The 57,671-nt window shown below is 49.3% G+C and carries 49 protein-coding genes (1 of these 49 running past the window's edge); 31 read left to right on the top strand and 18 right to left on the bottom strand.

Annotation, left to right across the window (positions count from 1 at the left end; translation table 11 throughout):
* From L9W92_RS09300 to L9W92_RS09280, 5 genes are all read left to right on the top strand, one after another.
* On the top strand, window positions 1–1,121 hold the 3' portion of the coding sequence (locus tag L9W92_RS09300; RefSeq protein WP_240083484.1) for a type I restriction endonuclease subunit R. The gene continues 1,984 nt to the left of window position 1, outside the view; 1,121 of the gene's 3,105 nt are visible here — the last part of the coding sequence; the start codon falls outside the window, past its left edge; it ends in the stop codon at window positions 1,119–1,121.
* A 3-nt stretch (window positions 1,122–1,124) separates the two neighbouring features.
* A complete protein-coding gene (locus L9W92_RS09295) occupies window positions 1,125–1,859 on the top strand; it encodes a M48 family metallopeptidase (protein WP_240083483.1) in 735 nt (244 codons plus the stop codon).
* Between the two features lie 115 nt (window positions 1,860–1,974).
* On the top strand, window positions 1,975–2,499 hold the full coding sequence (locus L9W92_RS09290) for a LysM peptidoglycan-binding domain-containing protein (RefSeq protein ID WP_240083482.1): 525 nt from the start codon (window positions 1,975–1,977) through the stop codon (window positions 2,497–2,499).
* 261 nt (window positions 2,500–2,760) lie between these two features.
* Window positions 2,761–3,444, top strand: coding sequence for a response regulator transcription factor (locus tag L9W92_RS09285; RefSeq protein WP_240083481.1), 684 nt, complete (start codon window positions 2,761–2,763; stop codon window positions 3,442–3,444).
* Complete coding sequence (locus L9W92_RS09280) at window positions 3,441–4,952, top strand: sensor histidine kinase (RefSeq protein WP_240083480.1); 1,512 nt, start codon at window positions 3,441–3,443, stop codon at window positions 4,950–4,952. The genes L9W92_RS09285 and L9W92_RS09280 overlap by 4 nt, the downstream gene beginning before the upstream one ends.
* A gap of 121 nt (window positions 4,953–5,073) precedes the next feature.
* Here L9W92_RS09280 and L9W92_RS09275 read toward each other — a convergent pair whose 3' ends face one another.
* Window positions 5,074–5,574, bottom strand: a complete 501-nt coding sequence (locus tag L9W92_RS09275) for a hypothetical protein (protein WP_240083479.1) — start codon at window positions 5,572–5,574, stop codon at window positions 5,074–5,076.
* Between the two features lie 410 nt (window positions 5,575–5,984).
* Between L9W92_RS09275 and L9W92_RS09270 the strand changes: the two genes are divergently transcribed.
* From L9W92_RS09270 to L9W92_RS09245, 6 genes are all read left to right on the top strand, one after another.
* Window positions 5,985–6,692, top strand: a complete 708-nt coding sequence (locus L9W92_RS09270; protein WP_240083478.1) for a response regulator transcription factor — start codon at window positions 5,985–5,987, stop codon at window positions 6,690–6,692.
* A gap of 57 nt (window positions 6,693–6,749) precedes the next feature.
* A complete protein-coding gene (locus tag L9W92_RS09265; protein WP_312038082.1) occupies window positions 6,750–8,189 on the top strand; it encodes a sensor histidine kinase in 1,440 nt (479 codons plus the stop codon).
* Between the two features lie 147 nt (window positions 8,190–8,336).
* Window positions 8,337–10,472 (top strand): glycosyltransferase family 39 protein, encoded by a 2,136-nt coding sequence (locus L9W92_RS09260; RefSeq protein WP_240083476.1) that lies wholly within the window; start codon window positions 8,337–8,339, stop codon window positions 10,470–10,472.
* Between the two features lie 13 nt (window positions 10,473–10,485).
* A complete protein-coding gene (locus L9W92_RS09255) occupies window positions 10,486–11,463 on the top strand; it encodes a glycosyltransferase family 2 protein (protein WP_240083475.1) in 978 nt (325 codons plus the stop codon).
* Window positions 11,453–11,869 (top strand): GtrA family protein, encoded by a 417-nt coding sequence (locus tag L9W92_RS09250; RefSeq protein ID WP_240083474.1) that lies wholly within the window; start codon window positions 11,453–11,455, stop codon window positions 11,867–11,869. The genes L9W92_RS09255 and L9W92_RS09250 overlap by 11 nt, the downstream gene beginning before the upstream one ends.
* 131 nt (window positions 11,870–12,000) lie before the next feature.
* Window positions 12,001–13,488 (top strand): glycosyltransferase 87 family protein, encoded by a 1,488-nt coding sequence (locus L9W92_RS09245; protein ID WP_312038081.1) that lies wholly within the window; start codon window positions 12,001–12,003, stop codon window positions 13,486–13,488.
* 86 nt (window positions 13,489–13,574) lie between these two features.
* On the opposite strand, the gene L9W92_RS09240 is transcribed toward L9W92_RS09245, so the two are convergent.
* The 4 genes from L9W92_RS09240 to trkA all read right to left on the bottom strand — a co-directional run bounded on the left by L9W92_RS09240 (window position 13,575) and on the right by trkA (window position 18,244).
* On the bottom strand, window positions 13,575–14,807 hold the full coding sequence (locus tag L9W92_RS09240) for a cation:proton antiporter (protein WP_240083472.1): 1,233 nt from the start codon (window positions 14,805–14,807) through the stop codon (window positions 13,575–13,577).
* 3 nt (window positions 14,808–14,810) lie between these two features.
* Window positions 14,811–15,308, bottom strand: a complete 498-nt coding sequence (locus L9W92_RS09235) for a cation:proton antiporter regulatory subunit (RefSeq protein WP_240083471.1) — start codon at window positions 15,306–15,308, stop codon at window positions 14,811–14,813.
* A gap of 145 nt (window positions 15,309–15,453) precedes the next feature.
* Complete coding sequence (locus L9W92_RS09230; protein WP_240083470.1) at window positions 15,454–16,893, bottom strand: TrkH family potassium uptake protein; 1,440 nt, start codon at window positions 16,891–16,893, stop codon at window positions 15,454–15,456.
* The gene (trkA, locus tag L9W92_RS09225; protein WP_240083469.1) at window positions 16,871–18,244 is read right to left on the bottom strand and encodes a Trk system potassium transporter TrkA; all 1,374 of its coding nucleotides are present in this window, start codon (window positions 18,242–18,244) and stop codon (window positions 16,871–16,873) included. Before trkA ends, L9W92_RS09230 begins: the two co-directional genes overlap by 23 nt.
* Window positions 18,245–18,514: 270 nt before the next feature.
* Here trkA and L9W92_RS09220 point away from each other — a divergent pair, with 270 nt between their 5' ends.
* The 5 genes from L9W92_RS09220 (at window position 18,515) to L9W92_RS09200 (ending at window position 24,939) form a co-directional block, all read left to right on the top strand.
* A complete protein-coding gene (locus tag L9W92_RS09220) occupies window positions 18,515–19,630 on the top strand; it encodes a PAS domain-containing sensor histidine kinase (RefSeq protein ID WP_240083468.1) in 1,116 nt (371 codons plus the stop codon).
* 17 nt (window positions 19,631–19,647) lie between these two features.
* Window positions 19,648–20,295, top strand: a complete 648-nt coding sequence (locus tag L9W92_RS09215) for a response regulator (RefSeq protein WP_240083467.1) — start codon at window positions 19,648–19,650, stop codon at window positions 20,293–20,295.
* Window positions 20,296–20,447: 152 nt separating this feature from the next.
* Window positions 20,448–21,095, top strand: a complete 648-nt coding sequence (locus L9W92_RS09210; RefSeq protein WP_240083466.1) for a response regulator — start codon at window positions 20,448–20,450, stop codon at window positions 21,093–21,095.
* Window positions 21,096–21,257: 162 nt separating this feature from the next.
* Window positions 21,258–23,120 (top strand): methyl-accepting chemotaxis protein, encoded by a 1,863-nt coding sequence (locus L9W92_RS09205; protein ID WP_240083465.1) that lies wholly within the window; start codon window positions 21,258–21,260, stop codon window positions 23,118–23,120.
* Window positions 23,121–23,292: 172 nt separating this feature from the next.
* On the top strand, window positions 23,293–24,939 hold the full coding sequence (locus tag L9W92_RS09200) for a histidine kinase N-terminal 7TM domain-containing diguanylate cyclase (protein WP_240083464.1): 1,647 nt from the start codon (window positions 23,293–23,295) through the stop codon (window positions 24,937–24,939).
* A gap of 10 nt (window positions 24,940–24,949) precedes the next feature.
* Here the strand turns inward: L9W92_RS09200 and L9W92_RS09195 are convergent, their stop codons facing one another.
* Window positions 24,950–26,854 (bottom strand): SLC13 family permease, encoded by a 1,905-nt coding sequence (locus L9W92_RS09195; protein ID WP_240083463.1) that lies wholly within the window; start codon window positions 26,852–26,854, stop codon window positions 24,950–24,952.
* Between the two features lie 393 nt (window positions 26,855–27,247).
* On the opposite strand from L9W92_RS09195, the gene trpD reads away from it, so the two are divergent.
* The 3 genes from trpD to L9W92_RS09180 are packed head-to-tail and all read left to right on the top strand — an operon-like array spanning window position 27,248 to window position 29,719.
* Window positions 27,248–28,300 (top strand): anthranilate phosphoribosyltransferase, encoded by a 1,053-nt coding sequence (gene trpD / locus L9W92_RS09190; RefSeq protein ID WP_240083462.1) that lies wholly within the window; start codon window positions 27,248–27,250, stop codon window positions 28,298–28,300.
* Window positions 28,297–29,040 (top strand): beta/alpha barrel domain-containing protein, encoded by a 744-nt coding sequence (locus L9W92_RS09185; protein WP_240083461.1) that lies wholly within the window; start codon window positions 28,297–28,299, stop codon window positions 29,038–29,040. Before trpD ends, L9W92_RS09185 begins: the two co-directional genes overlap by 4 nt.
* 1 nt (window position 29,041) lies before the next feature.
* A complete protein-coding gene (locus tag L9W92_RS09180; protein WP_240083460.1) occupies window positions 29,042–29,719 on the top strand; it encodes a phosphoribosylanthranilate isomerase in 678 nt (225 codons plus the stop codon).
* Between the two features lie 118 nt (window positions 29,720–29,837).
* Here the strand turns inward: L9W92_RS09180 and L9W92_RS09175 are convergent, their stop codons facing one another.
* Together L9W92_RS09175 and L9W92_RS09170 are read right to left on the bottom strand one after the other, a co-directional pair.
* Window positions 29,838–29,936, bottom strand: coding sequence for a DUF2238 domain-containing protein (locus tag L9W92_RS09175; RefSeq protein ID WP_240083459.1), 99 nt, complete (start codon window positions 29,934–29,936; stop codon window positions 29,838–29,840).
* Between the two features lie 40 nt (window positions 29,937–29,976).
* Window positions 29,977–31,377, bottom strand: coding sequence for an MFS transporter (locus tag L9W92_RS09170; protein ID WP_240083458.1), 1,401 nt, complete (start codon window positions 31,375–31,377; stop codon window positions 29,977–29,979).
* A gap of 206 nt (window positions 31,378–31,583) precedes the next feature.
* Here L9W92_RS09170 and splB point away from each other — a divergent pair, with 206 nt between their 5' ends.
* The 3 genes from splB (at window position 31,584) to L9W92_RS09155 (ending at window position 34,256) form a co-directional block, all read left to right on the top strand.
* Entirely contained in the window at window positions 31,584–32,603 is a 1,020-nt protein-coding gene (splB, locus tag L9W92_RS09165; protein ID WP_240083457.1) for a spore photoproduct lyase, read from the top strand.
* A gap of 335 nt (window positions 32,604–32,938) precedes the next feature.
* The gene (locus L9W92_RS09160; RefSeq protein ID WP_240083456.1) at window positions 32,939–33,619 is read left to right on the top strand and encodes a TVP38/TMEM64 family protein; all 681 of its coding nucleotides are present in this window, start codon (window positions 32,939–32,941) and stop codon (window positions 33,617–33,619) included.
* 223 nt (window positions 33,620–33,842) lie between these two features.
* Window positions 33,843–34,256, top strand: coding sequence for a hypothetical protein (locus L9W92_RS09155; protein ID WP_240083455.1), 414 nt, complete (start codon window positions 33,843–33,845; stop codon window positions 34,254–34,256).
* 172 nt (window positions 34,257–34,428) lie between these two features.
* On the opposite strand, the gene L9W92_RS09150 is transcribed toward L9W92_RS09155, so the two are convergent.
* Window positions 34,429–35,304: a YecA family protein gene (locus L9W92_RS09150; protein WP_240083454.1), complete on the bottom strand. Its 876-nt coding sequence runs from the start codon at window positions 35,302–35,304 to the stop codon at window positions 34,429–34,431.
* A 232-nt stretch (window positions 35,305–35,536) separates the two neighbouring features.
* Between L9W92_RS09150 and L9W92_RS09145 the strand changes: the two genes are divergently transcribed.
* From L9W92_RS09145 to L9W92_RS09130, 4 genes are all read left to right on the top strand, one after another.
* A complete protein-coding gene (locus L9W92_RS09145) occupies window positions 35,537–36,058 on the top strand; it encodes a V4R domain-containing protein (protein ID WP_240083453.1) in 522 nt (173 codons plus the stop codon).
* 16 nt (window positions 36,059–36,074) lie between these two features.
* Window positions 36,075–37,679 (top strand): PAS domain S-box protein, encoded by a 1,605-nt coding sequence (locus L9W92_RS09140; RefSeq protein WP_240083452.1) that lies wholly within the window; start codon window positions 36,075–36,077, stop codon window positions 37,677–37,679.
* Between the two features lie 142 nt (window positions 37,680–37,821).
* Window positions 37,822–39,024 (top strand): EAL and HDOD domain-containing protein, encoded by a 1,203-nt coding sequence (locus L9W92_RS09135; protein ID WP_240083451.1) that lies wholly within the window; start codon window positions 37,822–37,824, stop codon window positions 39,022–39,024.
* Between the two features lie 39 nt (window positions 39,025–39,063).
* Complete coding sequence (locus L9W92_RS09130) at window positions 39,064–40,248, top strand: methyl-accepting chemotaxis protein (RefSeq protein ID WP_240083450.1); 1,185 nt, start codon at window positions 39,064–39,066, stop codon at window positions 40,246–40,248.
* Window positions 40,249–40,323: 75 nt separating this feature from the next.
* Here the strand turns inward: L9W92_RS09130 and ilvD are convergent, their stop codons facing one another.
* The gene (ilvD, locus tag L9W92_RS09125; protein WP_240083449.1) at window positions 40,324–41,976 is read right to left on the bottom strand and encodes a dihydroxy-acid dehydratase; all 1,653 of its coding nucleotides are present in this window, start codon (window positions 41,974–41,976) and stop codon (window positions 40,324–40,326) included.
* A 72-nt stretch (window positions 41,977–42,048) separates the two neighbouring features.
* The gene (locus L9W92_RS09120) at window positions 42,049–42,714 is read right to left on the bottom strand and encodes a GntR family transcriptional regulator (RefSeq protein ID WP_240083448.1); all 666 of its coding nucleotides are present in this window, start codon (window positions 42,712–42,714) and stop codon (window positions 42,049–42,051) included.
* Window positions 42,715–43,318: 604 nt separating this feature from the next.
* Here L9W92_RS09120 and L9W92_RS09115 point away from each other — a divergent pair.
* The gene (locus tag L9W92_RS09115) at window positions 43,319–44,392 is read left to right on the top strand and encodes an NAD(P)/FAD-dependent oxidoreductase (protein ID WP_240083447.1); all 1,074 of its coding nucleotides are present in this window, start codon (window positions 43,319–43,321) and stop codon (window positions 44,390–44,392) included.
* Window positions 44,393–44,507: 115 nt separating this feature from the next.
* On the opposite strand, the gene spo0A is transcribed toward L9W92_RS09115, so the two are convergent.
* Window positions 44,508–45,332 (bottom strand): sporulation transcription factor Spo0A, encoded by an 825-nt coding sequence (gene spo0A / locus L9W92_RS09110; RefSeq protein ID WP_240083446.1) that lies wholly within the window; start codon window positions 45,330–45,332, stop codon window positions 44,508–44,510.
* Between the two features lie 88 nt (window positions 45,333–45,420).
* Between spo0A and L9W92_RS09105 the strand changes: the two genes are divergently transcribed.
* The 4 genes from L9W92_RS09105 to L9W92_RS09090 all read left to right on the top strand — a co-directional run bounded on the left by L9W92_RS09105 (window position 45,421) and on the right by L9W92_RS09090 (window position 52,181).
* Complete coding sequence (locus L9W92_RS09105; protein WP_240083445.1) at window positions 45,421–45,633, top strand: hypothetical protein; 213 nt, start codon at window positions 45,421–45,423, stop codon at window positions 45,631–45,633.
* 195 nt (window positions 45,634–45,828) lie between these two features.
* Complete coding sequence (locus L9W92_RS09100; protein WP_240083444.1) at window positions 45,829–49,803, top strand: S-layer homology domain-containing protein; 3,975 nt, start codon at window positions 45,829–45,831, stop codon at window positions 49,801–49,803.
* Window positions 49,790–50,107, top strand: a complete 318-nt coding sequence (locus tag L9W92_RS09095) for a hypothetical protein (protein ID WP_240083443.1) — start codon at window positions 49,790–49,792, stop codon at window positions 50,105–50,107. Before L9W92_RS09100 ends, L9W92_RS09095 begins: the two co-directional genes overlap by 14 nt.
* Window positions 50,108–50,330: 223 nt before the next feature.
* A complete protein-coding gene (locus tag L9W92_RS09090; protein WP_240083442.1) occupies window positions 50,331–52,181 on the top strand; it encodes a CHASE2 domain-containing protein in 1,851 nt (616 codons plus the stop codon).
* Between the two features lie 19 nt (window positions 52,182–52,200).
* On the opposite strand, the gene L9W92_RS09085 is transcribed toward L9W92_RS09090, so the two are convergent.
* The 6 genes from L9W92_RS09085 to L9W92_RS09060 all read right to left on the bottom strand — a co-directional run bounded on the left by L9W92_RS09085 (window position 52,201) and on the right by L9W92_RS09060 (window position 56,921).
* A complete protein-coding gene (locus L9W92_RS09085) occupies window positions 52,201–52,629 on the bottom strand; it encodes a putative toxin-antitoxin system toxin component, PIN family (RefSeq protein ID WP_240083441.1) in 429 nt (142 codons plus the stop codon).
* A complete protein-coding gene (locus L9W92_RS09080; RefSeq protein ID WP_240083440.1) occupies window positions 52,619–52,906 on the bottom strand; it encodes an AbrB/MazE/SpoVT family DNA-binding domain-containing protein in 288 nt (95 codons plus the stop codon). Before L9W92_RS09080 ends, L9W92_RS09085 begins: the two co-directional genes overlap by 11 nt.
* A 283-nt stretch (window positions 52,907–53,189) precedes the next feature.
* Window positions 53,190–53,996 (bottom strand): class I fructose-bisphosphate aldolase, encoded by an 807-nt coding sequence (locus L9W92_RS09075; protein WP_240083439.1) that lies wholly within the window; start codon window positions 53,994–53,996, stop codon window positions 53,190–53,192.
* 3 nt (window positions 53,997–53,999) lie between these two features.
* A complete protein-coding gene (locus L9W92_RS09070; protein ID WP_240083438.1) occupies window positions 54,000–55,142 on the bottom strand; it encodes a zinc-dependent dehydrogenase in 1,143 nt (380 codons plus the stop codon).
* Window positions 55,043–55,750 carry a phosphoribosylanthranilate isomerase gene (locus tag L9W92_RS09065; RefSeq protein WP_240083437.1) on the bottom strand — a complete coding sequence of 236 codons (708 nt, stop codon included), beginning with the start codon at window positions 55,748–55,750 and terminating at the stop codon, window positions 55,043–55,045. The genes L9W92_RS09070 and L9W92_RS09065 overlap by 100 nt, the downstream gene beginning before the upstream one ends.
* Entirely contained in the window at window positions 55,728–56,921 is a 1,194-nt protein-coding gene (locus L9W92_RS09060; RefSeq protein ID WP_240083436.1) for a GHMP family kinase ATP-binding protein, read from the bottom strand. Before L9W92_RS09060 ends, L9W92_RS09065 begins: the two co-directional genes overlap by 23 nt.
* Window positions 56,922–57,671: the final 750 nt, after the last annotated feature.

The raw sequence follows: 57,671 nt of genomic DNA, 5'->3' as shown, positions 1-57,671 counted from the left end.
TTGCCCGGGTCAACCGCGTGTGTCCAGGCAAAGATTTCGGACTCATCGTGGATTACTGGGGTATTTTCGGCAGGCTGAATACCGCCATGGATATGTATTCAGACGAAAAATCGGGCATGGATGGATACGAGCAGGCCGATATAGAAAATGCTATTTTAGGGGCCGGTGATCAGAAGGTCAAACTGGAAAACGCCCATCGGGAATTGTGGGCTATCTTTGATGAGCAGGACTTTGACCGGAACCGTTCCGAGGGCTGGCAAAGCGCATTGGCGGATGGCGATCTCAGAAAGCTTTTTTACGAGCGGCTTTCATTATTTTCCCGCTTACTGGACCTGGCCACGGGCAGCTATGCTTTGTATGACGCGGTTGGCTGCGGCCGGATGCAAAAATATAAGCGGGATTTGCTTCATTTTCAAAAGCTGCGCGGGGCAATTTTGCTCCGCTACAACGAAAAAGTGGATTTCAGCAGGTATGAAGACGGCATCCGCAGCCTGCTGAACAACTTTGTGCTGGCGGAGCCAGGTCAAATTATTGTTGAGCCTGTTTCCATTCATGATTCCGAGGGGATGAAGGAGCAGCTTGAAAAACTGGACAGCAAGGCCGCCAAAGGTGACGCCATTCGCACGCGCATGGACAGAGAGCTGGAGACCTGCCGTTATGACGACCCGCTGCTGCACAAGAAGTTTTCCGAGCAGCTCAAAGAAACCCTGGAAGAATACCGGGCGTCGCGAAATGATCATTCTTATCTCTGTAAAATGGAGAAAATCGCGGATGATTTCAGAAGAGGTTATACCAGCCACCACTATCCGGCCTGCATAGACAATGACAGTGACGCGAAAGCTTTTTACGGCTCGATTCAAAATATCATCGCCGCGGCGATAAAGGATGTTTCGCCGGAAACAGATGAAGCGATGGGGCGCCTGGCTGTTGAGGTGAAAAAGTCGATAGCCAACCGGGCCAAGGTTGACTGGCGCTTTAACGTAGCGGTGCAGAAAGATATGACGCAGGCGCTTGATGATCTAATCTGGGATTTTCTCGAAGAACACGGGATCGAACTGCCTGTCGAGAAGATTGATCTTATCCTGGAAGGACTTATGACAACGGCGGTGAGAAGGTATTAGATTATGACTTCCAAGAAATTATCCTTGACTAAACCATGGGGCGATATTGAGGTAATTGTTGAGCGCAAAAGCGTAAAAAGAATCCGGCTGAAAGTGTTTCCGAATGGTGTTGTGAAGCTGTCGGCGCCACATGGAGTACCGGATAAGTATATCAATGATTTTCTCAGAAGCAAAACGGCGTGGATTGAAAAGTCATTGAATTATTTCAGAGACACTGAAGCAGATGATATTGAAACAGAAATACGCAGCGGAGCAACCACCCGCGTTTTGGGCAGGCAAGTCAGAATCATGGTCAATGAAGCGAATAGCTACAAAATTGAACAAAAGGAAGATTATGTTTATATTCTTTCCCCCGCAGCCGGGGACAAGCAAGCTTTGCAAAATCAATTCGGGCGCTGGTGGCGAAAACAGAGCAAAACTTATTTTTTAGCGGTTATTGACAGGTTTTATCCCATTGTCGCCAAACATGGTGTTAACAAGCCTGCACTTTCGGTCAGAAGAATGAAGACTATTTGGGGCAGCTGCTCCAGAAGGTACGGCAAAATCAATCTGAATTATTATTTATACAAGGCCCCGCCGCCCTGTGTTGATTATGTCGTTTTGCATGAACTGGCCCACTTTCTTTATCCCAAGCATGATCAAGCTTTCTATGAATTCTTGACGGTGCATATGCCGGACTGGAAAGAGCGAAAAAGAATCCTTGATCACGAGGTTGTGAAGGGACTGGGCACTAATTGATTGTGAGAACAGATGAGGAAATGTCCGCCGCCATGCAGGAACTGGCTGTCACTTCCGGAAAAATTGAAGAATTGGCTAAGGCTGTTTGATGGAAGATGCAAGGGGGAAACGTAGCTTGAAAAGAATCGACGATAGTGAAATCATAGGTAAAAGCATTAAGGATATAGAGATAATTTATTCAAAGGATACTAGTTTCATAAAAAAGAAGCATTTAATGCTGGGTTTGATGATCACGGTTTTATTGATATTCGTAATGGGTGTTAGGATCTACAAACTTGAGATGTCCGTACCGCCAACGCAAAATGTGCAAAATAATGAGGGTGAGGAGTATGTTTCATTCAAGGAACAAGTCGGCGAACCGATAGAACAACAATCGGTAGAACAACAATCAATAGATCAACAATCAATAGATCAACAATCAGTAGATCAACAACCGGCAGGTCAAACTCCGCCTGCTGATGAAATTATTTATTATGAAATCCAGAAAGGTGATTGTTTTGAAACAATCGCAACTTATTATTATGGTTCGGAAAGTTACGCCTCTGAACTGGCCCGGTTTAATAAAATGAAAGTAAATAGTATATTAAATATAGGACAGATTATTAAGGTGCCGAGAGAAACTGACAAGCTCCGGCAATAGAGCTTTCAAATAAATCAAGGGCTATCGGGGCGATAACCCTTGAGCCTTTTTTGCACAAGTTTTGATGAGCAAGCTTTATACTGCAGATATTCAACAAGTTTTCAGTTTTTCTTCAGTATGGTTTCAGTTATAACCCGGATAATATGAATATAGTGACAAAGGAATGGGGACACACCTCCTATCGGAGGAATGTCCCCGATGGAATGTCCCGGATGGAATGTCCCCGGTGGAGTGTCCCGGATGTGAAGGTGGTGATAGGCGATGCAACAATTAAAAGGAATTAAGATATTAGTAGTGGACGATGAGCCGAATATCCTGCAATTCTTGGAACTCGGCCTGCAAAACGAGGGGTTCGAGGTGCAAACCGTCCAGGATGGGATGACAGCCATTACCATGATGAAGCAATTCCAGCCGCACGTTGTTATTCTTGATGTCATGATGCCTGGAATGGACGGCTTCGAAGTATGCCGGATGCTGAAAAAAACGGAGAATGTGGCTGTGATCATGCTGACGGCCAAGGATGAAGTGGATGACCGGGTGAAGGGTCTGACGCTTGGAGCCGATGACTACATGATCAAGCCGTTTAGCTTTGAGGAACTGCTTGCCAGGATTTATGCCAGAATCCGTAATCAATTTCCAAATTTATTCGGGGAAGTAGTGATCGGGCCGTTTCATATCGATGACCGCCGCAAAGAGATCAGGCTCGAAGACAGGGTTATGGAATTGTCTCCCACCGAGTATAAGCTTCTTAAATTTTTGGTTCTTAATCATGGGTTGGTTATAAGCAAAACGATGATTTTAGAAAAAGTATGGGGCTATGATTTTGGCGGCGAGGAAAATATTGTCGAGGTGTATATCCGTTCTTTGCGGGACAAATTAAACGACAAAGACCATCAGTTAATACGAACCTTGCGCGGTTCAGGCTACCGTGTTGATCTGCCATGAACCGTAAGATAAGGACGCAGCTCAAAGCCTTTTTCGCTCCCAACTCGCTCCGGGTCCAATTGTTGTCCCGTTCTTTGCTGATCCTCGCGGTTTTGCTTATGCTTATAGGCCTGTTTCAATATGTTTTTATGCGGGAAGTTATTTACCGAAATAAGGCCTCCATCATGCAGAGCCAGATGCAGAGCCAGCTAATGGCGCTCGCCCCTGAAGCCTGGCAGCATTTCAGCATGAGCGAGGAGTATGGTGCTGCGCGCCCGCCGCGTTTTTTTATTCCTGACGCAAATGTAGCCTTTGTTGATCCGCAGGGCAACTATTCCGTGTTGTTCAGCGGGCCTGACGGCGCGAGTCCGCCCAAATTGGCATCCCAGGAGTATATGGACGCGTTGAAGAAAAAACCGGTTACGAACTACAGGGTAATTAATGATGCCGGGGGAGCGGAACAATTAGTGGTGCTTCAGCCGGTTTTTGAGCGCGGGCAGGTGCTTGGCGTCATTCAGGCAAGTACTTTGACCAACCCGCTCAAGGAGTTGCTTGTGCGCCAGCTCTTCACTTTCTTGCTCCTCTCCCTTGCCGCCATGCTGTTTGGGCTGCTCGGCTTTTTACCGATAATTAAAAAAACATTGGTCCCTTTATTCAACATGGTGGATACCGCGGAACAAATTGACGCCGGGAATTTAGACAGGCGTTTTCCAACCCGGCAGGGACAGGTGGAAATTGATCGTTTGGCGGAATCCTTTAACGGCATGTTGGAGCGGCTGGAAGCGTCTTTTGAAGCGGAAAGAGAAACTAAAGAACAGATGCGCCGCTTTATAGCGGACGCCTCTCACGAACTGCGCACGCCGTTAACATCTATTCACGGGTTTCTGGAGGTATTGCTCCGCGGCGCGGCCAATCAGCCTGAGCAGCTGCATAAATCATTAAAAAGCATGCATAGCGAATCGGGCCGCCTCACAAAATTGGTGCATGATTTGCTTCTCCTGAGTAAGCTTGACCGCGAACCGCGCATTGAGCTAAAGGAAGGCTTTTTGGATAATGTTATCCAGGAGATGGAGCCGCAGCTGCGCATCCTGGCCGACGGCAGGAAGCTTGACTTGTCGGTCGAGCCGAACATGAAATGCAAATTTGACATGGACAAAATGAAGCAGGTTGTTTTGAATCTGTTTCATAACGCGGTGCAGCACACGGACCCCGAAAAAGGCCATATCCGCATTTCATTATGCGGAAAGAACAATGGAGTGCAGTTATCCTTTCAAGACAACGGGCCGGGGATCAGTGCAGACCATCTCCCGCACGTGTTTGATCGTTTTTACCGCAGCGATTCCTCCCGGACGCGCAAATATGGCGGCGCCGGTTTAGGCCTGGCAATTACCAAGTCCATTGTTAATGCTCACGGAGGAACAATTAACGTTGAAAGCCAAGAGGGAGAAGGGTGCATATTTCATATCCGGCTTCCCGCCCAGGCAAATGAGGCAAATGGGACGGTTCGGGAGGAGCTGGTTCAGAAATAAAAACGGTTCTCAAGGGGCGAAGAGGCAATGGGGGGACAGCTCTTGTTTCTGCCTGTTCATGGCGGCGGCAAGAACCGCCCCCGCTTGCCTTCCAGCGTGGTGTTTTCTTGTTTAGTTTTAATTAGACTGTTTCATTAACTATGTTGCCAACCTGATCGACGTTAGCGGCTTGATGGCTGTTGAAAAGTTCGTACATCTGTTTTTGAAAATCTTCCATGGTCAAACCTTGTTCCTCAATTATTGTTTGTAAGTCCTTGCCTGATTCCAGCAGGTCTGTTAGCTCCTCGGATGAGAGGTTTAAAACGCTTGCCGCGTCAGTCAAAAATTGATCGGTTCCTTTGCCGGGCGGCGGTGGCGGAGCCGCATCTCGAGTACTGTCAGCTTGACCTTTATTGGGGTTCAGCTCATCCATCTTTTCACGAAATTCATCCACGCTCAAACCTTGGTCTGTAACGATGGTGTCTAAGTCCTTACCCGATTCCAATTCTGACAAGAGTTCGTCGTATGAAAGCCCTAAAACACTAGCCGCATCGGTTAAAAAAGGGTCTTGTCCATTCTTGTTATTAATGCCTTTCGTGTTCATCATAAAATTAGCGGCGCTGACACTTTGAATTGCATTCATTTACCTTTACCTCCTTAAAATTATGGTTTATAAATTTCCGCTACCCTCCTTGTCAAGTTAATTTATTAGGTTTAATAAAGTAATATATATATAATGATGATTCGCAAACTTGCGAATAAATATAATAATTAAATTGGTTTGACGAGTTTTCAATTTGCATACTGCTATCGTCTATTATAATTATCGGCAGGTGTTGCTTTTCTCAACATATCTGTAATGTGGCAAACTTGTGGCAAGAAAATAAGATTGTAACTTTATATGCCAAATTACGTCGTTTAATTTCCAACCTATCATTATATATATATTTAATGCAAAAATATCCGCCAAACTGTGGCAAAATTAAAGCAATAAGTTTTTTCAGCGAAATTACATTTATAAAATGGTAAAATAATTTAGGGTGAGTGATATTTATGAATAAAAAATTAATATATGTTGCAGATGATGAGATCAATATTTGTAATATAATAAAATCATTTCTTATTAAAGAAGGGTATGATGTTGAAGCTTTCTATAATGGACGCGCCATTCTTGAGGCTTTTAGTTTCAGACCGGCAGATATGCTCATAATAGACATCATGATGCCTGAGATGGATGGATATACTGTTTGTTCACTAATCCGCCAAAAAAGTAATGTGCCGATTATTATTGTGTCTGCCAAAGATACCGAATCCGACAAGGTAGCCGGGCTTACCCTGGGAAGCGATGATTATCTTACAAAACCGCTTAGTCCTATGGAACTTATTGCCAGAGTAAAAAGTGTTTTTCGGAGAATTGAATTTGATAAAAGCAACGTAGGAAGTAATCACATTGTTAAGATTTTAGATATTTCAATAAATCCTGATACCAAAACGGCTGAGATTAATAATAAAAACATCGGACTTACAGGAATGGAATTATCATTGCTCTATTATCTGTCTATCAATAGAAACAGAGCTGTTAGCCGCAATGAACTTCTTGACAAAGTGTGGGGATTTGAAAACGTGGTGGAGACCCGTGCGACAGATGATATGATCAAAAGAATCCGAAAAAAGCTTTCTAACGCTGGTTCGATTCTAAAAATTGATACAGTGTGGGGATTTGGTTTTAAAATACAGGATAAGCCAATCGGTAGAGGGTAAATGAAGAGGAACACCATTAAATGGCGACTTATTAAATTTAACCTTGTTTTAATCATCATGCTGATCACCCTGACAACAATAATATTTAATATTGCTGTCCGAAAGTACATCGAAAAAGAGATTATTGGCCAGTTGGATAGAATCGCCTCACATACTGAAGATACTGCGTTGCTGCAAGGACCGGACTTTTTTCCGGGACTTCCGGGCCCTGAGAGAGAGCCTAATCCGCCGCCTCCTTTTCCTGATGCGCCCAATAATGACCTTGTCAGATTTTATTTTATGTTGGACCGTTCATTAAGAGAGCCTCTGTCTGTCTTGAATGCGGATTATATTTTACTGGATAAAGATAAAAATAGAATAACACCTTTCCCGGAAGAATCCTTCAAGCCTCCTGCTGAACTCTTGAGCCAGATAAATGACCAGATGAAGTTAAAAAGTTTTAACGATGAATCATACTTGAACTTTCATTTATCCGGTGCTGAATATATAGCAATTATCAAGCCGGTATCTCAAAAGAACTCTTTCGGATTAGGGTGGATTATCATATACTCCAGTCTTCAAGAGGTTAATCAGTTGCAAAAGGGAATAAATATTATCCTGCTTGTTATCCTGATTTTCTCGGCTTTGATTATTTCGCTCTTTTCTTCTCAGATGTCAAAAAAAATATCTGCCGTTTTTATTTCTCTCAATCAACATATCAGAGCTATAGCGGAAAGGAATTTCGGCGCTAAAATCTATTTGCAGGCAGATGATGAATTGCACGATTTTGTCAATAATATTAATATTATGACTGAAAAGCTTGAAACTTATGATCAAGCACAGAAAACTTTTCTGCAAAATGTATCCCATGAATTCAGAACACCGCTTATGTCTATTCAGAGTTACGCCGAAGGCATCAAATATGACGTTGTTGATAGTGATGCCGCTGCCGATATAATAATCGGTGAAACCAGGCGTATGACCAATCTGGTGGAAGATCTGCTATATTTATCACGCCTTGATGCAATAGAGGAAAATTATCACTTTGACAATTTGAATTTTAATAAATTAATTGATACTTGTATTGATCGTATGAGTGGAATTGCCGTTAATAGCAACAAAAAAATTACTTCAAATGAACTCGATAAAAATATTGAAATTTATGCGGATGAAGAAAAGATTTCTCGTGCGATTACAAATATAATCAGTAACTGCATACGATATGCAAATAGTACTATTGAGATCTTGTTAAATATTATTGAAAATAACAGAGTAGAAATTAAAATTTCTGATGACGGTTCCGGTTTTGAAGAGAATGAACTTCCATATATATTTGAGAGGTTTTATAAGGGTAAAAAAGGAAATTACGGGCTCGGATTGGCTATCAGCAAAAATGTGATTGAAAAGCACAACGGAATGATCTCTGCCGAAAATTCCGCTTCTGGCGCCGTATTTAGAATTGAGTTGCCGACAGTAGAGAGTAGAGGGGGTCAGGCTACTAACTTATTAACTTATTGACGAATTCGTCAATAAGTTAATAAGTTAGTAGCCTGACCCCCTCCCTATTCAGGGTATATTCAGCCGGTACTCAATCAATGTTCAGTTGCCGTTAAGGGATAATTCAGGGAAAAGGGGTATTATTGTAATGTAAAAAGCCGGGACATCATGCGGGGTTGCTCGCAAGAGGGGGAGATCAAAATAAAACCGGGGAAACTTCAACGTTTGGATTTTATCCTGATCGGCATTGCTTTACTGGCCGCTTTCTTGAATATTTATAAAATCTGGAATGAGCAGTACGCCAACGCTTATTATACTGCGGCGGTAACCAGCATGCTGCAGAGCTGGCACAATTTTTTCTACGCTTCTCTTGATCCGGGCGGTTACGTCACGGTGGATAAACCGCCGGTCACGTTTTGGGTTCAGACGTTGTTCGCCTATATTTTCGGGGTGCACGGATGGAGCGTGATTCTTCCGCAGGCTTTGGCCGGCGTTGGTTCCGTATTGCTGATGTATATTCTGGTCAAGCCGACGTACGGCAAAACGGCTGCCCGGCTGGCCAGTCTGGTAATGGCGTGTACTCCGATTGCCGTCGCGGTGAGTCGAACAAATAATATTGACAGCTTGTTGGTATTTACCCTCCTTCTGGCCACTTGGATGTTGTTCCGGGCGGTCAACAATCAAAAGTTGGCTTGGCTCTTGGGCGCTTTCGCCATGATCGGCGTGGGCTTCAATATGAAAATGCTGCAAGCTTACATGGTTGTTCCGGCTTTTTACGTGTTTTACCTGCTGGCTTTCAAAACCGGGTGGAAAAAGAAACTGGCTGTGCTTGCGGCGGCGACGGTTGTCATGTCTGTGGTAACCCTGTCCTATGCGGTGGTTGTTGATATGATCCCAGAGAAAAACCGGCCGTACATCGGCGGCAGCCAAACAAACTCTGTATTGGAGCTTGCCTTCGGCTATAACGGGATAGCCCGCTTGAAGGGAATGGGCAGGGGAGGCATGGGATCCGGCGGCGCGCCGCCGGACCAGCGGCAGACAAGGCAGGAAGAGGACGTAACGCCGGACCGGCAGCAAACGCGGCAGGATGGCGACAATATGCCCGGCGGGCAGCAAGTACAGCAGGCTGGCAGCAACATGCCCGACCAGCAGCAGATGCAGCCTGACGGAAACAATAGCCCGGGGGGCTACCCTGGGGTTAATGAAGGACTAAGCCCGGCACCAGGCGGGGGTGGACCGCCAGGGCAGGGTGGCGGAGGCGGAGGCGGTATGTTCGGAACCGGCCGGGCCGGGCCGCTGCGTTTGCTCCAATCCGAACTGTCCGGGCAAGCCAGTTGGCTGCTGCCCTTTGTAGCGTTCGCCTGCGTGGGACTGCTGGCCGGCACGCGCCTGAGAAAGCTGACTGCCAAACAGAAGGAAGCCTTGTTCTGGCTGGCCTGGCTGCTTCCGACAATGGTGTTTTTCAGCGTAGCGGGCTTCTTCCATCAATATTACCTGATTATGCTCGCCCCGCCGGTCGCGGCGCTGGCGGGAACAGGCTGGGCAGAGCTATGGAACCAGTACCGCAATAAAGAAGGCTGGAAAAGGTGGCTGCTGCCGGCAGGGTTGCTGGCTACCACGGCTTTTGAGCTATATATCCTGCAGCCCTACCAAGAGCAAATCGGCGCGGGCTGGTTAATCGGCATGGGAGTCGCGGGAACCGGGCTGGCGCTGTTATTGCTGCTGGCCGCCAAGAAAGAAAAGCTGGTGTCGATTGCCGCGATAGCAGGGATGCTGGTGTTGCTGGCGGCGCCGTTATACTGGTCGGCCACTCCGCTTCTTTATGGAGACAACAGCATGCTGCCGCAGGCCGGACCAAGCCGGCAGGGTTTCGGCCAAAGGCAGGGCATGGGCGGCGGCATGAACTCAAGCAGTATCAATACCAAGCTGCTTGAGTATGTCACCAGGAACAATACGGGGGAAGCCTACCTCTTTATGACTCCTGAGGCATCCACGGCTGAATCTTATATTATCGAGACCGGCCAAGCTGTTGTCGCCATGGGCGGGTTCAGCGGTTCGGACCCCATTCTCACAGCCGAGAAGCTGGCACAAATGGTGGCGGATAAAAAGGTGAAATTTTTCCTGATCCCTTCATCCGGCTCAGGCGGCAGAGGCGGCGGCAGCGAAGTGATGGATTGGATCCGCGCCAACGGCACGGAGGTTCCTAAAGAAGAATGGCAATCGAACTCCGCCCAAGATAGCCCGCAAGGCGGCCGTCCCATGGGCATGGGGAACAGTGAGACACTATACGAAATCAATATCTAAAGGATGAGATGTGATGAAAAGAAACGTTCGATATACCATTATCATTCCGGTCTATAACGAAGAGGCTGTTGTTGAGGAAACCTATCGCCGGCTGACGCGGGTGATGGAAGCCACCGGTGAACCGTATGAATTGCTGTTTGTCAACGATGGAAGCCGGGACCGGACGGCGGAACTGATCGAGAGCTTTGCCGGGTCGGACAAATGTGTGCGGCTGCTTGATTTCTCGCGTAATTTCGGCCATCAGATAGCTATTACCGCGGGCATGGATTATGCCCGCGGGGATGCCGTGGTGATTATCGACGCCGATTTGCAGGATCCGCCCGAGCTGATCCCGCTCATGATCGATAAGTGGAAAGAGGGCTATGAAGTCGTCTATGCGCAGCGTTCTAAACGGAAAGGGGAGACGCTGTTCAAAAAATGGACCGCCGCTTTGTTCTATCGCACTCTGCGCGCGCTGACGGAAGTAAATATTCCGCTGGATACCGGCGACTTCCGCCTGATCGACCGGAAAGTGTGCGACGCCATGCGCGGCGTCCGGGAGAAAAACCGCTTCGTCCGCGGCCTGGTCAGTTGGGTAGGCTTCCGTTCAACAGCCGTTGAGTATGTCCGGGAAGAACGGTTTGCGGGGGAAACGAAATACCCGCTGAAGAAAATGCTGCGCTTTTCGATGGACGGGATTGCGTCTTTCTCCCACAAACCGTTGAAGCTGGCCGCATATCTCGGTTTCATGATTTCGTTCGCCAGTTTTATCTACCTGGTTGTCTCTTTGGCTCAAGGATTATTCAACACCGGGGCGGCTGCCGGATGGTCGTCCCTTATCGCCTGCCTGTTGCTGACGGACGGCGTGATATTGATCGTTTTGGGGATCCTCGGAGAGTATGTCGGCAGGATTTACGACGAGACGAGAAACCGGCCGCTGTATATTCTCCGGAACAAGCGGGAGGTTGAAGATGCAGAGCATGAAATTGAGGTGATTTACAGTGCTTTCTGATAAATACAGGACTATTCAGTTTCTGCGCTTTTGTACCGTCGGGGTGGCCAATACGGCGGTGGACTTTGCCGCCTTTTTCCTTTTGAATCTCTGCGGGGTGCCGTATTTGCTCGCCCAGGTGCTTTCCTATTCGGCTGGTGTCGTGAATAGTTACCTTCTCAATCGAAAGTGGACGTTCCGGGTGGCGAGAAAAGCCAACCTCCAGGAAGCCGCGAGTTTTATCGTTGTGAACGGGATTTCCTTGCTGGTGTCGTCCAGCCTGTTAGCCGTATTGCACGATGTAAACCATCTCAACCTTTGGCTCTGCAAGTTAACGGCCACAGCTGCCGGCGTCATTGTGAACTTTATGGGAAACCGGCTCTGGGTATTCGCGGAGAGCCAAAAAACCAGGGGTGAAGTATCCTGAGCAGCCAAATGATGTTTTTGAAGAAGCATATATTGAAAATAAGCTTGCTGTTAATACTTATATCATCAGGATTATTATGCTTTTATTCGTTAAGAAGCTACAGCGGTAACGCCGCCTCACGCCAAAGCGGAATGGAAACCCGTAATTTTCTCCCGGGGGAAAGAAGCGGCGCCGAAACCGGCAACGCCCTCCCGGGGGAAAGAAACCGGCCGCCCGGGATGGCCAATCAATTGCCTGAAGGGCAGCCGAATATTGACTCAACCCAGCGTACGGCGCCTCCCAATGGACGGATGCGGGGAGGGATTACCGGCGCGGGGATCAAGTATTCTCCTCAACTAATCGCATATGCAGCAGTATTTTTGGCTGTTTTCGTCGCGGCATATTATTTTCTCGTACGCAAAAAGGTGAAAATCCGCCCCGGCCATGAGAGAATATTAATATTCACCATGCTCGGCGCGGGGCTGCTTTTGCGAATTTCCGCCGCCACATTGACAGACGGGCATCCTTTTGACATGAGTCTTTTCAAAAACTGGGCCACCGCCGCGGCGCATAATCTTTTTCAAGTTTATGCAAGCTCCCGGTCGAGCGACTACCCGCCCTTGTACATGTATATTTTGTTTTTAGCCGGCAAGGCTGCCGGAGTCCAGGCAATGAGTCCGTACTATACATTATTGTTAAGGCTGCCGTCAATAGTGGCTGATATCGCCACGGCATATCTTATATACAGGCTGGCCGGCAAATATCTGTCCCGGGAAATCAGCATCCTGTTATCCGCCTTTTATGCTTTCAACCCGGCTGTTATGATCAATTCTACCTTTTGGGGACAGGTGGATTCATTCTTCACCTTTATTGTCGTATCTTCTTTGTATATGCTGTCGGAAAAAAAGATCGGCCTTGCTTCCGCCTTATTCACGGCCGCCGTGTTGATGAAGCCGCAGGGAATTATTTTTCTGCCCGTGCTTTTCTTTGAACTGGTCAGGGGAAAAAGCTTTAAAAGCTTCCTGACGGCGGCAGCTTTCGCCTTGGGTACTGCTGCAATGATTATCCTGCCGTTTGCCTTGTCCAAAGACGCGCTGTGGATTTTCAAGCTCTTCTCAAACACTATGGGAGAGTATCCCTATGCCTCCGTTAACGCGTTCAACTTCTTCAGTTTGATTGGGAAAAACTATGCAAAAGACGCGACAACCATGTTTCTGTTAAGCTATCATAACTGGGGGATGATTTTTATTGTCATCATTACGGCTTTTTCATGGTTCATTTATATTAAAGGAAACAGCAGGGCGTTTGCTTTTGCGGCGGCGCTTCTCCTTATCGCGGGTGTGTTCGTGTTTTCCACCAGGATGCATGAAAGATACTTGTTTCCCGCTGTCGCCCTGTCAATTTTAGCTTTTATTTACCTCAAGGATAAAAGGCTGCTGCTGTTGTCCGCCGGATTCAGCTCCACTGTTTACATCAATACGCATCTGGTTCTTTTTGAGACGAGCAAAGGGATAAATTTCGTATCTTTTAATCCTGTTCTTATAATTGCCTCCCTACTGAACGTGTTGCTGTTTTTCTATCTTGTCAAAGTGTTATTTGATATTGCCGTTAAGAAAAAGACATACGCTTGCGGATGCTAAGTGCTTGTACATCCCCGCGTCGCTGCCTGTTTCTGGTTCCCGAATAACCTCCCGATATTTTACCGGTAAAGATGATGGTTTAAAGATCAGGCTTGTTTTAAAACTTTTTGCTTTCGCTTTTCTTTTAGTTCCGGCCACCCGAATATACGGCTCAGTTTGATGTAAATCCACTTGGATTCCTTGGTAAGCAGCGGGCCTAAAATCGCTAAGACAAGCACATAAAGGGCTGCGAAAGGCTGAAGAATGGGCAATAATCCCCCGGCCAACGCTAATTTGGCTAAAACAATGGAGAACTCGCCGCGAGGTGTTATGGTCAATCCGACATAAGTAGAAGCCCGGTGCGAATACCCGGCCATGCGGCCTGCGAGCATCCCGGACACAAAGTTGCCGATTAATGTTATCCCCACCGCCGCAAGGGCGGGCCATACTGCTCCACTGATAGAAAGGGGATCTATACTCAGGCCGAAACTGAAGAAAAATAATGCTCCAAACAAGTCTCTGAAAGGTACAAGAATGTGTTCAATCCGTTCTAAATGTTCAGTCTCTGCCAGCACCAGACCGACTAACAAAGCACCGATCGCTTCCGCGACATGGATGGTTTCCGAGAATCCGGCTACCAGAGTAATTATGGCGAACAATACAAGTAAAAATACTTCATCAGAGGGAATATTCAGCATCCTGTTCAGCTGTGAGAGAAGCTTGCGCCCCAGGAAGAGAAAAACAAGCATAAAACCAAGCGCCAGGCCGGCTGACTGCAAGACAATTAAGGGAGAAGCCGTACCGCTTAACACAAGTCCCGATACAACTGAAAGATAGACAGCCACAAAGACATCCTGAAACATCATCAGTCCAAGAATCATCTCGGTTTCCGACCTAACCGACCGTTTTAAGTCAACGATCATCTTGGCAACAATAGCACTGGATGAAATTGTAGTAATTCCTGCCGCCACCATGATTTCCCGCAAAGGCCACCCCAGCAAATAGGGGAAAAGCAATCCCAGAGTTAGATTGATGGCCATGTAAATGGTCCCGCCCATGATAATTGAACGCCCGGCCTTCATTAAACGGCCGACGGAGAACTCCAGCCCGAGGTAAAACAGCAGAAAGAGAATACCCAAGCGTCCCATGAAATCAATTAACGAGGCACTTTCTATAAAACGAAAATCAAGAACACCTATATGCGGAGCATGAGGACCTACAAGCATTCCAGCAATTATTAAGAAAGGAACAATTGAAAACCGCAAGTGGGAGGACAATAAGCCGACCGCTGCAATAATGCTCAGGGCAAGCCCGACTTCAAAGAGAATGTGTTGCTCCATCCGTTATATGCTCCCAAGCTGGAGCAAACGTTTACAGGCTTTTACTTTCTCTCTCTCCCCAAGGATTACGATGGTTGCCCCTTCCTTAATTGTTTGTTCGGGACCCGGATTAATTATTTTACTATGGTCCCGATTCACAATGGCAATGATTGAGGCGCCCGTCCTTTTGCGAATTCCCAAATCGCCGATTGTCAAGCCAATCGATTTTATTCCCGGTTCAAGCTTGTACCATTCAATAACCATTTCATCAAAAGCCATGTCAACCGATTCCAATGCCTTCGGCATATAAGACATTCCGCCGAGAATACCTCCGACACAACGTGCCTCGGCATCGTTAAGCATGACCATGGATATGCTGTCATCAGGGTCGTCGTCATCAAAATGGTGCATCTCGCGCCTGCCGTCATCATGCACTACGATTACAAGCTTATCTCCGCTTATGGTATTGATCTGGAACTTTCGGCCGATGCCGGGAAGGTCTGACTCTCTTATTAAATTCATAAAAAACCACCTCGTTTTTTACAGTATAGCTTCTTTATTTTATATTTTCAATTTTTAATCATATCTTAATCATAGCTGTAGAAGAAAATTTTAGAACTGCCAAAATGAACGAAATACTGTACTATACCATGTAGACCATGTAACGCTACCGCCAAAACCGGGCGCTGAAAACGACCAGGACGGTGTAGATCTCCAGCCGGCCGATCAACATGCAGAATGACAGCAATAGCTTGCCGGAATCCGGCAGGGATGCAAAGTTGGTCATGGGACCCACCAGCGCCAGACCAGGTCCGATATTGCCCAGAGTGGCCGCGACGGAGGACGCGGCGCTGACCAGATCGAGACCTAGCGAGGAGATATATAAGGTGGACGCGCCGAAAATGAGCATGTAAAGGAAGAAGAAGGTCTGCACGTTCTCGACGACTTCGTCGGGAACCACTTCCCGCCCCAGACGGACCGGAACGACGGCATGAGGGTGCAGGAATTTCAGGATCTGCCGGGCGGCGCTTTTGAAAAGTATAAGAAAACGCACGTTTTTTATGGCCCCGGCGGTGGAGCCGGCGCAGCCGCCGACGAACATCAGCAGCAACAGGATGATTTTACTGAATTCCGGCCAGCGATCGAAATCCGCCGTGGCATAGCCGGTGGTGGTAATGATGGAGGAAACAGTGAAGAAAGATGAGCGAATCGCTTCTTCCACCGTGTTATTCAGAGCATAAACCTGGTTTAGAGCGATGAGCGAGACGCTGATGGCAATGATGCCCAGGTAGAGCCTGGTCTCAGGGTCATTAAGGTAAGCTTTGAAATTGCCGCGCATTATGCCGATATGCAGGGCGAAGTTCATGCCGCAAATAATCATAAAAAACATTACTATACATTCTATTGCCAAACTGTTATAAGCGCCTATGCTGGCGTTTTTGCAGGAAAAGCCGCCTGTGCCCACAGAGCCGAAGGTGTGGATGAAAGATTCGAACAGCGGCATCCCGGCCAGGAGGAGAAGGATTACCTCCGCTGCTGTGAGCAACATGTAGACTTTCCAGAGTTGTCTGGTGGTCTGAAGGATACGGGGCAACACCTTGCTCTTGGTGGGGCCGGGCACCTCGGCCTTGTAGAGCTGCGTCGCGGCCACCTTTAAGGACGGGATGAGCGCCAGGATAAGCACGATAGTGCCCATGCCGCCCAGGAAATGGGTGAAGCTGCGCCAGAACAGGATGCCGTGCGGCAGAATTTCCACGTCGGGTATAACCGAGGCGCCGGTGGTGGTAAAGCCGGACATGGATTCAAAAAAAGCGTCGCAAAAGGTAGTCAGACTGCCGGACAGGAGAAAGGGAATACTGCCGCAGGCGGCGGTGACCAGCCAGGTCATGGTGGCGATGGCAAATCCCTCGCGGTAGCCGACATCCTTGTTCTTGACGCGGACCAGCGCGAGCAAAAAGCCCGGCGCCGCCAGTAAAAGAATGCTGTAAAGAAAAGGAAGCAGGTCAGGCTCCCTGTAATACAGGGCAAGGAAGAAGGAAGGAAGCATGGCTCCCGCTTCACATATCAGCACCAATCCCAGGGTTCTAATAATAAGGTTTCTGTTCAAGCGGGGATCCTCCCAAATTGAATAAGGATTCTATATTGTGCATGATATGCCCGAGAGCGAATACCACCAGGCGGTCGTTTTCCATGATCACGTCGTTGCCTTCGGGAATGATGGCCTCTTCACCGCGCACGATAGCCCCGATGATGACTCCCTTGGGCATTCCCGAATTTTTCAAGGCCTTGCCGGCGATTTTGGTGCCGGGCTGGACGATCAATTCGAAAACTTCGGCTTGACCGTTCAGGAGAAGGAACAGGGAGAGGAGACGGCCGCCCCGGATGAAGCGCAGGATCTCGCTGACCATGTTCAAGCGCGGGCTGATGGCGGCATCCACCCCCAGCCTTTCCACCAGCGTGGTATAGCTGGGCCGGCTGACCTTGGCCACCACTCTTTTGGCGCCTATTTGTTTAGCCAGTAAGGCGAGCAGGAGATTTTCCTCATCAATGCCGGTTACCGCCACGAAGCCGTCAGTCTCCTTGATCCCTTCACGTTTGAGGGTGTCGATGTCCGAACCGTCGCCCTGCAGGACGAGCGTTTCCGGCAGGCTCTCAGCCAAATCCCGGCAGCGTTCCAGGTTTTGCTCAATAATCTTCACCCGGATGCCTTGGGAATTGAGTTTTTCCGCCAGGTAGTAGGAGATCCTGCCGCCTCCCAGAATGATCACATCCTGCATTTTCTGCTTTTTCTTTTTAATCTTCAGGCAAAACTTGTTTACGCTGTCGGAGTGACCGAGCAGGTAAATAGTGTCGCCGGGCATGATGATATCTTTTCCGCCGGGTATGACCATTTCTCCGCGGCGTGAAATGGCCACGATCAGGCAAGCCCTCGGCAGTTCCACATCTTTTAATTTCTTGCCTATAAAGGCCGTCATGTTTTCGTCCATGGTGATGTCTGCCATCAGGATCTTGCCGTCGCCAAAAAGTTCGGTGTGAACCGGCAGGGCCACTGTCAGGAGCCGGCTGATTTCCATGGCCGCGGCGTATTCCGGGTTAACCACCAGGTCAAGGCCCATGTCCTCTTTGGAGACGATCAGGTCGCGGGCGTGGTCCGGGTCCCTAATCCGGGCGACTGTCCTTGGTATGTCCATTTTTTTCGCCATCATACAGGCGATCATGTTAATTTCGTCGCTGTTGGTCACCGCCACCAGCAGATCGCTTCCCGCCACCTCCGGAGACTTCAGGATCCGGGCGCTGGAGCCATTTCCTTTCATCGCGATGACGTCCAAATTGTTTTCGTAAATCTTGGACAATTTTGATTCATCCTTGTCAATGACCAGGATGTCATGTCCCTCTTCACAGAGTCGCCGGGTGATTTCCATGCCCACTTTCCCTAATCCGATTACGGTGATTTTCATATAGTTACTCCTGGAAATTATAGAAATCATTTTTCGTTATTATATAATAATCGACAAGTGATAAAATGTCGAGTTCTAAGTTTATTATCCTAAATCGATAGTGTTGTTATGAATTAATATTTTTGGGGCGGGACAAGAAAATATTGCAGGGATTGCCGGGAATTTAAAGAAATCTCATAATAAGGCGGAAAGATATTATAGATAAGGGAAGAAGGTTGGACAAGGAAATTGCTCTTTATTGAAGAAATATCGCATTTTTGCCCGGAACGCATGGAAAAGGAAAAGCAGGGCGGGCAGGCGGAGGAAGCCGAGCGCAAAAGGATGGAGGACGCGCTGAGGGTAAGCGAGGCTAATTTGCGCCGGATAACCGATAACATGATGGATATGATTGCTCAGACTGACGCCAGGTTTATTTACTGTTATGTCAGCCCGTCCCATAGAAGTTTTTTAGGATACGAGCCTGAGGATATGATCGGCAAGTCATTATTAGCTTTCGTACATAAGAGCGACTTGAAAAGAACGGTAAAGATGCTCGATGCTTTTGCTAAGAACAAATCCCGGGTTAAATTGGAAGTGCGCTACAGGCACGCCGGCGGACACTACCTTTGGATTGAGAGCACCGGCAATATATTGCTTGATGAGCACGGCCGGTTTGCCGGGGCGGTTTTTGAAAAACATGATATCACCGGGCGCAAGATAGCTGAGATGAAAGTAAAAGCCTATGAAATTAAGCTTAGATCACTCGCGGCAAAATTGTCGTTAGCCGAGGAGCGGGAGCGGCGGCGTATCGCATCGGAGATTCACGACCATATCGGGCAGTCTCTTGCAGTCGCCAGGATGGAATTGGGAGCGCTGCGGGAATCATTGTCGTCCGACACGCTTAGAAAAAATGTGGACGAAATTAAGGATCTTGTTGAAAAAACGATTCAATACACACGTTCATTGACATTTGAGATCAGCCCGCCCATTCTCTATGAACTAGGATTCGAAGCGGCGGTTGAATGGCTGGGTGAACAGATCATAGAAAAGCGCGGCATCAGGTTTTGCTTAAAAGATGACGGGCAGTTAAAGCCACTGGAGGATGAAATACGGATTATTCTTTTTACGGCGGTAAGAGAGATCCTCATGAATATTGTTAAGCACGCCAAAGCGCAGAAGGCGCTGGTATCTATCCAGAAACAGGGCCGGAACTTAAGAATTGGCATTGAAGATGACGGATCGGGCTTTGACATTGCTAAAAAAGGCTTCGATATCAGCAAGGCGGGTGGGTTTGGACTTTTTAGCGTGCGTGAGCGTTTAAAGCACACGGGCGGGAATATGGAAATAAAGTCAAGACCGGGCGTGGGAACCATTGTCACCCTGGAAGCGCCTCTCAGGCGCCGGTAGGTTTCGGGGGGATCTATTTGAGTATTAAATTAATCATTGTTGACGACCATAAGATCATGCGTGACGGCCTCCGCTGCTTGCTTGAAAATACGCCCGGCATGGAAGTAATCGCGGAAGCCGCGGAAGGCCGTACGGCGGTGCAGCTGGTAAGGGAACTGTCACCCGATGTTGTTATAATGGATGTTGCCATGCCTGACTTAAACGGCATCGAAGCCACCCGCAAGATCAGGGAAGAAAGCCCGGATACAAAAGTGGTTGCCCTGTCAATGCATTCGGACAAGCGATTTGTCGCGGAAATGTTAAACGCCGGCGCGTCGGGATACCTGCTTAAAGATTGCGCCTTTGAGGAACTGGCTTGTGCCGTCAACACAATAATCTCCGATAAGTATTACTTAAGCTCCAATATAGCAGGTGTGGTTATGGCAGATTACGTACAAAGCCCGCACGAAAAAAATATCTCGGTTTTTTCCGTCTTAACGGCCAGAGAGCGTGAAGTGCTGCAGCTTCTGGCCGAAGGCGGAAATACCACGCGAATAGCCGCGACGCTCCACGTGAGCGAAAAGACGGTTGATGCACACCGCCGGAATATTATGAGCAAGCTGGACATACAAAGCATGGCGGGGCTCATAAAATATGCCATTCGTGAAGGTTTGACATTCATTTAAGCAATAAAAATAAATCGATAAAAAGAAAAAAATAAGATAATATGAGGAATAAAATCAGGAAAACTCCTATTTCCCCGAATAATTATTAGGTTTATTGTGATCGGGATAGAGGAGTTTTTTATCAATATTGAGGATTTATTGAGGGGGTATATTTGAGTATAAGATTAATTCTGGTAGACGACCACAAGATCATGCGCGACGGGCTCCGCTCCTTGTTTGAGAAAACACCCGGCGTGGAAGTGATCGCGGAAGCCGCGGACGGTCGTACGGCAGTACGGTTGGCGCGGGAATTATCGCCCGATGTTGTCATAATTGATGTTGTCATGCCTGAATTAAACGGTATCGAAGCTACCCGTAAAATTAAGGACGAAAGCCCGAGTATTAAAGTGGTCGCCCTGTCAATGTATTCGGATAAGAGATTTGTAATGGAGATGTTGAACGCCGGCGCGTCAGGATACCTGCTCAAAGATTGTGCCTTTGAGGAACTGGTTGGTGCCGTCAAGGTAATACTCACGGATAAATATTACTTGAGCCCGAGTGTGGCAGGTGTGGTCGTTACAGAATGCATACAAAGCCTGCACGAAAAAGATACCTCGGTTTTTTCCGTCTTAACAGCCAGAGAGCGTGAAGTGCTCCAGCTTTTGGCCGAAGGTAAAAATACAGTTCAGATAGCTGCCGCGCTCCATGTGAGCGGAAAGACGGTTGAAACTCACCGCCGGAATATTATGAACAAGCTGGATATACAAAGCATGGCGGGACTCATAAAATATGCTATCCGTGAAGGTCTGACATCTATTTGAAGCAATTGGGAAAATTTTCTCGAAAAGTATAAATAGGTAAATAAAAATAAGAGAATATGAAGAATAAAATCAGGAATACTCCTATATCTCTGTTTGATGATTGGATTTATATTAGTCAGGGATGATGGGGGTGTTTTTTTATATAAAGAAGGAGGGTTAAAAATGGAAATGGTGAGTAGTATTAGGTTTAAGTTTATGGCGACTATTATCGTCGTATTGGCGGTAGCCCTGGGGTCTTTGTCTTGTCTTAGCTATATAAAGGCGCGGCAGGTCTTAATCGCTAACTTTGAACTGGACTTGGCTTCCCTGTCAAAAGCCTGCGGCACAGAGGTCAGCCTGTGGCTGGACGGACATAAGTCCGAGGTTAGCACTCTGGCCAGTTCACCGGTTGTCGCCGCGGGGAACCGTGACGCGATCCTTTCTTATCTTAATGATGAGCTGAAACGCTTCGACAACTACGAATCCTTTGTTGTCGCCGACGGCAAAGGCGATTATTATTCGACGGAGGGCGGGGCAGGCAGTGTCGGTGACAGGGATTACTTTAAGCAGGCAATGAGCACCGGGCAGGCCGTTGTTTCAGACCCGCTCATTTCCAAGGTTTCCGGCAACCTGGTCTTTGTCGTGGCGGCCCCGGTCAAAAGGGATAATCAAGTGGCCGGACTTATTTTGGGCACGTTGCCGATGGACGAGATTGTTCGCGAAATATCGACGATCAAGGTCGGCAAAACAGGCTATGCCTATATGGTCCGGGGGGATGGGTTGTGCATCGCCCATTCTGATCAAAATTTGGTAATGAAGCTGAATCTTTTGCAGGACAGCGGTCTCGATCCTAATTTGACGGCGGCCGCGCAAAAAATGACTAAAGGGGAAAGTGGTGTTACCCGCTGCGACTTTGAAGGTGTGTCTAAGTTCATAGCGTATGCGCCGGTTGCCGGCACGAAATGGTCTCTCGTGCTGACGAGTCCTGTGGCGGAAATTTCGGCCACTCTTAAATCCCTTGCCGCCATTTCCATTGGCCTGACCTTGATTGTTATGATTATCGCGGGAGCGTTTGCGGTTTTCCTGGCCAGTCAGATTGTCAGGCCCATCCGCGTTCTAAAAAATGAGTTAAACACGCTGGCGGAAAAGGGCGGCGATTTAACCCAGGAGATTCAGGTGGACAGCAAGGATGAGACGGGTGACTTGGCTAAAGCGGTTAATCGGTTTCTGTCTAACCTGAGGGCGATTATGCTGGAAGTGAAAAGAGCCTCAATGCAAGTGGCCGGGGCGTCTCAGCAGTTAACTGCAAGTGCCCAGCAAACCGCGGCCGGCGCCAGTGAAACCGCCTCCACGATGGGGCAGATCGCCGCCACGGTGGAACAGGTTTCGTCAAACGCGCAGAGTGTGGCGCAGGCTTCCGAAACTGCCGCCAGGCATGCCGGCGCAGGTGAGCGGGGAATAGCCAAGTTAACAGAGCAAATGCGCAGTATCGCCGGATCGGCTGAACAGGTTTCCGACACCATTGTTGCACTGAGTAAAAAATCTCAGGAGATTAACCAAATTGTCGGACTAATTACCAGCATAGCCGATCAAACCAACCTGCTGGCGCTGAACGCCGCCATTGAGGCGGCCCGGGCGGGCGAACAGGGGCTGGGATTTGCTGTTGTGGCTGAGGAAGTAAGAAAGCTGGCTGAGGAATCCGCTAACGCCACCAAGGAGATAAGCAGCTTGGTAAACGCCATCCAGGTTGAATCAAAAAGGGCGGTGGAATGCATGGCTGAGGGCGGCAGGGATGTTGAAGCCGGCACCCTGGTCATTCAAGAAGTAGGAGAAGGTTTTAATAAAATTATCAGCGCCGTACAGAGTTTGACGACGGAGATTCAAGGCGTGGCGGCTGCCACTGAGGAGATGTCGGCGGGTGTGGAGAATGTGGCGGCTTCAACAGAGGAGCAAACGGCGTCTATGGAAGAAGTCTCGGCTTCCGCCGCATCCCTGTCTGAATTGTCCGGCGCCTTGGATGCCATTGTGGGCAGATTCAAGGTATAACATCTATTCCGGAGGGCATGGAAATACATCTGAGAAACGAAGCTGCTTCTTGGAGGCGGCTTCGTTTCGCGCTTATCATGATATATTCAGCTCCTTTGCAGGAATTATGTTCTTTTCGGCGAAATTCCATGAAATAATGGATTTCTCTGGTTTTTCTAGGAGTTGAGCGCGCGTGGTGGACTTTTATCTTTTTATTATCTTGTTTGTGCTTTTTATGTATGTTCTTGTAGCGAATGACATAACAATTCTCTATAAGGTTTACCTGGCTTTTCATTATTTTCTGGGCATGTGGCCGTTCTGCAATTTCCTTATTAATGTTATCCCTGACCAGCAGCTGCAATGGATATTTCTCAGCGCGGCTTTTGTCAGTCTCTGCTTTCTCGGCTACGGGTGGCATGTGTTTTCTCTTGTTTTAACCGGGAAGATCAGCAACGCGAGGAAACTGTACCTGTGCCTGTGGGCCGCGCCCGCCGTCCTGTGCTCGCTGCTTGTTATAACCAACCCGTGGCATTACTTGTTCGCCCGGCCATCCGCTGACGGCTGGGTGACGCGCACTTACGGGCCATTTTTTTGGCTGTTTGTATTTTTTATAATAATTTACTTTATCGTGGGCGGTGCCCTAATGGTAAACGAGCTGGCCACTGTCTCTGAAAAAAACAAGAAAAAGCAGCTGAGCCTTTGTATCTGGGGAGTTGTATTTTTTCTCGCGCTGTCAATCGCTGATGTGTTGTTAAACACTTTTGTTCTGCCTAAGTCTGTTATCGTGCCGGGGCTGACTTCCTCCGGCATCGTTATTTTAACCATATGTTTTGTGGTAGCCATACAGAAGTATGACTTGTTCAGAATTGTAAATATTGCCCGGCGTGAAGTAATTGACAGCATGGCCACAGGCATGGTGATCATTGACCAAAATGAAGTAGTTCTCGATATTAACAAGAGTGCGGGCAAACTGCTCAGCCTCCAGCCCGGCCAAGTTTTTGATATTAAGAAGTTCTATCCACATTCAGAAACTGAGCCGGCCGGATTGTTCCTGGAAGATTATAACCAAAAGAGATTGAAAAAACTAAAGACGGAAATAGTTATCCGCCGGGAACAACCGCGCCATATCACTATGCATATTGCACCGGTGGTGGACCACAAAAAAAATTTGTTGGGCCGGAGCATTACTTTTAACAACGTAACGGAATTGCGCAAGCTGATTGAAAAAATCAACGAAAAAAACGCGACTCTTGAACGGCAGAACGATGAGTTGCTGCGGTTTCAGACAGAGCTTTACGAAGCGAACAAGAAGCTTGAGCAGATGGCTATTACGGATGCGTTGACCGGTTGTTATAACAAACGGTACATCCTAAATCAACTGGAATATGAAATTGTTGCCGCGCACCGCTACAATATTCCGTTTTCACTGATGCTGATGGATTTGGACAGGTTTAAGCTTCTTAACGACACTCACGGACATCTAACCGGAGACGATGTGCTGCGGGATGTTGTGGAAATCATCAAGAAGGCTCTGCGCAAGTCGGATATAATGGCCAGGTTCGGGGGTGATGAATTCATCATTTACATACCCCAGGTGGACAATGAAGGCGCGGTTGTTTTGGCCAATAGAATCAAGTCGATGGTGGAGAACCAAATTGTCAAGACCATGATCGGGGATTTGACGGTTACCCTCAGTATTGGCCTGATTAGTGTCGTAAATGCAGAGTCGATAAATATACGGGAGGATTTTTTGAAGGAGTTGCTGGCGCGGGCGGACAGCGCTCTTTATGAAGCAAAGTTAAAGGGGCGGAATCGTATTGTGGCGGAAATTATTAGTTGATTAACGAGTTTTAACGGAGCAAGCCGATGCCCCGCCAATATGGAATCTGGGTAATAATTACAACCAGAGTGATCACGAAATGCGCGAGGGCAAGTTTCAGGACCTGTTCATGGCGAAACGACTTTCCCTCGGTTCCATTAATAACATTTTGGTAAACAGTGCTTTGATGGGGAAGAAACCAGGGGTTGCTGCACAGAATCACGATCAAGCCGATAATGAATGGATTAATTCCGGTCACGGAAGCCAGCGGCATAAACATAATCATGGTGATTATTTGGGCGGGCGCGGCGGGCAGGGCGAAACGAATCAGGTAGAAGACAAGAATAATGGATAATAATATTAGCACCTTATTCCCTGTGAAATGCAAATAAGGCGCCACGCTATTTGCAATAACGGCAGTTAAGCCAATAGAGGACATGATGCTCCCCAGTCCGGTTAAAGAGCCGAATGCGATCAGATAACTCCAGTCGATATCTGAGCGCACACTTTTTTCATCCAGTATCGCGCACCCGCTCAGAATCAAAAAGCCAAGCATGGCGATCCAGGCGGTGTTGATGTGGTGCCAGGGCTGGGTCAGGAAAGCGAGGATCGTAATTATAACAGTCATTAACGATATTTTTTCTTGCATGGTGATCTGCCCGAGAATCTTAATCTGCGCCTCGATAACGGCCGGGTTGAGTCGCAGTTTTTCTTGGGGCCGGTAAAGAAGGATAATCAACAGGTAAGATAAAAAAAAGAAAAGTGCGCCCATTGGCAACGCCGCTTTCAACCAATATCCCCATGTTATTTTTGAACTTACCTCCGCCGGCAGCAGCCCTAATACAAGGAGATTGGATGACGAGCCGTTGAGAAACAAAAAAGACATTTGACCAAAACCCAATAAGCAGGACATGGCCATGCCCGCTGAGCCGGGGCTGTAGTTTTTTAGATTCAAGGCTTGGCTTAAGCTGCGGGCAAGCGGGCTGGCCAGCGCGGCCCGGCAATTATTTGAAGGGATAACCGGTGTCAAGATCAGGCCGGTCAGAGCGAAGGCCAGCGTTTGCCCGAAGTAGTTGGGAGGAAATTTCCTCAGTAATAACAGCGCCAGCCTGAACAATAAGCCTGTTTTTGATATGGACGCCGATATGGCAAACACGCCCAGCAGGAGATACCATGAGGAGTTGGAGAAACCGGAAAAAGCCGTTTCCGTGGCGGTGACGCCTAAGAGGACCGCCAGCACAGGCAGGGAGAGAGATACAACATGAAATGAAAAGATATTCAACCCCCAGCAGAAAGTCGCCGCCAGCAGCAGCTCAATAAATATTATGTGAGGTTTGCTCAGGCCATTTGACAAGAAAAAGAAGGTGGAAATAATACATAATGCCGCTCCCGCAAGGGCAATTGATATCCTTGTATTATTGAAGCGACTGGTTGGTTGCCGACGCCTGTACGTGATATTTTCCGTGAGATAACGCCCGTTTATTAGGGTGTCCCTTGCATTTTCTTCCCTCTTTTCACCGCTTAGTCCGGCGTTGGTGGCTAAGAGCCGCGCGGCTAATACTTCATTGAAATAAATTGAAAGAGAATGATGTTTTTTCATTAAGCTATAAAGGCCCGTTTGAGACAACACGTATACAGTTAAGCCTGTCGCGGCCTTAACGCTGGCTGTCCGGGGCTGGCCGGTCAATAGGGAAATTTCTCCGAAGCACTCCCCTGTGCCCAGGCAGGCAAGCTCTTGTGCTTTACCTTCATTGTCGGTGCAAAAAATATTAACGAATCCGTCAACTATGATAAACAGGGAGTCTCCCGGGTCACCTTGGTTAAATATGATCTGTCCGGCGGCAAATGAGGTCTTCTCCATTTCGGGGATTATTTTGGCCAGGTTGATCCTGTCCAAGCCGGAAAAAAGCGGTATGTTAGCGATCAATTCATGCAAATGAATAACCCCCTGTCCCAAGAAAACAATTACTATTATTGTAACCAGCTATCGCATAAAAGGAAAGATATCGATATAAAGATGTGACGGGGTATTGTCGCAAACTTTATTGACAGTTATAAAACGCGGTGTTATATTAAAATTAAGTTTACAGGTGACGAGACGAGTTAATAAAGAAGAGACGAGAGCAGACAGAGCTGAGTTGAGGCTGTTAGATCAATCACTAACCAGCGCTCAGACTAGGCGCTGGTTTTATTTATGCCAAAATGGCTTAACCCGCACCTCCTCTTATAATCTTCCTGCAACATCTTCCCATAACCGTCACCGAATCAATCAACCGGCAAAAAACTGTTGTCTTGAGCCGGAAATAATTGATTTAATCCAGAGACTGATATGAAAGAGAGGAGCAAAATAATGAAAGGCATTTTGCAGAAGCTGATTAAAACACAGGAGCTGAATCAGGAAGAAATAGATAAGGTGATTTTCGGTATAAAAGAAGATGAATTTTCACCCACGCAGATAGCGGGATTTTTAATGGCGCTGTTGATGAAGGGTCCGACCACGGCGGAGATAGCGGGAATTGCCAAGGCCATGCGCCGGGCCTGCGTGACCATAAACCCGCGGGTGAACGGTGATTTGACCGATACCTGCGGGACCGGCGGCGGCCTGACTACCTTTAATATCAGCACCGCCAACGCGATAATTTCCGCCGCCGCCGGAGTGAAAATCGCCAAGCACGGCTCCCGTTCCATTTCACATTCTTCGGGCAGCGCCGATGTGCTGGAGGCGCTGGGCATACCGGTGGACCTTGAGCCGCTGCATGCGGAAAAACTCATTGAGGAAATCGGCTTTTCCTTCTTGTACGCGCCGCTTTATCACCCGGTGATGATGAAAGTTTTCGGACCGGAAAACGACCTTGGCATCAAAACGATATTTTTCACGATTATCGGGCCGGTGATCAACCCCGCTGGCGCAAAAAGGCATGTGCTCGGCGTATATCAGCTTCATCTGGTGGAACAGGTGGCCGAAGTGGTCCGGGAAGTCGGCTTGACCCATGCCATGGTTGTGCACGGGATGGACGGACTGGATGAGATCTCGCTGATGGGGGAAACCAAAGTGGCGGAGATTAAGGACGGCAAGATCGACTATTTTGTTATCGTGCCTGAGGATTTCGGCATGAAACGCTGTGGCATTGATGAGCTGTCCGGGGGCGGTCCTGACGACAACGCGAAAATAATCATGGATATTTTTGAGGGAAAGGAAACAGGGCCGCGGCGGGATATGCTTCTCCTAAACACGGCCGCCACTTTTGTGGTGGCTGATCAAGCGGCAAACTTGACGGAAGGTTTGGCGCTGGCCAGGGAGACGTTGGACTCGGGTCTGGCTTTGGCCAAGTTGCATGAGATTAGAAGCAAAACGCAGGAAATCGGGGGCGCGCTGCATTGAATCTGACGGAATCTATTATCGCTGCCCGCCAACGGGGCGACGTTCCGGTCATTGCTGAAATAAAGCGGGTAATTCCCAAGCTGGCGGCGCAGCTCGGGCAGGACGACCGGGACGCCGCACTGCTCGCCAGGTGCTACGAAAAAGGCGGCGCCGCGGGCATTTCTCTGGTGACTGAGCCTGTACATTTTGGAGGGCAGCCCGAAAAAGATATTCCGGCCGTTTTACGCTCCACGCCGCTGCCCCTGCTGATCAAGGACTTCATTACGGACCAGGCAAGGGTGGACTTCTATCGCTCGCTGGTTTCCGCAGTGGACCCTGCTTGTCCCGGCAGGGTAACTTTGCTGCTGATTGCTCACATGGCGGGCGGCAGACTGCCTGAACTGCTGAAATATGTCCGCCGGCAAGGCATGTCGGCCCTTGTGGAAACCAGGGGGATAGAGGACCTGCCGCTGGTGAGGGGCTTGGAGCCGCTGCCCCGGCTGGTCGGATTCAACAATAAAAACATAGATGAGCTGGAAATAGGGGACGATAAATTGCGGCTCGGACAAGACGTGCTCTTCCGCTACCGCCAGGTGGTGGGTGATGCGCTGATTGTTAGTGAAAGCGCCCACCGGGATGCGGCGGATGTCCGGCGCTCCATTGCCGCAGGCGCCGACGCGGTGCTTGTGGGCACGGCGTTCCTGCTGTCCGGGGACCCTGCCCGGACTGTGGCTGATTTCGTCCGGTGCGGGGTGGAGTAATATGACCAAAACAATGATTTGCGGCAGCAGGAAAGAGTCGGACATAGAACTGCTGGCAAAGGCGGGAGTGGACGCAATCGGCTTTATCACCGAGGTCTGGCAGCCTCTCGCGTGCAACCTGAGCCGGGAACAGGCCGGCCGGTTTATTGCCCTGGTACCGCCTTCCATCCGCTCGGTGTTGATCATCACCGCAGAAAATACAGACGGAATTTGCCGCCTGGTGGAGCATTGCCGCCCGGACGCCGTTCAGCTGCACGGATTCAACAAGCCCGAAGATGTGGCGCTCCTCAAGACAAAAATACCTGTAGAAATTATCAAAACGCTGCACGTGCAGGGGGCCGGCGCGATCGAGGGAGATAATCTGACTCAATGCGGCAGCGAGTACCTTGCCGCCGGGGCGGACTGCATATTGCTGGACAGCTTCAGCAAGGGCAAAGTAGGCTCCACAGGCCTGACTATTGACTTTCAGGCAGCCAGGCGGTTGAAGAACGACATATGGCCCCGGCCGCTAATCCTGGCCGGCGGGTTAAACTCCGGCAATGTGGTGGAAGCCGTCCGGACGGTACAGCCATATGCCGTTGATGTGCACAGCGGGGTTACCCGGGAAGGGTGGCTTGATTCCCGGAAAGTCAAGGAATTCGTCAGCATAGTTCATCATTGTTCCCCAGTAGAAAAGTAAAGCTGCTTGATGAGGAAAATTAAATTCTCAGTAAAGTATAATGATTAAAAATGAATGGATGGAGCAGCCCCCTCTGGCACCGGACCGGGAGGCTCTTGCAAGACAAGGCAACAAATCCTCAGACGGGGATCTCCTGCATTGAACTAAGCATATCACCCTGAGTTCCGGGAAAAGCTTCCGCCGCCGTTCCCGTGGCCAGAGCAGCCCACCTATTCAATCAACTCGTAAAACGCGCTGACGGCCGGGCAGATGCTGACTTATCGCTCATCGGGGATTGAAGCTCCCCTCATGTCGCCCCTGGCCAGGGAGGCGAATATTCCCCCTAAACAGGCAACGGCAAATATAATGAAAGATATTTTGAAACTTTTAATGAGCAGGCCGGGGTCTGCGGCATTCAGCTGGGCGCTGCCGATGTGCAAGTCTATGATTAGCGTGGCCAGCGCCATGCTGGCGGCCTGTCCGGTGAGCCGCATGGTTCCCAGGGTTGATGAAGCTATGCCGTAGAACTGCTTTTCCACCGATCCCATAATAGCGTTGTTGTTGGGGGAGGAAAACAGCGCGAAGCCGATACCCAGCAGGGCGAGATTGGCCACGATAAACCATGTGGGCGTGTCTTTGCCGATGAAATAAAATAAGGCCAGTCCGATTGTAGTCAGGCCCATTCCCCAGGAAGCGACTATCCTCGGCTCCACGCGGTCGGAAAGAATTCCCGCGAAAGGAGACAGCAGCGCCATGAGCACCGGCTGCGACAGCAGGATCAGGCCCGCTGTCTGGGAGTTATAGCCCAAAACCACCTGAAGGTACAGGGAGAGCAGGAAGCCGACCGCGAAAGTCGCGCTGTAGTTGATGAAAGCCGCCAGGTTGGAATAGGCGAACGCGGTGTTTCCACTGAGCAGCTTGATATTCAACATGGGCTGTTGCACCTTGGCCTGGCGCCTGACGAACAGGACCAGCAAAATCAGGCCGGCAGCGGCGAGCGCTTTGGCCGGGGCATAGGTGGCCATGGCTGAGAAGCCGTACATTAAAGACCCCAAACCAACGCTGTAGAGCGCGGCGCCGTTCCAATCAAACCGCTCGCTCCGGGCGTCCGCCCACTCCGCCTTTATTTTCCAAACCGCCAGCAGCATGACCGGCAAGCCAATCAGCACGTTGAGATAGAATATGGACTGCCAGCCGAAGTGCTGGTTCATCGCGCCGCCCAGCACCGGCCCCAGGGAAAGGCCGGTATAAACTGTGGCGGCGTTGATGCCCAGCACCTTGCCTCTCTCCTGGGGCGGGAAAACCGAGGTTAATATGGCCATGCCCGTACTGAAGAGCGCGGCGCCGCCGGCTCCCTGCAGCAGCCTGAAGAAAACCAGCGCCTGGATGGACCAGGCCAGGTTGCATAACAATGAAGACAGAGTGAAAACAAAAATACCCCACACAAAAATCTTTTTCCTGCCGAGAATGTCCGCCAGCCTGCCGAATGGCAGAAGCAGCGCCGCTGAAGAGAGGAGGTAGCCGCTTACCACCCAGCTCAGCATGAAAGTGCTGCTGTTGAATTGTTCCCCGATCGCCGGTATGGCCAAATTGACCGCGCTGCCCATGAAGGGAGTCATGAATGAAGCCAGCATTACGGTGATTAACGAGTATTTTCTTAATGTATTATCTTGTGCCAATTTCTGATGCCCCCTCAACGCGGATAATATCATTGGTATTTAGATTGTTTTAGTTTCTATTTTATTGGAATAATAACTTTGAATCAAATAATTTTTTTCTAAGTCCGGGACAGATGATTACCAGTCAAAATCGCCCTCCGGGTAGAGCTCGCGTAATACTGAACTTGCTTTATAATTATACTATTTTAAGAAGCTGGTGATTAAGAATGGTATTTATTCCCCAAAGGGTAATATTTGAACCGGATTCCCTGCGGTACCCTTTGGGGGATAAGCTGCTGGCTTATTTCAAGGACCGGGGTGTTGAAACCGGCTTCACGTCATCTCATAACAGGGTCACCTCGATTCCGGGCAAAACCCCGGGCGAAGGCTATTTTGAGGGCAAACGCACCCTGGTGGTGGGAGTGCGCCGGACGATGCGCTTTGAAACCTGCAGGCCGTCGGCCCACTTTCAACTGCCCCTGGCCACTTCCTGCCCCGGCAAGTGTGAATACTGCTACCTGCTCACCAACCTGGGCAGAAAGCCTTACATCCGTATCTATGTCAACACTGAGGAAATCTTGAGCGCCGCCAAAGATTACCTGGAAAAAAGAAAGCCGGCGGTCACTGTCTTTGAGGGGGCCGCCACGTCCGACCCGATTCCCACGGAGCCTTACACCGGCATTTTAAGAAAGGCTATTGAGTTCTTCGGGGAACAGGGGCGCGGCCGCTTCCGCTTCGTCACCAAATTCACCGATGTTGACACGCTGCTGGAAGCGCCCCATCATGGGCATACCCGTTTTCGCTTCAGCATCAATACCGGGGAGATCATCAGGCAGTTCGAGCACGCCACCCCGCCGCTGGAAGAAAGGCTGGCGGCGGCCAAAAGAGTGGCGTCGGCCGGCTACCCGCTGGGGTTTTTGGTGGCGCCCATTATTGTCTCGGAAGGGTGGCGGGAGAGCTACCGGGAGTTGTTCAAGACAGCCGCTGCGGAGCTTGATGGTAAAGTTACCGGCCTTACCTTTGAGTTTATTACCCACCGCTTTACCAAAAGGGCCAAGAGCACCATCCTGGAGGTTTTCCCGAACACGCGGCTGGACCTGGAAGAAGAGGACAGGACCTTTAAATTTGGGCAGTTCGGGTACGGTAAATATGTCTACCCAAAGGAACTCTTTGCGGAGGTTAAAGCTTATTTTGAGGATATGGTTGGTGAATTTTTCCCGGATGCAAAGGCGGAGTATTTTGTTTAGAAAAAAAAGCCTTTAAAACTTGGGGCTAAAGTATTAAATTACCATGTCCCATTTGTTCATAAAAGTATTTTATTTGCGCAGCTGTTTATATGACTATTTTTTATATAAACAATAAGCAATTGCTTTATATATTTTTAAAAATATATAATAAAATTAATATTTCTTAAACTTGAAGGGATAAATTAAAATTAAATTTTATCTAGTTGACTAAAACTAAAGGAACGCTCTTTACTGGTTAAATACCATGTGTTGAGCATTCTTTGTTTCCGGATAGCTGCTTTAGGAATTCAGGGGCAGCTCTATAAAGCTGTGATCATTTGATGGAGGGGTTTTAAATGCAATGGTTAAGCAAAAAGAATATGATCACAACAGCTGTTATCCTGATTCTTGCTACAATTTTTTACTTATCCCAAAAATCAGGAATGTTTGAAAACCCAACAGCAGAGGGATTACGGGACTATATAGCTTCTTACGGCGTTTTTGGACCTATTGTTTATATGACAATGTTTTCAGTGATCCCGGCGGGTTCAGTTATTGCGGTTGCAGGGGGAATGGCCTTCGGAATGTACTTCGGAACCTTGTATACAATAATCGGTGCTATGATTGGCGCAACAGTTGCCTTCTATATCTCCAGGTTGCTGGGAAGAGATTTTGTTGAAAAGCTTGTTAAAGGGAAAATGCAAAAATTTGAGGATGGAATGGAAAAGGGCGGTTTTCTACTGGTCTTAATGATGAGGCTTATTCCCATAATACCCTTTAATGTAATAAGCTATGGAGCAGGACTGACCAGGATTAAATATATCGACTACATACTCTCCACAATGATTGGCATTATTCCAGGGGTTCTTGTTTTTACAAACCTGGGGGACAAGGCCTTATGTGTCAGATCCCTTGAATTTATGCTGGCTGTTGGCATATTGGCTTTGATGGTTATAGCGTCTATCCTCTTAAAGCGAAGATTCTCTTTTGAGGAGCTGCAAACCAGGTTTTATACGTGCAGGATACAGAAAAAGTGAACTAATACTTAGAGCTATTTAAAACTTTATGAACCCAAAACACAACAATAGCAAGAAATTGATTTGTGAAAAAAGTTTATCCAATATATAATAAAAATGTTATTTCATCAACAGCATGAGGCAAATAATGGCCTTTAAGCATGACATTAAAACAGTTGCTTAGCTATAAGGGAATAATAATAACAGAAGTTATCTATTTTAATGTGTTATACGAGGTGAGCAAATGAATACTCCTTTATTGCTGGTCCAAATACCTCCCCAAGATGAGCAACAATCAGAAGCAGCCAGCGCTGTCATTGAGACGGAAATTATCGCCATTGCGGTTTTCGGAAAGGATATTGACGTACCCCTAACGGTATCAACTCAACGGGTATTCGACGCAGAAAAACCTTTCCGGTTTCCTACTGAAATCACCCAAGGGGCTACAAAAACCAGAATTGTTTACCGCTATACACTGGCGCAGTGGCACGAATTACTGGAAACCACCACTTTACCGATAACGCCTGCCGCTCTAAAGCAACTCATGATACCCATGTTATTATACATGAAGCAGAATTTCCCGGACATCTTCGGCGACATTGAATATGACCGCGAATTCGATCCTGATCAATACGCCGAGTTATACCCTATGGAGTAACCTCCGTACAAAAGAAAGCAGCTGAAAGCCCAAAAAGGCTCAGCTGCCTGCCATTAGCCCCTCCATGGCAAGCATATTAAATAATTTGCCTTATTATGTCGATGTCCTCATAAACAGTTACGACCACTGTATTTCCAGCGGCCGATTATCACAATAACTTTGTTTATTTTTATTATATATTTAAATTGGAGAGTCTAAACAAACGTCCGAGTCCAAATTTCTGAATTATATTGTAGAAAATGATACTGGCTTGATCAGGAGAGGCGTAACCGTGAGTTTTAATTAGCGCTAATATGTCCTCTGTCTCTTTGGTTGTCACAGGAAACATGGAGCGAAGGTTTTTTATGTAATTATTATTTGCGTTCGGAGATATACGACATGCCGCTTCCCAATCCAAAACAGCTTGAATGAATGCGGACGCGATAAACGCCCTTCCTTCCATCTGCGAAGGTTCATTTGGAAAAATGTTTTTTATGGATTGCAGGTAAGGCATTTGAGCCTTTGCAACCCTGTCATAATTATCCCATAAATCAAAATCATACTTAACTAGTCTGGCATTAACCAGCGGATCAGTTATGGAATTGGAAATGCGGCAAGCTAAATCCTTCATGCCGCTAATCCAATTAATGTTGGTATTATTAGTATTATTTATATAAGAAAGACTTGGAAAGCCTTCTTGATTTAAGATTAAATGCTGCAATTCATGCGCGGTGTCAAAAGCATGAGCAAACTGTATGGGAACCTGTTTTATTATAACAACATACTCGATTTCTTTGGTGTCTGGATTTTCTAAACCAATAGACTTCATTCGGGAATTTAACCTTTCGTCAAAAGCCCAATTTATTTTAGTGCTAATTTTATGTCTTTCATTTTTATAAAAATTTATGAATTTATCTGAATCTTGAAGTAGCATTTGTAAAACATAATCTTCTGAAAATACCGGCAGTCCTATTTCTTTAATCATATTTTCCCTGGAAGAACAGCAATGTTTATATTTTTTGCCACTCATACAAGGACAAAGATCATTTCTGCCGACTGCTGTTGTCATTATTTCAGTCCTTCCATATAAGTAATCTTACGAAAATAATTAGACAGACAACATCAAAATCCTTTTTATGCTGCTACACTGCTACCTGCTGACCGGCCTGGCAAAAAATCTTATATCCGTGCATATGTGAACGATACTCATAGTTCGTGAAATCAGTCGCTTCACGGTCTGCTCTAACAGGATTCGTGTTCGTTGTGTAGAAATATATGAAAAAGTGGAGGAGGGATGGACTATGGAGAACAGAAAATATCCTTTTTCATGGGATTTGCTTGGGGACATCGCTGTTGGACGGCCAAACCTCGGACCAATAACTCGGATCGAGTTGTACCGGCTCATGCAATATACTTTTCGTGACGTAATTGAGGCAAAGTTCGGTGCGGAAAAGGCTGACGAAATTTTTTACGAGTCCGGCAGATTGGCTGGCCGTGAGTTCTTTAAGAATATGATCGGCAAAATAAACGACTTCCATGAATTTATCCGTAAGCTGCAGGAGTCACTAAGAGAGTTGCGGCTCGGCATTCTCCGGGTGGAAAAGGCTGATATTGAGCAAGGGTCGTTCGTTTTGACCATCGACGAGGATCTTGACTGCTCCGGGCTGCCGGAATCTGATCAAGAGATCTGTAAGTACGACGAGGGATTCATAGCGGCCCTGATGGAGTCTTTCTTCACCGGCCGGCAATTTCGCGTGAAGGAGGTAGACTGTTGGTGCACTGGTGACCGTACCTGCCGGTTTACCGCCGAGGTTATAGTCTAGTTTGGAGGGAACCGTTATGGCTATGCAAGGTGACCGGCAGGAAGCGCTCCTTGACCTTGCTGTACGAACATTGGAAGATGTGATATCAAATAAGGTGTCGGCTAATACATTGCCGGCTGCTTTACAGTCGCACCCGGAGTTTGTCGATTTACATGAGAAGCTCGCGGCTATTAGAGGTTTTATTTCAGCCCTGGCCAGCGGAGATCTATCTCAAAGTATGCGAGTGAAGGGGTTTCTTTCCGGCGGGCTGCGAACTTTTCAAGCAAATCTGCGGCATTTAACGTGGCAGACCCAGATGATTGCCGGCGGAGATTTTACCCAGCGGGTCGACTTTATGGGGGATTTTTCCGCCGCATTCAATTCCATGACAAAGAAACTGGCGAAGGCTACGGCGGAACTGAAAGAAAGTGAAACCCGGTATCGCCTGCTGGCGGAAAACGTGTTGGATGTCATTTGGGTCATAGACCTGGCGGGGCGATTTACCTACGTTAGCCCGTCGGTTGACCGGCTTCTGGATTGTACCCAGGAAGAGATTATCGGTCGTACCATAGAAGAAGTTCTGTCATTCGCTTCCTTTCGGGCATTATGTGTGAAGTTAAGGCAGTTTTCAGCCGATGAGGAGGCAGTCGGCCAGGGACATATTTTTGAATTGGAGCATTTTAAAAAAGACGGTCGGGTCTTGTGGATAGAGGTTTCCGTAAGCGTGCTGCGCGATGATGACGGTAAGATGGCAGGAATCGTAAGCGTGGCGCGGGACATCTCCAAACGGCGCAAAGCTGAAAGAATGCTGCAGATGGCTTATGATTTGCAGCGCAAAAGCGATTTTTTTAATGATCTCATCAATGGTAATATCTCTATAAATAATAAAGATGCTGTGGCAACTGCCAAAAAATGGGGAATAGATCTAACGGTTCCTTTTTTTTGCTGCTTGATTGATCTTGGGGATAAAGAACTCTTTGAAAAAGATAAAATTAATCATCTTGACCTCCAGCAGAAAAAAAGATATATAAACAATCTTTTGAGCAAAAGCCGGGAATACGTTGTGTGGGATATTCGGGATGCCATAGGAGTTTTGGTGCAAGCCGGTTGTGCACTTGACATATCGGACGCGGATATGCGGACTGCCGCGCAAATCAGGGAAAAAGTAAGCCTCTATACCTCTGATCTCATAGTAACAATGGGCGTGAGCGACATGCACAGGGGACCTGACAGCTTAAAAAAAGGTTATCAGGAAGCGCGGAGCGCAATCATTTCGGCCAAATGTCAGGGAGAAAAAGGCGGAGGAATTTATTATTACCGGGATATCGGACTCTATCAACTTCTGGCAGCCTATGATAAAAAAGAGCATGCCGCAGAGTATGTCCAAAAAATGATCGGCCCGCTCATAAAGTACGATCGTGAAAAAGGAGCCAGCCTTTTACTTACCCTTGATATAATTTTGCAAAGCAGCAGCTTGAAGGAAGCAGCCCAAAAAATTTTTCTGCACCATAAAACTTTAGTCTTTAGAAAACAGCGCATTGAAAAAATTTTGGGAGCATCTATTGACCAATTTGAAACAAAGCTGGCTTTAGCGGCAGCAATTAAAATGCATAAATTATTAGGTAATCCAGTAAATAATTAGAAATATTAGGCATTGCTAGACAGCTTTTTATCTCCAGCAGATAATAAGCTGTCTTTTTTTGCTGAAATAATTTGGTTCTGCGGAGAATAGCAAGAGTCACCAAACAGGTTTTATAATCTATTAAAGGGAAGGAGGCGGGTTGATGCGTCATTACGTGGCTAGACAGCCAATTTTCGACCAAAATCAAGAGGTCTTTGCCTACGAATTATTATATCGCTCAGCGTTATATAACGGTTATTCCAATGAGGACGGCGGCCGGGCAACAACAGAGGTTATCACCAATAGCCTTTTGCTGATTGGCCTGGATACGCTTACAAGGGGTAAAAAAGCCTTTATCAATTTTACCGGAAACTTACTGGAAAATGAGGTTGCAACCCTTTTACCCGCCGGACTTGCCGTGATAGAGATCCTGGAGGATAGCGAACCTGACGAAAAGGTTCTCGAGGTTTGCAAGAAATTAAAGAAAATGGGATACCAGCTGGCCCTCGACGATTTTGTTTACGAGCAAAAGTTTGCCCCATTGATTGAACTGGCGGATATCATTAAAGTTGACTTCAAGGTAACGGGCGCGGCAGAAAGAAAAGCTGTTATTAACCGGCTCGGGAAAAATAAAAAGTTTCTGGCCGAGAAGGTGGAGACCAGGGAAGAATTCACTCAGGCGCTGGAAATAGGCTATTCCTATTTTCAGGGATATTTCTTCAGCAAGCCCATCATAGTTTCAGGTAAGGATGTCCCCGGCAACAAGCTTATTTATCTTCAATTATTGCAGGACCTCCACTCGCAAGAGTTCGACTTTGAGCAAATTGAAAGCCTTTTTAAGAGGGACGTTTCCCTGTCGTATCAACTGCTCAAGTATATCAATTCCGCAAGCTTTTCCTTCCGGTCGGAAATCAATTCCATTAAGCAGGCGCTGGTTATGCTCGGGCAAAAAGAGATTAGCAAATGGCTCTCCCTGGTGGCGCTGAAAGGAATAGGCGAAGATAAACCGGACGAGCTTTTCGTCACATCCATCTGCAGGGCTATATTTTGTGAACTGATTGCGCCGAAAGTTGGTTTGTCCCATAGTCGCTCCGACCTTTTCCTGTTGGGCATGTTTTCCCTAATCGACGCTTTTCTCGACCAGCCCTTGTCCGGCATTTTAACCGGACTGCCCATATCCATGGAGATTAAAAAGGCTTTATTGGGAGAGCAAAGTTTATTTAAAGATGTTTATAATCTGGTGTTGTTTTATGAGAGGGGTGACTGGGAAAACTTTCATGAAATAAGTGTTAAGCTAGGTCTTGATGAAGCGGAGGTCATCAGATTTTATATTGATTCGCTAGAAATAGTAAATCAAATATTCTAAATAAAAAATAAAAGATTTGAAAAGGGGCTGACTAATCTAATGTTCTTTTTTTCCAAGAATAAGCAAATGTCTGGCGTGACCAATGCCAGCCAAGCGGAAATGGATTTCTTAACTGCCTTATTTGATTTTTCACTGGCTCATAGTGAGATGATGGCTTTCAGCACATCAATTAAGGTTCGGGAAATTTCGGAGAAATCGGCGGATCTGGCTGCCGCTGCCGAAGAAATGTCGGCCACGGCGGAGGAAACATCGGCTTCCACCCAGCAAATTAGCGCGGTAATGCAGATGGTTGATGCGAAAGAATTGGAAAGTTTTAATAATATTAATGAATTAGCGTCGCTGACAAAAAGTTCAGGTGAAATGCTTAATAACATGGTTGGCAACGCTACAGAGTTATTGGAAAAGATTAAAACTATCGACGACATCAGTCAAAACGTATCAGATATAGCCGATCAAACAAATTTGCTCTCTTTAAACGCCGCTATTGAAGCCGCGCGCGCGGGGGAACACGGCAGAGGCTTTTCTGTCGTGGCGGAGCAGGTTCGGAAGCTGGCCGATCAAACTAAGCAAGCAGTTAAGGAAGTCAAGAACATTTCAGATGATATGAATGGCAGGGCCATGAATACCAATAGCGCCGTAACGAACGTGAAAGACGTTTTCCATCGGTACTTGAATGATACGCAAAAAGTTACCGATATTGTGCGCGAAAACAGACACCAAGTTAAAGAAGCTGCCGATGCTATCGACAACATTGCAAAAGCGGCGCAGCAACAGGCTTTGACCACTGAAGACCTCGCCAGGCTCTCGGGAGATTTGGCTTCCGTCACGGATTTTGGCGACGTTTTAAGCCGAGATGTTGAGCGATTGAGCAAAATAATAAAACCATATTTAAGTGTTGCCGAAAAGGAACATATATTAACTGTACTGGCGGCCAGGCTGGTTGACCACGCTAACTTTTTGCGCAAGGTAATAAAAAGCGCCGGTAAAGGAATAAGACTGGCAACACACCGCGAATGCGCTTTCGGCAAATGGTACGAGGAAGAACGCGGCCAATATCAAAATATTGCCGCTTACTCAGCAATTGAAGAGCCGCATAAAAAATTCCACGAAGCCGCTAATGCACTTTCAGTCGACTGCAATTCAAAAAACGCGGAAGCTGTGGTGGACACGTCGTTAGAAATCCTGGAGGCTTTTATTAAGCTGTCAACCGCTTTGCGAGGTTAAATCAAGCCCCGGCGGTCTGAGCTTCAACCCGGGGCACCACCAGCCGCGATTTGGGGGCGCGGACAGTTCTTTTTTTTATTTGCATACAGCTCCTTCTCTGCTTGTAGAAACCGTTTTGATATATCTGGCCAGATATCCTGTCTTAACCTTTGCGCCCGGGCATTTCCAGACCTTTTTCCTTCTATCCAGTTCCTGCTCTTCAACTAACAAGTTCAGAGATCCGGCATCCAGATCGTATTCAATTAAATCGCCTTCCAGCACCAGCGCTATCGGGCCACCTGCAAATGCCTCCGGGGATACGTGACCAATGCAGTTACCGCGAGTACCGCCGGAAAATCTTCCGTCGGTAAGCAGGGCTACCTGGTCACGCAGACCCAGGCCAACCAGCGCTGACGTCGGAGCCAGCATTTCCCGCATACCAGGCCCCCCTTTGGGCCCTTCATACCTGATAACAATAAAATCACCGGGTTTGATACAATTATCCAATATTTCTTTCATTGCATCCTCTTCGGAATCAAAGACTCTTGCTCTCCCTTGGTATTTTCTCATGCTTTCGCTCATTGCTGACGCTTTAACCACCGCTCCGTCCGGAGCCATGTTGCCAAACAAAATGGCTATACCGCCTGCGGGGCTGAGCGGAGCTTCCAATGGCCTGATTACCTCCGGGTTACTGACTGCACCTTCATCGGCCAGTTCCCAAACAGTTTTGCCTGAAACGGTAATATTGTCTTTTAACAGGGGTTTGATAGTGTTCATCACGGCCGGTATCCCGCCGGCATATTCCAAGTCCTCCATAGTACTGTCACCCGAGGGCTGAAGGGGGCAAAGATAAGGAGCCTTAGAATTGATCTTGATAAAGTCATCATAGGTCAGTTCAATGCCCGCCTCGTTAGCAATTGCAGTCAAGTGCAGCACTGTATTTGTTGATCCGCCTATGGCCATGTCCAGATAAACGGCATTCTCCAGGGAACTTTTGATTAATATTTTTCTTGCTGTTATTCCTCTCTTCACCAAATCAACGATCTTTTCACCGCTTTCAAAGGCAATCCGTTTCTTCTTGGCTGAAACCGCGAGGGATGTTCCGCATCCGGGTAAGGACATCCCCATTGCTTCACATAAACAGGCCATTGTATTTGCTGTATACAATCCCTGACATGAGCCGGCGCCAGGGCAAGCTTCCATTTGAAAACAAGCTAATTCATCGTCGTTTATCTTGCCCGCCCGGTAAGAGCCTACAGCTTCAAAAGCATTTTTTACCAAAGTCAGTGATTCACCCCTATAGCGTCCCGTCAGCATTGGACCTGCGGTAACTATGACAGCGGGTATATCCAGTCTCACCGCAGCCATAAGCATGCCGGGCGTGATTTTATCACAGTTTGTCAATAAAACAATCCCGTCCAGAGCATGGGCCACTGCCACTGACTCTATTGAATCGGCTATTAACTCACGTGAAGGCAGCGAATAATGCATCCCAATATGGCCCATGGTAATTCCGTCGCATATTGCCGGAACACCAAAAACGAATGCATAACCGCCGCCGGTGTGAATACCTTTTTCAATATACCTCTCGAGGTTACGCATATCGACATGTCCAGGCACCATGTCCGTAAAACTGCTGGCAATGCCGATAAAAGGCCTGTCGAAGGATCTTTTAGATACTCCCATAGCGTGCAATAACGCCCGCTGACCTGTCTTATCGAACCCCTTTTTAATTTTGTCACTGTTCATTTGAGCAACACCCCTTTTATTACGAAATACCTTGAAAAATCAATCCTCAAACGTCGCAGCTGCTTATTCACTCTAAATTAATGCATGCAACTCACGCATAGGCCTTAGCAAGTTTTGTTTCATCATAGCTGAAGCCGTTTCTTTATCACGCTTTTCGAAGGCCAGTATTATGGAGGCATGCTCTGCCACAGAGGTTTGCGTGGCGGTTAGCGGTTGATTTAAAAAGATGTACTTGAACCTTCTTATATGAATCTGCAGCGATGCGCTGAATGAAGCAATGTAAGGATTATCCGATAGCTCTACAATAAGATTATGGAACTGCTCATCAATTTCCATCGCCTGAAATGGCTGCCCAATTTCTATGGCTTTGCCAAACTGCGTATTCAGTTCTTTCAGCATTTCGATCTGTTCCGGTAAAATAAGCTGCGCCGTATATTCGGCCGCTAGCGCGTGGAGCGACGCAAGAACAGGATACATTTTTAAAATATCTTCTTTCTCGATGCCCGTCACTCGCGTTTCTCTGCCGGGATGCATCGAAACCAACCCCTGCACCTCTAAAAGCTGTAAGGCCTCCCTTATTGGAGTTCTGCTGACAGCCAGAGAATCTGCCAGTTCAGCATCGATTAATTTCTCGCCCGGCTGCAGGGTGCCCTCAATGATCCACCTTTGGATTTGCGATAATGCTCTTTCTTTCGCGGATATGCGTATTGGTGCGGAAAAATCTGGGGGTACCGGCATGTGTATTATTCTCCTTAATGAATTACTTATATGCAATATATCGCATACATATATCAAATGCAAGTAATATTACTCTTGCCGCAAAAAATAATTTTTATCTCCCGCCATAGAAAGCGCGACCCGCATCCCCGGATACATAAGAATTGCGGGTTATTATGCTTTATCATGATTTTTAGCAGGCAAAGTCCGTTAAAAATTGTTAAAATAAGCCGGTATTGTATAAGATAGGGAATATTTACGGCAAGCTGGGAGTGAAAAACAGGGCCCAATGCGTGAAACTGGTCCGTGAAGCAAGGCTGCTGAAAGAGATGTAAACGTATTCGCACTTGACCAGGCGCCTTACATTGTTGATTCCCAACGGCAGCTTCCCCAAACGACCTGGAGAAATCGAACAGACTTTTGCATAAAATCAAATTATTTTGCTAACTCTATTTTCATACACAAACAAAGGGTTGCATATTTTTACGGGCAGGCACGTACTGGACAATCTCCTATTGGGTAAGTTCAAAAAAAGGATAATAATCAAAAAAAACAGTTAGGAATGCCTTGGAAAGATGAAAAGGCAAGTGAAGAAAATAAGATTATTTGGAATATAAGGTGGCCTATGAAAGTCGGTATTATCGGTGCGGGGATTTCCGGATTAGCTTGCGCGCACGAGTTGGAACGGCATGGTGTCATACCGGATATTTTTGAACAACGGAACCAAGTCGGGGAACTTGTTACACACTGTGCCGCAGTACTGAAGGTCATGAACAGGCCCGTCAAGGATCAAATTGAAGATTTGCGCAAAAACCTTAATATCCGTTTAGAACCATTGAACCCATTAAAAAAAATTATAATGAATACTCCCAAAGCTTCCGGTACTGTTTATGGAAAGCTCGGCTATCTTATAAAGCAGGGCCAAGACCAGGATAGTACGGCAAATCAACTTCTCTCACTGATCAAAGCCCCTGTCTATTATAATTGCCGGGCCGATTTCACCAGGCTGGCCCGTGAATATGATTACGTTATTATCGCCAGCGGTACCAGCGATATAACAAAAACCTTGGGTTGCTGGCAGGATGTTGTTAAATCCTGGGTGATGGGTTCAACTGTACTTGGCTCATTTGAGCCAACCGCGATGAAGATGTGGCTTAATACGGAATACGCTAAAAGAGGATATGCTTACCTCAACCCTTTTAACCAGAAAAGCGCTTCCTTAGTATTAGTTGTCCAAGGAGCGGATAGATCCAATATAGGACAGTACTGGAGCAGATTTTGGCAAACAGAAAAATTTACCTATGAAATTGCCAGCCTGTGGGACCTGGAACACTCTTCCGGTTTTGTTTACCCGCACCGGGTAGATAACATCCTTTTTGTCGGCAACGCGGGAGGATTTTTAGAGCCGTTACTGGGTTTTGCCCTGCTGGGGGCAATCTACAGCGGTGTTTACGCCGCAAAGTCAATCATTGAGGGAATAAATTACGAAGATTATCTTGAGCAGCTAAAAGAAAATACCCGGATTTCCATAGCCTTAAGAGCATACTTAAATCAGTATCAAAATAAAAACTTTGACCGGCTTATTGCCCTTTTGACTGCTCCGTTGATTAAAAATATGATTTACAACACCAACCTTGATGTCTTAAAATATATTGCTTCACTTGTTCATTTGATCGATAAGGTTAAGTCATTGAAATAAGAAAAAATGTTTGACAACAAGCAGCCGCCGAATCCTGCAGCCGGCGCTTTGACCGGGGTCTGCCACGGTCAAAGCGCCGGATTGCCGGATTGCGTCAACGGCATGAATGTCTAAATCATCCCGATGCCGGAAGCTGCATTGTTGATGACAAAGCCTGATCATGGGCATGATTTTTAGCAGCCTTTTCCTCCGTTATTAATCTGTCGGCTATAACCGAAATAAATTGCCCGTTAGTTGGTTTGCCGCGATCGATATTCATGGTGTACCTGAAAGTCTTACGAATCATTTCAATATTTCCCCTGTCACAAGCCAATTGTATCGAGGTTCTAATGGCACGTTCAACTTTGGAAGGAGTTGATTTAAATTTCTCCGCTATCGTCGGGTAAAGCTCTTTTGTCAGGGCGCCGAGCAGACTGGTATTATGATAAGCCATTATTATGGCTTCCCTTAAATAATGATATCCTTTCACATGGGCGGGAATTCCCATTTCGTGCATAATGTTAGTGATATTTGTGCCCAAGTCCCTTGTTTTAGGTTTCTGTTCATATTGATAGAGGGTGACTTTACTTGAAAGCTGACGTATGCGTTCAACCAGCAGGCTTAGATCGAACGGCTTAATTATAAAATAATCGGCGCCAAGTTCCAGTGCGCGGCAGGTAATACTATCCTGTCCAAAGGCAGTCAGCATAATCACTTTTGGTTTGTTGCCGGCGCCGGCTAAACTCTCTAAAACACCGATACCGTCAAGCTGCGGCATGATGATATCGAGAACTACCACGTCCGGACTGTGCTTATGGATCATTTCTATTGCCTGCAGGCCGTTGTTCGCCAAGCCGGCAATCTCCAAACCGTCTTGTTTCCCGATAAAACTACTTAAAAGCTCACAGAATTCTCTGTTGTCATCCGCGATTAGCACTTTGATGCTTTTTTTCTCTAACATAATCCCGCCTCCGATTTATACAGCTTTTTTTTATACTATTTGACGGTTGGCCATATATTCCCTTCGGGAAACGTGTCGATGAATGTTGATGCAAAAAAATTTTTTTAAAGATAGATTTACCTGGCGAAGGCGACATGATCATAAGAACGTCTCAATCTCCATTATTCAGAGCAATCTTCAATTAGCTTTTGAAGCTGACCGGCCCAAGCGGTTTGACAGGTATCTGCAGGAAATCGTTGAAGAGATTGATACAATATGGGCGGTAAAGATATTATTTGACGAAATTTGTGATGAAATGTAGAATAAGAAAAATAAAGCTATACAGCCATATTATTGAAACTGGGCGATATCGCTGGTTTCAGCGAAATCAGCCCGGAGGCAGCCGCAGGACCGGGGTAGCTCTTCACGGCCGGTTTAACCGCCGGCAATGGCGTGGGGGTTGCGCCTGTCGCCCTGACCCGCAAAGAATTTAAAACATTTACTAGGGAGGCGTGATATGAAGCTCCGCAATAAAGTGTTGAGGTTAGCGAGTGTCTGCGCAGTCGCGCTGGCAGTCGTTGCGGCGTGCGGCCTGCTGGCTCCGCCCGGCGCGTTTGCCGCCGGACCGGTGTTTACAGACCTGCCCGAAAGCGATTTCTATTACCCGTTCGTCAACTACCTGGTGAAAACTGATCTCATCCACGGCTATCCCGACGGCAGCTTTCAGCCCGGCGGCTCTCTGACCAGGGCCGAAGCCGCCGCCATGCTGGCCAGGGCGGATAAATTAGACGGACAAGCAGTCCCCGCCGTCCAGACATTCAGCGATGTCAGCCCCTGGCACTGGGCTTACACCGTAATTGCAGGAGCCAGCCGGGCCGGTCTCCTCACAGGTTACCCCGACGGGACGTTCAGGCCCGAAGAGCCCGTCAGCCGGGCCGAAGCCTGCGCGCTGCTCTTGCGCCTGACCAACATGCCCGTGTCCGGCGACATAACGCTGTCCGATAGCATCGTAGACGTCCAGCCGGCGCACTGGGCCAGACAGCAGATAGCCGTGGCATTGCAGGCCGGCCTGTTCACCGTGGACCGGAAAAACAGCTTCGCCCCCGAAGTCCCGGCCACCCGCGCCCAGATGGCCAGAGGCCTGGCCACGATCCTAAACATAGATCCCGAGCGGAACAAAGTATCGCTGATCTGCAGCGTCACGCCCGTAAAAGGCAAAGTAACCGTCACCGAACCCGGCAGGAGCCCCGTGGATATAACCGCCGTGACAGCCGTCCAGGCCGGCGCGATAATAAAAACCGGCGCCGGCAGCCAGGCGGAACTGAACTTTTCCGACGGGTCAGGCTTGAGGCTTGACGCCGATACCACGATGACCATTACGGACGCGCGCGGCCGGACCACCATATTGAAAGACGGCACGCCCGGAACCATAATAGATTATTTAAAGCTTGACCTGGCCAAGGGCAGGCTTTTCGGCGCGCTGGCCGGTATGTATATTAATAAAAACGAAACCAATACAAATACAGCCGGCCGCAGCCAAAATAACATCCAACTGGCCTACGCCGGGGCAGGCCTGCCCGCCGGCCTTCTGGCCGAAGCGGAAGGCCAGGACCTTCAGTGGTGGCAGTCCGCTTACGAAGAAAAAGTCAGAGTGGAAGTAGACATGCCCTGGGGCGTCGCTTCCGTGCGGGGCACCTTCTGGATGAACGAAGTGGGCCCCGGCTATAACATCACCAGCGTTATCGACGGGCAAGTGCAAGTCGTTTCGGGCAGCGGGCAACCCGTTACCGTGTCTGTCGGCCAGGCCACATCCATCACCTCGCCGGGCGCGCCGCCCACGCCGCCGGCCCCGCTGACCCCCGAGCAGCAGCAAATCTGGCAGGCGGTCCAAGACTGGGTGGAAGGACGGGTCAACGCCATTGAGCAAAACACGCCCGCAATCACCCCGCCCGTTCCCGTAGAGCAGCAGACCGGCCCGGAGGACACTCCGCCACCGCCTACTCCGCCGCCGAATATACCAACACCGGCGCCGGAAACAAATCCTCCGCCGTCTCCTAGCCCTGGGAGCAGCAGGACCATCACAGGGACAGTCAGTCTGCCCTCGGGAACGGCCGGGAGCGATATAAACATTGCTGTTCTCGCCGAAGCCGACGGACTCACCACCCCGTTAACGTGTTTGTTGACCATTCCCGGCGGTCAGAGTTCCGCCAATTACAGATTGACCGTTCCGGACAGCTATGTGGGTTACAGTTACCGGGTCAGATACTATGTGCAAAACAGCTACGTGCAGGTCGGCTATTATGCCACCGGCGGCACCACGGCGTATTTGGACGAGGCCGCTCCGGTCAGCGTCAGCGGCGGCAGCCGGACGGGCGTCAACCTGACGCTGCTCCGGGGATACGCCATCAGCGGCGTGGTTTCCTTGCCGGGGGGAGGGCCGGGGAACATCCAAGTCACTGTCAGCGCCACTCAGGAGGGCAAGCAGTCTTCATGGGGGACGAATCTAACGATTTCATCTTCGTCCAACCCCGCTGACTACGCCCTGTATGTTCCCGCCAGCGCGCCGGGTTACGGGTACCGGGTGAAATATTCCGTCCAGCCGGGATCGGGCTACGTACAGCAGGGTTTTTACGCCAACGGCGCGACCACGGCCTATTACGAGTTCTCCAGCTTGGTCGACGTGAACTCCGGGGACCGGACGGGCGTCAACCTGACGCTGATTAGAGGAAAAGAGATCAGCGGCACCGTTTCGCTGCCCGGTGATAACGAGGCGCCGGCCGGCGGCATCGCGGTGCAAGTTTTTGCCCAGACCGACCCCTGCGCTTTCTGGTGGAACTCGCCCGTTGTCACGATACCGGCGGGGGCAAGTTCAGCGGGATATGCTCTAAGCGTCCCGGAGAGCCAAGCGGAAGGGCCGTACCTTGTCAGCTATCAGCAAACAAGCAGTTCAAGCTACGCCCAGCGCGCTTATTATGGTTACGACAGTATAACCACGCCGTATTACGAAAATGCTGAATGGATATATGTCAGTGGAGGAGACCGGGACGGCATCGACCTCACCCTTTTGTCCGGATACACCATTTCCGGAAAAGTGCGGCTGCCGGAAGGACAACAGGCGTCAGCCAACCTCGATGTGAGGGTCGAGGCCATGCTAGGAGAAGGCACAGGCGGTTACCCCCCCAACGGGTGGACGGACATCATCATCCCGCAGGGACAAAATTACGCGGAATATAGTCTGGTTGTCCCCGCGGAGAGCGGCTACCGGTTGCGGTACTCGGCGAGTGGCATAGCGCCGTATGGCGTGCTGCAAGGCTACTATATGGAGGACGGAGAGGTCGGGCTGATAGACGTCTCTGAAGGGAGTGTCGCGGATAAAGACCTTACCATTCTTATTGGAAGCGCCATCAGCGGCACCGTGTCTCTGCCCGGCGGGGCGACGGCGGCGGGGAATATCAGCCTTTGCGTAACCGCCGTTAGCAGCGGAACGATGTATTCGGGCATGGCTTATGTAACCATCCCGAACGGAGGACATTCTGTCAATTACAGCCTTGTTGTTCCGCAAAGCGGGGAGTATTTAGTAAATTATTCCCTGACTCATCCAGTGCCGGGCTATATGCAGTACGGTTATTATTCAGCAGACGGCACCACGTTAAATTATTACAATTACACTTGGATTAGCCCGGGAAGCCAGGGCCGGGATGATATCAACCTCACCCTGATTCCTGCGGCTTCGATCACCGGCACCGTGTCGCTGCCCGCCGAGACGGCGGAGGAAGACATCCCGCTCTACGTTATCGCTTGTAAGCCACAGGAAGAATTGAGCTTTTATTATAAAGCTCATGTAGTCATCCCGGCCGGGAATAGCGGCGCGGGCTATAGCCTGGCAGTGCCAAAAGAGGCCGGTTTTGAGCTGTTTTATTCATTGGGCTCGCTGAGCTCGCCCGAACTAGGCTACTTGCCATGCGGCTATTATGTCTCCGACGACGTAACCGAGCCCGAATATGATAACGCTGCCTTGATTGACGCAAGCTCCGGGGATGTGACGGCCGACCTGCACCTTATTCCCAGTGGACAATACACGCCTTCGGCTCCGGCGATCATTTCCATCACAGCCGCCGACAGCGGGTGCAACGAGGGTCTGGGCAGCGGTGACACAGTAACCATAGACTTCGACGTGTATACCAACAGTCCTCCGGTAGATAGCAAGGCCGCGGTAGATGCCCTGATCGACTTTGGCCAGAGGGTATTCGGCACAGACTACGCCGGCACGTGGACAGACGCCAGAACCCTGGTGCTTACTGTCAGCGACGCCGCTTACGGCACTTTGGCAGTTGGCGATACGCTTACCATTAAAGAAAGCGGCGGACTGAAGACGGAGGACGGCCTGTCCCCGGCCAGCACCGCCAGCGGTATTATCGATGGCACCTTTGTCGGCACCTATACAGAGCCGCCGGCTATCGTCTTCGCCAGCGCGGTTAATGGGGGGGGGTAGCTCGGGAGTATTGGACAACGGTGATAAAATTATCATTCTTTTTGACGTAGATACCAACCAACCGTTAGTCGACAGCAAAGCAACCGTTGACGCCTTGATTGACTTCCAAGGGAAGTCGTTCGGCACGGATTACAGCGGCAGTTGGGATGACTTAAGAACACTGACTATTACCGTAATCGACAACGCAGGCGGTAATCTGGCTCCGATGGATGTATTTTATATCAAGGCCGGCGGCAACCTGAGAACAGCGGACGGGCTGTCGCAGCCCAGCACCGCCGGCTGGACTATTGGCGGCTCTTTCTGACCTTAATATAAATAAGGGTGGTCTATTATAAAAGGTATGGCCACAACCCAAGCGATTCAAACGGTTTAGCTCCAGGCCCGGCGGGGAACAATCCCGCCGGGCCTGCTTATAATTAAGAATGCTGCAATTTTAACGTGGACAAAGTCCTTTTCCGGTGATAGCATAATATAGGTATATTTTTCATGTCGAATTTTGAGATTTTTTGCTAAAGGAAGGCGAAGCGATGCGGGGCCGGGTGGAAAAGCTGAAAGGAAAAAGCGTGGCGATCGTGCTTGTCGTGCTGGTTCTGGTGACAAGCCTGGCCGGCGCCTGGGAAGGACTTGAGCTAAGCATTTATGACAGCTGGTTCAAGCTGCGCGGCGCGCGGCCGGCGCCTGATGATATCGTGGTCGTGGCCATTGACGACCGCTCCATCGGGGAAATCGGGCTGCTGCCCTGGCAGCGCCAGGTGTACGCCCGTTTGCTGGAGAAATTAAAAGACGCGAAGGTCGTCTGTTTCGACGTGGTTTTCGACACGCCGGGCACGCCCGAGGATAATGCCGCTCTCGCGGCTGCGGCGAAAGCGCAGGGCCGGGTGGTGATGGCCAACATGTTCTCTTTTGAACAGAATGCGGGAGAAGTGTACCAGGTGCCGCGCTTCCCGGTGAAACAGCTGGCCTCCGCCACCGCCGGCATCGGTTTCGCCAACGTGCCGCAGGACCTGGACAGTGTGATCAGGCGCGTCACCACTGTGGATACGAATACTTTCGGCAGGCCGTTTCCCTGTCTTAGCCTGGCGACATTGCTGACGGAAAAGGGACTTAATCCGAACAGCCTGAAACTTGCCGGGAACGGGGTCCTGTACGCGGGTGATTTGGCCGTTCCCATTGATGATAAATATCAGACCTTAATTAATTTCTGGGGCCCGGCCTCGACTTTTCAGACATACAGCTTCACGGACATCCTGAATGACCGGGTGAGCGGCGACAAATTGGCGGGGAAGTCCGTGTTTGTCGGCTTCACTTCGGCGTCCGAACACGACTATGTCACCACCCCTTTCACGCTCGGCAATATGGTGCTGGGCGGCGCCCTGCCGTCACCGGGAGTGGAGGTGCATGCCTCCGCCCTGGCCACCTATCACTCTGAAGGGTTCTACAGGAGGGCGCCGCTGGCCGTCAACCTGGCAGTGTTATTGCTTGTCGGCGCATTGTCCGTGGCCGGTGTGGCAAGGGCGAAAAGCCCCTTGAGAGGGCTGCTCTACCTGCTGGCAATCATGACGGCGGCCGGTTTGGGCGTGTACCTGTGCTGGTGCTGCGGGCGCTACTGGGTCAACCTGGCGACGCCGGTGGGGCTGGGCATGCTGGTATACACCGGCATGACCGCCGAGAACCTGGTGCGCACCGAACTGGACCGGCGGCGCACGCGCGCGCTGTTTGCCCGCTATGTTCCTCCCGCCGTGGTGTCGGACTTGCTGCAGCACCCGGAGGACATCGTCCTGGGGGGTATGAGAGTGGAGCTGACGATATTCTTTTCGGATGTGCGTGGTTTCACCTCGTTCAGCGAGGACAAGACGCCTGAATATGTGGTGCAGCGGCTGAACGAATACTTTACCGAGATGAACGCGATAATTTTCAAGCACGGCGGCACTTTGGACAAGTACATGGGTGACGGGATTATGGCCTTTTTCGGCGCCCCGATTCACTATGAGGACCACGCCGACCGGGCGCTGGCGGCTTCCTTGGAAATGCTGGAGCGCCTGAAGGAGCTTAATAAAAAATGGGAGGAACAGGGCGAGCCTTTGTTCAACATCGGTGTCGGCATCAATTCCGGACCTGTCGTGGTCGGCAACGTGGGCAGTCCGGAGCGGATGGATTACACGATCATGGGCGGGGAAGTGAACCTGGCCTCGCGTCTGGAGAGCATGAACAAGGAGTATAAAACAAATATTATTCTTAGCGACCGCACGCTCAAATATCTGAAGAACAAGGATGAACTGCCCGGGGAAATAACGCTCCTGGGCGAGACCAGCGTGCGCGGCATGGTTGAAAAAGTGCTCATTTACACGGTTAAAGCCGGAAAAGCAAGCGAGGGTTAATAAATTGTCTAGTCTGGTATCAATCGAACATACTTCTCAAATCCTCTAAAAAAGTACCTGGTGAGCAGACTGGAAAGTCAACTTTCCCCGCCCATGTTTTCCATAAAAAATGTTTGTCGAGACTCAACAGCCAATCCACATTCGCTGAGATCGCAGCGGCAAGGATTGGCGCGTCTTTTTCATTGATCATTTTTTGGGCTGATTCCAGGGTATCGTTATCGAAGTCAACGATAATAAAAGGCAGCGTTTTAAAAAGCAAATAATATTGTTCAAGAGCGCCCGGTAATTTTTTTTGCACGTTTCGCAATACCTCCGTTACTACATCTTCGGATATAAATGGTATTATCACTTTTAACTCTGCCAGCACTAATACTTCGTGCGCTCCTCCTTTATTGGAAGCGAGACCCGCAATAATCACACTGCTGTCAATAAAAACCTTATTTCTCATATTGGTGGCTTCCTTCTCTTAACTCTTCCAGCAGGCTTTCTAAATTAATATTGTTCTTATTCATCTCTCTTTTTACAGAGTCAGCTAATTCTTTCACCATGATTTTTTCCGGTGTGGCAATAATTGCGTTTCCTGCGCGAAATATTTCTAAATAAGTGTTTTCACCTATATCCAAGGCATTTCTTATTTCCGCCGGGATGGTCAGCTGCCCTTTTCCCCAGACGCGCACCTTTCTTACTTTTTTGCTTTTAGTCTCATCCATATACATGCCCGACATTCTGAAAATCATCCTTTCCGAATTTCTTAGTTTCTTAATATTATATATTGATTGGCCTCAATTAGCAACAAAGAACAAATTAAGAATGAATTCGTCTTTGACTTTTGGGTATACATAAGCGGCGATTTTGAGCTAATTTCAAAAAGCGAAAGAGTCCGAGGAATAGTGAGGGAACTGTTTGAGCGAATGGAGCGAGCGAGTTTGACCGAACACAAATTCACCCCGGGTGGAGTTTTATTCCCACGCCGGGGCGTTGTATGTGTCTGTTGTATTCCGTTCCCGTTTACCGCCGGTTGACGCCGGCTTCCAGCAGGTCGTTGGCCTCCTGGACGCTGAAGCCCCGGTGAATCAGTCCGTGCACGGCGGCCAGCAGCGCTTCCGGGTGCGGGCTTTGCCAGACGTTGCGGCCCATGACGATGCCTTTGGCGCCCCCGTCGAGCGCACCGGCGATCATTTTCAGGGTGTCCAGGTCGGTTTCGCATTTCGGCCCGCCGGCGATTAAGATCGGGACCGGGCAGCCGGCCGTTACCTGCTCGAAGCCTTCCTCGGTGTAATAGGTCTTGACCAGGTCCGCCCCGTGCTCGGCGGCCGCGCGCGCGCCCAGGGCGATGAAGCGGGCGTCTTTTTTCTGCTCCTCGTTTATTTTCCCGAGCCCCACCACGCCCAGCAGCGGCATGTTCCATTTGCGGCACTCGCTGGCCGCCCGGGCAAGCCCGATGAGAGTTTCATGTTCATAGGGCGAGCCGATGAACGCAGAGGTGGCTATGGCGTCGGCGCCGGCCGCCAATGCGTCCTCCAGGGTGGCGGTCTGTCCTTCCCGGGTCAGCTCCGGGCCGGAAATGGTGGCGCCGCCGCTGATCCGCAGAATGATGCCAGGTTTGTTTACCGGCTCAAAAGCGTGCCGGTAGATTCCCTTTGTCACCAGCCAGGCGTCCACCAGTCCGGTGGCGTCCAGTCTGGATACAGTTTCTTTGACATTTTTAAGCCCTGTCAGCGGACCCAGGGCCATGCCGTGGTCGATGGCCACCACCAGGGACCGCCCGGTGTCAGGCCGCAAAATCCGGTTCAGTCTGACTGAAAAACCATCCATTATTTAGTCCCCCTCCGGTATTAACACAACACCCTTGATAATTTCCTGCCTGCGGGCCTGCTCCACCGCGTCCAGCATGTCGTCCAGCGTGTAGCGGTGGGAAATAAGGTCGTCCACTTCGATTTCGCCGCTGCTGATTAAGGAGACCGCCAGTTGGAAGTCGGCCGGAGTGGAAGCGAAGGTTCCGGTAAGCATAATCTCGGCATAATGAAGCCAGCGCAGGTCCACCGGCACCGGCTGTCCCGCCGGCGGGCCGCCGAAGACATTGAATATGCCGCCGTTGCGCACGGCCGGGAAATACCGCTCCATCACTTCCGGCACACCGAGGGAGGCGATGACGATGTCCGCGCCGAGCCCCCCTGTCAGGCGGCGCACTGCGCCGCCCACATCCGCGCTGTTCGCGTCCAGGCCCACGGCGGCGCCCATTTTTTCAGCCAGCGCGAGCCTGTCCGGGCGGACATCGGCCACCATCACCCTGGCTTTGTGCCACAGCGCGGTCTTCAGGTGCATCAGGCCCATCGGACCGGCGCCTACCACCAGCACGTTGTCGCCGACATTTGTCCCGGTGGCGCGGGCGGCTGCCAGGCAGCAGGACAGCGGCTCGGCCACAGCCGCTTTGTCGAAAGGGACGTGGTCCGGCAGTTTTACCACGCCGCCGGCGTTAATGATTTGCCTCGGGATGCGCACGTATTCGGCGAAGCCGCCGTCAATGCCGTGCGACAGCCCGAATTCATGCAGGCAGAGGTTGTGTCTGCCGCGCTTGCAGAAAAAGCACTCGCCGCAGACGGCGATGGGGTAGACGGCCACCCGGTCGCCGGCCGCGTAGTTTTGCACGCCCGGCCCGGTTTGGGCGATAATGCCGCTTACCTCATGGCCCAGTATCGCCGGCAGGTCTTTCGGCGCTCCCTGGCCTAAAAGCATCTTGATGTCGGTGGCGCAGATGCCCGAGGCCCTGACCTTGACGATAATTTCTCCCTCTCCCGCGACGGGAGCGGGTACGGATTCCAGCCTGATATCCCCCTTGCCGTGCATGACGGCGGCTTTCATCAACACTTGCCCATTCCCCCCGCCTTTTGTACTTCTTCCATTAACGAGCGCATTTTGACCAGACTTTTTTTGCCGGTTTGCAGCTCCACGCCCGAACAAAGGTCGATGCCGAAAGGCCGGACGCTCTCAACCGCCTCCCTGACGTTTTCCGGCTTGATCCCGCCGGCCAGGAAGGCCGGCAGGGCGGAATCCGCCACCACCCGGGCGGCCTGGTCCCATTGGCCGGTTGTGCCGGTGCCGCCGAACCTGACCACTCCGTTGATTACCGCTGCTGTGTCCAAAACCACCGCGTCCACGCCGGCCTCCCGGCACTGTTCAACCTGCCGGAGCATGGCCTCCGGATCGAATTTTGAATCGCTGTCTCCGGCCGCCGGCAGAAACAGTGATTGCCAGATTTCCATGCCGGGCGCGATTTTTTTGAGCTGCCCGGCCATGGCCGCCCCGTCCTGGCTGAGGAACTGGACGGCAAAGGGTTTCAGCCGCGTCACCAGTTCCGTCAGGCGGTCCGGCCGCATCTGGTGAACCAGGGCCACCGCCGGCACAGGGGGTGTGGCGAAGATGGGCGCCGCGCTTTCCACTGTTTGTGCGCGCGGCGAGTAGGATACTTCGATCACCGCGCCGATATAGTCCGCTCCTTCTCCGGCGGCCATATTAGCGTCTTCGGTATTGGTTATGCCGCAAATTTTAACCCGACAACCAGCTTTCATTGATATAATTCCTTTCCACGCCGTTTTCCGTTACCCGCGCGCCGGTGTTGTCCACCTCGGTAACCATGATCCGGCTCTTCGCCGTGCCCCGTGACTCAAGAAATTCCAGCAGTCTGTCCGGCACTTCCGGTTTTTGGGTTAAGGCGAATACCGTCGGCCCGACCGAACTCATGCCGGCCAACTCGGCGCCCGCTTCCCGGAAACTGGCGATATAGTTGTATATTTGCGTACCCGAGATGCCGTGCTGCTCGCACTCGGCGCGCTTGGACCCGAGGAAGCAAATGTCGAACAGGGCGTCGCCGATCCCCTTCAGGTTGCCCTGCACCATGGCCGGCATCATGTCCAGCAGGATAATCTGCGCCTTGACGCCGCTCTGCAGGTAATCGAGGTACCTGCCCCGCCGCATGAGAACTTCCACTTCCGATTCGGCGGCCGTTTCCTTGCCGGTAAACTCGTCTTCCAGGCTGGGGACGTCGGGAATGACGATGACGACTTTCGTATCCGGCATGGCCGCCCGGTAGATCATCTCCAAGTTATCGGTCGCCATTATTATGCCCCCGTTGACACTGGCCATCGCCCCGATGCCGGTTTCAAACCCGCGGATCAGGCAGCCGTTGCCGCGCGGGCTTTCCTCGCAGGCGTTGTAGCCGACAATCCGGCGCAGTTCCCTGTTGGTGAAGGGCCGGCCGAGGACTTCGTTCATGCCGATGCAGGCTGCGGTCATCGAACCGGTGGTCGACCCCATCCCGACGTGGCGGCGCTTGTGGTCGTAAAGCTCAATTTCAAACCCGCCCCGGTAGCCAAGGATTTCCTTGATTACCTTGGCGAAATGAGTGGCGACCAGGGGCCGCTCCCCGCGCACCACGATTTCCGGGTTTGTGGTCGAGCGCACCTTGGCTTTCAGGTAAATGCCGATAGCAATGCCCATTCCCCCGCCGCCCGGCCGGACAGGGCTGAACCTGTTCATATCCAGCACTGTCGGGTGCAGGCGGGCGGGCAGGGTTACTTCCACCTCTCTCCCGGTGGGTTCGGATACCGATCTCGACGCGAAGCCGCACTGTTCCGGGTGAATGACAAAATCCTTCTGGCCCGGCTCGAACTCCTCGAGCACAGCGGTAAACCGGTCAAACGGCCCGCCGATGACCCCTATTTTAATAGTTTGCTTTTCCATCGTAAAAACCTCCACAAATCATAATTTTACCTGCCATGCTTACCGTGCTTGCTTTTTACCTACCATCCCTCCCAGGATATTTTGATTTGTGGCAGATATGGCGTCCGGGCAATCAATCAAAAAAGGCATTCCGGTAGGAATGCCTTGAATGACGGTGCCGTATAAAACATGTCTGGAAATGCACCCAGCATAACCACCTACCATCCTACCATAAAGCCATTATAAAGCCAGTCCCGTATCCAAGGCAATGATAAAATTTGGCAATTGAGGGATTGAACTATAGTGAGTCCAGAATTCAGGAGTCAGTATGGATTTCTTGCATACCTTTCTGTCAAAGGTTTCCGCATAGCTTCCTTCACGAACTAATATTATTTTTCCCATTTGAAAGAAAACCTCTAATCTCGAATCTGTCGTGATAAACGTGCACAGTAAACAGTAATATGAAGCTTGTCAAAAGTTGCCGGAGCGCAATCCTACCATTGCCATGTAAAATCCTATATGAAAGTTTTTGTTCGTTCTTGATTCGGTTATAACTACGTTACCGGTGCAGTGTCAATAGTAAATGCTGTATTCTATTTTGTAAAACAAGACTTTAAAAAGAATATTGGCAGGTAGAGTATTAATGTTAGCGGTATAATAAAATGCAGCAAAAACGGCCACTAAAAATGCAGCAAAAATGGCCACCAAATACAGCACTCAGCTGGAAGAAATGGAAATGTGCTACCATGGACACAAATCCATTTACAAGGG

This window comes from Pelotomaculum terephthalicicum JT (assembly GCF_022410535.1).
Lineage (GTDB): Bacteria > Bacillota > Desulfotomaculia > Desulfotomaculales > Pelotomaculaceae > Pelotomaculum_D > Pelotomaculum_D terephthalicicum.
The sequence above is the reverse complement of the archived record's forward strand: the minus strand, read 5'-3'. Positions and strand labels throughout refer to the sequence as shown.

Bases quoted from the DNA above. Each gene is read 5' to 3' on its own strand.
- L9W92_RS09295 (WP_240083483.1), top strand. From the start codon at position 1,125: ATGACTTCCAAGAAATTATCCTTGACTAAACCATGGGGCGATATTGAG.
- L9W92_RS09285 (WP_240083481.1), top strand. From the start codon at position 2,761: ATGCAACAATTAAAAGGAATTAAGATATTAGTAGTGGACGATGAGCCG.
- L9W92_RS09280 (WP_240083480.1), top strand. From the start codon at position 3,441: ATGAACCGTAAGATAAGGACGCAGCTCAAAGCCTTTTTCGCTCCCAAC.
- L9W92_RS09275 (WP_240083479.1), bottom strand. From the start codon at position 5,574: ATGAATGCAATTCAAAGTGTCAGCGCCGCTAATTTTATGATGAACACG.
- L9W92_RS09270 (WP_240083478.1), top strand. From the start codon at position 5,985: ATGAATAAAAAATTAATATATGTTGCAGATGATGAGATCAATATTTGT.
- L9W92_RS09265 (WP_312038082.1), top strand. From the start codon at position 6,750: ATGCTGATCACCCTGACAACAATAATATTTAATATTGCTGTCCGAAAG.
- L9W92_RS09260 (WP_240083476.1), top strand. From the start codon at position 8,337: ATGCGGGGTTGCTCGCAAGAGGGGGAGATCAAAATAAAACCGGGGAAA.
- L9W92_RS09255 (WP_240083475.1), top strand. From the start codon at position 10,486: ATGAAAAGAAACGTTCGATATACCATTATCATTCCGGTCTATAACGAA.
- L9W92_RS09245 (WP_312038081.1), top strand. From the start codon at position 12,001: ATGGAAACCCGTAATTTTCTCCCGGGGGAAAGAAGCGGCGCCGAAACC.
- L9W92_RS09240 (WP_240083472.1), bottom strand. From the start codon at position 14,807: ATGGAGCAACACATTCTCTTTGAAGTCGGGCTTGCCCTGAGCATTATT.
- L9W92_RS09235 (WP_240083471.1), bottom strand. From the start codon at position 15,308: ATGAATTTAATAAGAGAGTCAGACCTTCCCGGCATCGGCCGAAAGTTC.
- trkA (WP_240083469.1), bottom strand. From the start codon at position 18,244: ATGAAAATCACCGTAATCGGATTAGGGAAAGTGGGCATGGAAATCACC.
- L9W92_RS09220 (WP_240083468.1), top strand. From the start codon at position 18,515: ATGGAAAAGGAAAAGCAGGGCGGGCAGGCGGAGGAAGCCGAGCGCAAA.
- L9W92_RS09205 (WP_240083465.1), top strand. From the start codon at position 21,258: ATGGAAATGGTGAGTAGTATTAGGTTTAAGTTTATGGCGACTATTATC.
- trpD (WP_240083462.1), top strand. From the start codon at position 27,248: ATGAAAGAGAGGAGCAAAATAATGAAAGGCATTTTGCAGAAGCTGATT.
- L9W92_RS09180 (WP_240083460.1), top strand. From the start codon at position 29,042: ATGACCAAAACAATGATTTGCGGCAGCAGGAAAGAGTCGGACATAGAA.
- splB (WP_240083457.1), top strand. From the start codon at position 31,584: ATGGTATTTATTCCCCAAAGGGTAATATTTGAACCGGATTCCCTGCGG.
- L9W92_RS09160 (WP_240083456.1), top strand. From the start codon at position 32,939: ATGCAATGGTTAAGCAAAAAGAATATGATCACAACAGCTGTTATCCTG.
- L9W92_RS09155 (WP_240083455.1), top strand. From the start codon at position 33,843: ATGAATACTCCTTTATTGCTGGTCCAAATACCTCCCCAAGATGAGCAA.
- L9W92_RS09150 (WP_240083454.1), bottom strand. From the start codon at position 35,304: ATGACAACAGCAGTCGGCAGAAATGATCTTTGTCCTTGTATGAGTGGC.
- L9W92_RS09145 (WP_240083453.1), top strand. From the start codon at position 35,537: ATGGAGAACAGAAAATATCCTTTTTCATGGGATTTGCTTGGGGACATC.
- L9W92_RS09140 (WP_240083452.1), top strand. From the start codon at position 36,075: ATGGCTATGCAAGGTGACCGGCAGGAAGCGCTCCTTGACCTTGCTGTA.
- L9W92_RS09135 (WP_240083451.1), top strand. From the start codon at position 37,822: ATGCGTCATTACGTGGCTAGACAGCCAATTTTCGACCAAAATCAAGAG.
- L9W92_RS09130 (WP_240083450.1), top strand. From the start codon at position 39,064: ATGTTCTTTTTTTCCAAGAATAAGCAAATGTCTGGCGTGACCAATGCC.
- ilvD (WP_240083449.1), bottom strand. From the start codon at position 41,976: ATGAACAGTGACAAAATTAAAAAGGGGTTCGATAAGACAGGTCAGCGG.
- L9W92_RS09120 (WP_240083448.1), bottom strand. From the start codon at position 42,714: ATGCCGGTACCCCCAGATTTTTCCGCACCAATACGCATATCCGCGAAA.
- L9W92_RS09115 (WP_240083447.1), top strand. From the start codon at position 43,319: ATGAAAGTCGGTATTATCGGTGCGGGGATTTCCGGATTAGCTTGCGCG.
- spo0A (WP_240083446.1), bottom strand. From the start codon at position 45,332: ATGTTAGAGAAAAAAAGCATCAAAGTGCTAATCGCGGATGACAACAGA.
- L9W92_RS09105 (WP_240083445.1), top strand. From the start codon at position 45,421: ATGCAAAAAAATTTTTTTAAAGATAGATTTACCTGGCGAAGGCGACAT.
- L9W92_RS09100 (WP_240083444.1), top strand. From the start codon at position 45,829: ATGAAGCTCCGCAATAAAGTGTTGAGGTTAGCGAGTGTCTGCGCAGTC.
- L9W92_RS09095 (WP_240083443.1), top strand. From the start codon at position 49,790: ATGGGGGGGGGTAGCTCGGGAGTATTGGACAACGGTGATAAAATTATC.
- L9W92_RS09090 (WP_240083442.1), top strand. From the start codon at position 50,331: ATGCGGGGCCGGGTGGAAAAGCTGAAAGGAAAAAGCGTGGCGATCGTG.
- L9W92_RS09085 (WP_240083441.1), bottom strand. From the start codon at position 52,629: ATGAGAAATAAGGTTTTTATTGACAGCAGTGTGATTATTGCGGGTCTC.
- L9W92_RS09080 (WP_240083440.1), bottom strand. From the start codon at position 52,906: ATGTCGGGCATGTATATGGATGAGACTAAAAGCAAAAAAGTAAGAAAG.
- L9W92_RS09075 (WP_240083439.1), bottom strand. From the start codon at position 53,996: ATGGATGGTTTTTCAGTCAGACTGAACCGGATTTTGCGGCCTGACACC.
- L9W92_RS09065 (WP_240083437.1), bottom strand. From the start codon at position 55,750: ATGAAAGCTGGTTGTCGGGTTAAAATTTGCGGCATAACCAATACCGAA.
- L9W92_RS09060 (WP_240083436.1), bottom strand. From the start codon at position 56,921: ATGGAAAAGCAAACTATTAAAATAGGGGTCATCGGCGGGCCGTTTGAC.